Source organism: Brevundimonas guildfordensis (assembly GCF_014836405.1).
Taxonomy (GTDB): domain Bacteria; phylum Pseudomonadota; class Alphaproteobacteria; order Caulobacterales; family Caulobacteraceae; genus Brevundimonas; species Brevundimonas guildfordensis.
The window spans coordinates 331,137-372,945 of sequence record NZ_JACSQU010000002.1; the positions used below are offsets into that span (position 1 = coordinate 331,137).

Annotated in this window: 49 protein-coding genes and 2 tRNA genes (2 of these 51 only partly in view); 35 read left to right on the plus strand and 16 right to left on the minus strand. The window is 68.1% G+C overall.

Annotation, left to right across the window (positions count from 1 at the left end; genetic code table 11):
* A protein-coding gene (locus H9656_RS10095; protein WP_191744129.1) for a hypothetical protein crosses the window boundary here: on the plus strand, nucleotides 1–51 show its final stretch. 918 nt of this gene lie to the left of the window's left edge; only the last 51 of its 969 coding nucleotides appear in the window; the start codon falls outside the window, past its left edge; its stop codon occupies nucleotides 49–51.
* 6 nt (nucleotides 52–57) lie between these two features.
* Here H9656_RS10095 and H9656_RS10100 read toward each other — a convergent pair whose 3' ends face one another.
* Both H9656_RS10100 and H9656_RS10105 read right to left on the minus strand, forming a co-directional pair.
* A complete protein-coding gene (locus H9656_RS10100) occupies nucleotides 58–321 on the minus strand; it encodes a hypothetical protein (RefSeq protein WP_191744130.1) in 264 nt (87 codons plus the stop codon).
* Between the two features lie 182 nt (nucleotides 322–503).
* Nucleotides 504–1,715 (minus strand): patatin-like phospholipase family protein, encoded by a 1,212-nt coding sequence (locus H9656_RS10105; RefSeq protein WP_191744131.1) that lies wholly within the window; start codon nucleotides 1,713–1,715, stop codon nucleotides 504–506.
* Between the two features lie 171 nt (nucleotides 1,716–1,886).
* Here H9656_RS10105 and dnaG point away from each other — a divergent pair, with 171 nt between their 5' ends.
* Together dnaG and rpoD are read left to right on the plus strand one after the other, a co-directional pair.
* On the plus strand, nucleotides 1,887–3,761 hold the full coding sequence (dnaG, locus tag H9656_RS10110; RefSeq protein WP_191744132.1) for a DNA primase: 1,875 nt from the start codon (nucleotides 1,887–1,889) through the stop codon (nucleotides 3,759–3,761).
* Nucleotides 3,762–3,835: 74 nt separating this feature from the next.
* Entirely contained in the window at nucleotides 3,836–5,758 is a 1,923-nt protein-coding gene (rpoD, locus tag H9656_RS10115; RefSeq protein WP_191744133.1) for an RNA polymerase sigma factor RpoD, read from the plus strand.
* Nucleotides 5,759–5,839: 81 nt separating this feature from the next.
* On the opposite strand, the gene H9656_RS10120 is transcribed toward rpoD, so the two are convergent.
* The 4 genes from H9656_RS10120 to H9656_RS10135 all read right to left on the minus strand — a co-directional run bounded on the left by H9656_RS10120 (nucleotide 5,840) and on the right by H9656_RS10135 (nucleotide 7,774).
* The gene (locus H9656_RS10120) at nucleotides 5,840–6,193 is read right to left on the minus strand and encodes a DUF1428 domain-containing protein (protein WP_191744134.1); all 354 of its coding nucleotides are present in this window, start codon (nucleotides 6,191–6,193) and stop codon (nucleotides 5,840–5,842) included.
* 166 nt (nucleotides 6,194–6,359) lie between these two features.
* Nucleotides 6,360–6,854: a VOC family protein gene (locus H9656_RS10125; RefSeq protein WP_191744135.1), complete on the minus strand. Its 495-nt coding sequence runs from the start codon at nucleotides 6,852–6,854 to the stop codon at nucleotides 6,360–6,362.
* Nucleotides 6,851–7,327: an SRPBCC family protein gene (locus tag H9656_RS10130; protein ID WP_191744136.1), complete on the minus strand. Its 477-nt coding sequence runs from the start codon at nucleotides 7,325–7,327 to the stop codon at nucleotides 6,851–6,853. The genes H9656_RS10125 and H9656_RS10130 overlap by 4 nt, the downstream gene beginning before the upstream one ends.
* A 3-nt stretch (nucleotides 7,328–7,330) precedes the next feature.
* Complete coding sequence (locus H9656_RS10135) at nucleotides 7,331–7,774, minus strand: VOC family protein (protein WP_191744137.1); 444 nt, start codon at nucleotides 7,772–7,774, stop codon at nucleotides 7,331–7,333.
* A gap of 93 nt (nucleotides 7,775–7,867) precedes the next feature.
* Here H9656_RS10135 and H9656_RS10140 point away from each other — a divergent pair, with 93 nt between their 5' ends.
* Nucleotides 7,868–8,557: a winged helix-turn-helix transcriptional regulator gene (locus tag H9656_RS10140; RefSeq protein ID WP_191744138.1), complete on the plus strand. Its 690-nt coding sequence runs from the start codon at nucleotides 7,868–7,870 to the stop codon at nucleotides 8,555–8,557.
* Nucleotides 8,558–8,560: 3 nt separating this feature from the next.
* On the opposite strand, the gene H9656_RS10145 is transcribed toward H9656_RS10140, so the two are convergent.
* A complete protein-coding gene (locus H9656_RS10145; RefSeq protein WP_191744139.1) occupies nucleotides 8,561–8,773 on the minus strand; it encodes a flagellar hook protein FlgE in 213 nt (70 codons plus the stop codon).
* Between the two features lie 223 nt (nucleotides 8,774–8,996).
* Here H9656_RS10145 and H9656_RS10150 point away from each other — a divergent pair, with 223 nt between their 5' ends.
* Entirely contained in the window at nucleotides 8,997–11,003 is a 2,007-nt protein-coding gene (locus H9656_RS10150) for a DEAD/DEAH box helicase (protein WP_191744140.1), read from the plus strand.
* Between the two features lie 64 nt (nucleotides 11,004–11,067).
* Nucleotides 11,068–11,388 carry an Mpo1-like protein gene (locus H9656_RS10155; protein WP_191744141.1) on the plus strand — a complete coding sequence of 107 codons (321 nt, stop codon included), beginning with the start codon at nucleotides 11,068–11,070 and terminating at the stop codon, nucleotides 11,386–11,388.
* Between the two features lie 75 nt (nucleotides 11,389–11,463).
* Here the strand turns inward: H9656_RS10155 and H9656_RS10160 are convergent, their stop codons facing one another.
* A complete protein-coding gene (locus H9656_RS10160; protein ID WP_191744142.1) occupies nucleotides 11,464–12,027 on the minus strand; it encodes a 3D domain-containing protein in 564 nt (187 codons plus the stop codon).
* Between the two features lie 394 nt (nucleotides 12,028–12,421).
* Here H9656_RS10160 and H9656_RS10165 point away from each other — a divergent pair, with 394 nt between their 5' ends.
* From H9656_RS10165 to H9656_RS10175, 3 genes are read left to right on the plus strand one after another with little or no spacing between them, the layout of a single operon-like run.
* Nucleotides 12,422–13,453, plus strand: a complete 1,032-nt coding sequence (locus H9656_RS10165) for a phospholipase C/P1 nuclease family protein (protein ID WP_191744143.1) — start codon at nucleotides 12,422–12,424, stop codon at nucleotides 13,451–13,453.
* A gap of 52 nt (nucleotides 13,454–13,505) precedes the next feature.
* Nucleotides 13,506–14,441, plus strand: a complete 936-nt coding sequence (locus H9656_RS10170; protein ID WP_191744144.1) for a nucleoside hydrolase — start codon at nucleotides 13,506–13,508, stop codon at nucleotides 14,439–14,441.
* Nucleotides 14,438–15,292 (plus strand): ribokinase, encoded by an 855-nt coding sequence (locus tag H9656_RS10175; protein ID WP_191744145.1) that lies wholly within the window; start codon nucleotides 14,438–14,440, stop codon nucleotides 15,290–15,292. Before H9656_RS10170 ends, H9656_RS10175 begins: the two co-directional genes overlap by 4 nt.
* Before the next feature lie 3 nt (nucleotides 15,293–15,295).
* Here H9656_RS10175 and H9656_RS10180 read toward each other — a convergent pair whose 3' ends face one another.
* Nucleotides 15,296–15,505, minus strand: a complete 210-nt coding sequence (locus H9656_RS10180) for a hypothetical protein (protein WP_003163865.1) — start codon at nucleotides 15,503–15,505, stop codon at nucleotides 15,296–15,298.
* Between the two features lie 125 nt (nucleotides 15,506–15,630).
* Between H9656_RS10180 and H9656_RS10185 the strand changes: the two genes are divergently transcribed.
* A complete protein-coding gene (locus tag H9656_RS10185) occupies nucleotides 15,631–16,404 on the plus strand; it encodes a YebC/PmpR family DNA-binding transcriptional regulator (protein WP_191744146.1) in 774 nt (257 codons plus the stop codon).
* Nucleotides 16,405–16,408: 4 nt separating this feature from the next.
* Here H9656_RS10185 and H9656_RS10190 read toward each other — a convergent pair whose 3' ends face one another.
* Nucleotides 16,409–16,996 (minus strand): hypothetical protein, encoded by a 588-nt coding sequence (locus H9656_RS10190; protein WP_191744147.1) that lies wholly within the window; start codon nucleotides 16,994–16,996, stop codon nucleotides 16,409–16,411.
* A 241-nt stretch (nucleotides 16,997–17,237) separates the two neighbouring features.
* Here H9656_RS10190 and H9656_RS10195 point away from each other — a divergent pair, with 241 nt between their 5' ends.
* The 17 genes from H9656_RS10195 to ftsH all read left to right on the plus strand — a co-directional run bounded on the left by H9656_RS10195 (nucleotide 17,238) and on the right by ftsH (nucleotide 32,278).
* Nucleotides 17,238–17,756: a hemerythrin domain-containing protein gene (locus tag H9656_RS10195; RefSeq protein ID WP_191744148.1), complete on the plus strand. Its 519-nt coding sequence runs from the start codon at nucleotides 17,238–17,240 to the stop codon at nucleotides 17,754–17,756.
* The gene (locus H9656_RS10200) at nucleotides 17,749–18,450 is read left to right on the plus strand and encodes an MgtC/SapB family protein (RefSeq protein WP_191744149.1); all 702 of its coding nucleotides are present in this window, start codon (nucleotides 17,749–17,751) and stop codon (nucleotides 18,448–18,450) included. Before H9656_RS10195 ends, H9656_RS10200 begins: the two co-directional genes overlap by 8 nt.
* A gap of 145 nt (nucleotides 18,451–18,595) precedes the next feature.
* Nucleotides 18,596–19,231: an MgtC/SapB family protein gene (locus H9656_RS10205; RefSeq protein ID WP_225212432.1), complete on the plus strand. Its 636-nt coding sequence runs from the start codon at nucleotides 18,596–18,598 to the stop codon at nucleotides 19,229–19,231.
* Nucleotides 19,232–19,313: 82 nt separating this feature from the next.
* Nucleotides 19,314–19,826 carry a crossover junction endodeoxyribonuclease RuvC gene (ruvC, locus tag H9656_RS10210; RefSeq protein WP_191744150.1) on the plus strand — a complete coding sequence of 171 codons (513 nt, stop codon included), beginning with the start codon at nucleotides 19,314–19,316 and terminating at the stop codon, nucleotides 19,824–19,826.
* Nucleotides 19,823–20,449 carry a Holliday junction branch migration protein RuvA gene (ruvA, locus tag H9656_RS10215; RefSeq protein ID WP_191744151.1) on the plus strand — a complete coding sequence of 209 codons (627 nt, stop codon included), beginning with the start codon at nucleotides 19,823–19,825 and terminating at the stop codon, nucleotides 20,447–20,449. The genes ruvC and ruvA overlap by 4 nt, the downstream gene beginning before the upstream one ends.
* A 10-nt stretch (nucleotides 20,450–20,459) precedes the next feature.
* Nucleotides 20,460–21,491: a Holliday junction branch migration DNA helicase RuvB gene (gene ruvB / locus H9656_RS10220; RefSeq protein ID WP_191744152.1), complete on the plus strand. Its 1,032-nt coding sequence runs from the start codon at nucleotides 20,460–20,462 to the stop codon at nucleotides 21,489–21,491.
* A 78-nt stretch (nucleotides 21,492–21,569) separates the two neighbouring features.
* Nucleotides 21,570–21,947 (plus strand): hypothetical protein, encoded by a 378-nt coding sequence (locus H9656_RS10225; protein WP_225212433.1) that lies wholly within the window; start codon nucleotides 21,570–21,572, stop codon nucleotides 21,945–21,947.
* Nucleotides 21,948–21,953: 6 nt separating this feature from the next.
* Nucleotides 21,954–22,403 (plus strand): tol-pal system-associated acyl-CoA thioesterase, encoded by a 450-nt coding sequence (gene ybgC, locus H9656_RS10230; RefSeq protein ID WP_191744153.1) that lies wholly within the window; start codon nucleotides 21,954–21,956, stop codon nucleotides 22,401–22,403.
* 153 nt (nucleotides 22,404–22,556) lie between these two features.
* On the plus strand, nucleotides 22,557–23,309 hold the full coding sequence (tolQ, locus tag H9656_RS10235; RefSeq protein WP_191744154.1) for a protein TolQ: 753 nt from the start codon (nucleotides 22,557–22,559) through the stop codon (nucleotides 23,307–23,309).
* Between the two features lie 3 nt (nucleotides 23,310–23,312).
* On the plus strand, nucleotides 23,313–23,774 hold the full coding sequence (locus H9656_RS10240) for an ExbD/TolR family protein (RefSeq protein WP_191744155.1): 462 nt from the start codon (nucleotides 23,313–23,315) through the stop codon (nucleotides 23,772–23,774).
* Nucleotides 23,775–23,780: 6 nt separating this feature from the next.
* Nucleotides 23,781–24,638 (plus strand): TonB C-terminal domain-containing protein, encoded by an 858-nt coding sequence (locus H9656_RS10245; protein ID WP_191744156.1) that lies wholly within the window; start codon nucleotides 23,781–23,783, stop codon nucleotides 24,636–24,638.
* 124 nt (nucleotides 24,639–24,762) lie between these two features.
* The gene (gene tolB / locus H9656_RS10250; RefSeq protein ID WP_225212434.1) at nucleotides 24,763–26,145 is read left to right on the plus strand and encodes a Tol-Pal system beta propeller repeat protein TolB; all 1,383 of its coding nucleotides are present in this window, start codon (nucleotides 24,763–24,765) and stop codon (nucleotides 26,143–26,145) included.
* A gap of 150 nt (nucleotides 26,146–26,295) precedes the next feature.
* A complete protein-coding gene (gene pal / locus H9656_RS10255) occupies nucleotides 26,296–26,850 on the plus strand; it encodes a peptidoglycan-associated lipoprotein Pal (RefSeq protein WP_191744157.1) in 555 nt (184 codons plus the stop codon).
* A gap of 106 nt (nucleotides 26,851–26,956) precedes the next feature.
* Nucleotides 26,957–28,105 (plus strand): DUF3667 domain-containing protein, encoded by a 1,149-nt coding sequence (locus tag H9656_RS10260; protein WP_191744158.1) that lies wholly within the window; start codon nucleotides 26,957–26,959, stop codon nucleotides 28,103–28,105.
* Between the two features lie 43 nt (nucleotides 28,106–28,148).
* Nucleotides 28,149–28,997, plus strand: coding sequence for a tol-pal system YbgF family protein (locus H9656_RS10265; RefSeq protein ID WP_191744159.1), 849 nt, complete (start codon nucleotides 28,149–28,151; stop codon nucleotides 28,995–28,997).
* Nucleotides 28,997–30,301 (plus strand): tRNA lysidine(34) synthetase TilS, encoded by a 1,305-nt coding sequence (gene tilS / locus H9656_RS10270; RefSeq protein ID WP_191744160.1) that lies wholly within the window; start codon nucleotides 28,997–28,999, stop codon nucleotides 30,299–30,301. The genes H9656_RS10265 and tilS overlap by 1 nt, the downstream gene beginning before the upstream one ends.
* Nucleotides 30,302–30,343: 42 nt before the next feature.
* Complete coding sequence (gene ftsH, locus H9656_RS10275) at nucleotides 30,344–32,278, plus strand: ATP-dependent zinc metalloprotease FtsH (RefSeq protein WP_191744161.1); 1,935 nt, start codon at nucleotides 30,344–30,346, stop codon at nucleotides 32,276–32,278.
* 86 nt (nucleotides 32,279–32,364) lie between these two features.
* On the opposite strand, the gene rnk is transcribed toward ftsH, so the two are convergent.
* Together rnk and H9656_RS10285 are read right to left on the minus strand one after the other, a co-directional pair.
* Nucleotides 32,365–32,772, minus strand: coding sequence for a nucleoside diphosphate kinase regulator (gene rnk / locus H9656_RS10280; RefSeq protein WP_191744162.1), 408 nt, complete (start codon nucleotides 32,770–32,772; stop codon nucleotides 32,365–32,367).
* A gap of 41 nt (nucleotides 32,773–32,813) precedes the next feature.
* Complete coding sequence (locus H9656_RS10285) at nucleotides 32,814–32,981, minus strand: hypothetical protein (protein ID WP_191744163.1); 168 nt, start codon at nucleotides 32,979–32,981, stop codon at nucleotides 32,814–32,816.
* A gap of 260 nt (nucleotides 32,982–33,241) precedes the next feature.
* Here H9656_RS10285 and folP point away from each other — a divergent pair, with 260 nt between their 5' ends.
* Nucleotides 33,242–34,066 (plus strand): dihydropteroate synthase, encoded by an 825-nt coding sequence (gene folP, locus H9656_RS10290; protein ID WP_191744164.1) that lies wholly within the window; start codon nucleotides 33,242–33,244, stop codon nucleotides 34,064–34,066.
* Nucleotides 34,067–34,092: 26 nt separating this feature from the next.
* Here the strand turns inward: folP and H9656_RS10295 are convergent, their stop codons facing one another.
* Complete coding sequence (locus tag H9656_RS10295) at nucleotides 34,093–34,539, minus strand: SRPBCC domain-containing protein (protein WP_191744165.1); 447 nt, start codon at nucleotides 34,537–34,539, stop codon at nucleotides 34,093–34,095.
* 289 nt (nucleotides 34,540–34,828) lie between these two features.
* Here H9656_RS10295 and H9656_RS10300 point away from each other — a divergent pair, with 289 nt between their 5' ends.
* The 3 genes from H9656_RS10300 to H9656_RS10310 are packed head-to-tail and all read left to right on the plus strand — an operon-like array spanning nucleotide 34,829 to nucleotide 36,569.
* On the plus strand, nucleotides 34,829–35,170 hold the full coding sequence (locus tag H9656_RS10300) for a DMT family transporter (protein WP_191744166.1): 342 nt from the start codon (nucleotides 34,829–34,831) through the stop codon (nucleotides 35,168–35,170).
* On the plus strand, nucleotides 35,170–35,988 hold the full coding sequence (gene thiD, locus H9656_RS10305; protein ID WP_191744167.1) for a bifunctional hydroxymethylpyrimidine kinase/phosphomethylpyrimidine kinase: 819 nt from the start codon (nucleotides 35,170–35,172) through the stop codon (nucleotides 35,986–35,988). The genes H9656_RS10300 and thiD overlap by 1 nt, the downstream gene beginning before the upstream one ends.
* Complete coding sequence (locus H9656_RS10310; RefSeq protein ID WP_191744168.1) at nucleotides 35,985–36,569, plus strand: nucleotidyltransferase family protein; 585 nt, start codon at nucleotides 35,985–35,987, stop codon at nucleotides 36,567–36,569. The genes thiD and H9656_RS10310 overlap by 4 nt, the downstream gene beginning before the upstream one ends.
* Nucleotides 36,570–36,649: 80 nt before the next feature.
* Here H9656_RS10310 and H9656_RS10315 read toward each other — a convergent pair whose 3' ends face one another.
* Nucleotides 36,650–37,024, minus strand: a complete 375-nt coding sequence (locus tag H9656_RS10315; RefSeq protein ID WP_191744169.1) for a hypothetical protein — start codon at nucleotides 37,022–37,024, stop codon at nucleotides 36,650–36,652.
* Between the two features lie 262 nt (nucleotides 37,025–37,286).
* Here H9656_RS10315 and H9656_RS10320 point away from each other — a divergent pair, with 262 nt between their 5' ends.
* From H9656_RS10320 to H9656_RS10335, 4 genes are all read left to right on the plus strand, one after another.
* Nucleotides 37,287–37,637: a hypothetical protein gene (locus H9656_RS10320; RefSeq protein ID WP_191744170.1), complete on the plus strand. Its 351-nt coding sequence runs from the start codon at nucleotides 37,287–37,289 to the stop codon at nucleotides 37,635–37,637.
* Nucleotides 37,638–38,318 carry a response regulator transcription factor gene (locus H9656_RS10325; RefSeq protein ID WP_003169901.1) on the plus strand — a complete coding sequence of 227 codons (681 nt, stop codon included), beginning with the start codon at nucleotides 37,638–37,640 and terminating at the stop codon, nucleotides 38,316–38,318. It abuts the gene before it with no gap.
* Nucleotides 38,319–38,328: 10 nt separating this feature from the next.
* Nucleotides 38,329–39,801 carry a sensor histidine kinase gene (locus H9656_RS10330; RefSeq protein ID WP_225212435.1) on the plus strand — a complete coding sequence of 491 codons (1,473 nt, stop codon included), beginning with the start codon at nucleotides 38,329–38,331 and terminating at the stop codon, nucleotides 39,799–39,801.
* Nucleotides 39,802–39,903: 102 nt separating this feature from the next.
* The gene (locus tag H9656_RS10335; RefSeq protein ID WP_191744171.1) at nucleotides 39,904–41,520 is read left to right on the plus strand and encodes an acyl-CoA dehydrogenase family protein; all 1,617 of its coding nucleotides are present in this window, start codon (nucleotides 39,904–39,906) and stop codon (nucleotides 41,518–41,520) included.
* 61 nt (nucleotides 41,521–41,581) lie between these two features.
* On the opposite strand, the gene H9656_RS10340 is transcribed toward H9656_RS10335, so the two are convergent.
* Both H9656_RS10340 and H9656_RS10345 read right to left on the minus strand, forming a co-directional pair.
* A tRNA-Ala gene (locus tag H9656_RS10340) sits at nucleotides 41,582–41,657 on the minus strand.
* A 91-nt stretch (nucleotides 41,658–41,748) separates the two neighbouring features.
* Nucleotides 41,749–41,809 (minus strand) — tRNA-Ala (locus H9656_RS10345) (it continues 115 nt past the right edge of the window).

A 41,809-nucleotide genomic window follows, 5' to 3' on the forward strand; every position in this document is an offset into this window, starting at 1 on the left:
GGACGCAAGCTCAGAGACTCCGTCGCGAGACGTCTGCCGGAGCTGCGCTGAGGCGGCTTAAGGCAGGGCCGCCGGCTCGGCGCGGCGCAGGGCGGCGGCCTTGGAGATGGCGGCGCAGGCCGCATGCAGCCAATAGTCTGCGTCTTCGCTGCGGTTCTCCTGACGCCTCAACCAGCCGCGTTGGCGGCGCAGGGCGGCGTTGGCCAGCAGGCGGGCGTGAAGCGCGCGCGGGTTGAGCAGGGGAACAGCGGGAGAGCCGGGGACGGCGACGGCGTCGGGACCTTGGGGCTCCACCGCCGGGCGGGCGATGGCTATGAACATAAGACAACCCATTCTTGAGCGGGCCGGCCGCGGTCTGCGTCGGCTTCGTCGGGCCAGTCTCCGTTTCTCAGAGACGCTGGAAGAATCCACAGATGCTGTGGATAGTTCCGCTGTTATACGAGAAATATTGTTCGTAATCAGATGGTTGTGGCCGCAATGCGGTCAATATGGTTAATGACGTCCTAATCTTTGGGCGGTGCGATGACGACCATGGGCGGCGTCTGCTCACCGGATCGACGGCGGTTCGGGCGCGGTTCGGACGGATCGACGCGTCGCTCGAAGGCGCGGCCGGCCAGAGCTTCGGCCTCGCCCGTCTGGAACAGCGCGGTCATGTGGGCCTGGGTGAAGTCCAGGGTGTTGGCCTCGGCGTGGTCGGGGATGGCGGCCACCGACAGGGTCAGATCATGACGGCGGGCGAACTGGGTGATGGCGGTCAGGTCCGAGCGCTGCAGCGCCTTCATCATGGTGTCGAAGCTGCGGGCGGCGATGTTGATGGCCGAGATGCGCGAGACTTCGAAGCGCGGATCCCACTTGCCGTTGACGACGATCCAGATACGGGCGTCGTCCAGCGGGCGGACGTTCGGCGCGTCCAGCAGCAGGGCCTGGGGTACGACCAGGAAGCTGGAGACCGTGCCGCCGTCGACGTGCAGTTCCTGGATACGGCGACCGTTATGCTCGACATTCAGCAGCACCGGCGGGAAGGCGCCGGGGATGCTGGCCGACGCGATCAGCACATTGACGAACAGAAGGCGCGAGGCCTCGTCGTTCCGCTGGGCGATGGCGCCCATGTCCCAGACGACCTGGGTCTGGGTGTCCAGACTGGTGGTGGAGACGTAGAGCCGACGGCCCTTGCGGTGCTCCTCGGCGATGGCGGCCAGCAGCTCGGGCGAGATGTTGTTCAGCACCAGATTGGTCAGGGGCTCGGGCTTGAATACGCCCGGCAACGTCAGGGCCAACAGGCCGCGCGACTTCAGCAGATCGTCGGTCTGGCCGCTGGTGTAGGCGTGCTCCAGCGCCGCGTCGAACCGCGGGCCGGCGAAGACGAAGGGGGCGATCAGGGCGCCGGTGGAGACCCCGGTCACGACCTCGAACCCGGGCCGGTCGCCGGCCTGGCTCCAGCCGACCATGACGCCAGCGCCATAGGCGCCGTTGGCTCCGCCGCCGGACAGGGCCAGGATGTCGAACGAGCCGTCTGTCGCTGCGTTCTGGGCGCTGACGGTCTCGCGTACGAAGCGGTCGCGCGCCTCTGCCGTCAGGAAATCGTAGCGCCACGGCGGGCTGGCTGCGGCCAGGTCGGCGGCGTCGAAGATCGGGCGCGGGATCGTCTGGCAGGCGCCGAGCGTCACTAGAACCGCTGGCAACAGCATCAGGATGAGAAGGCGAAGGCGGCGCATGGTCGCTGGGCTCCCGCAAGGCTTGCACGAGTTAAAGCCCAGACGCTCGCCCGAAGGAAGCCAGCGGTTGTCCCCATACTTATCCCCAGGCGGGGTTTTGCTCGGGGGCCGTCCGGTCGGCGCCGCGCCGAGGGCTGGCCTTTGCCCGCCATCGGACGGCATAGGTCTGGGGTGCGATTTGACGAACGGTTCATCGAGGAGCTGAAGGCCCGCCTTCGGCCGTCCGACATCATCGGGCGGACGGTGAAGCTCAAGCGTCAGGGACGCGAGTTTGTCGGCTTGAGCCCCTTCTCGAAGGAGAAGTCGCCGAGCTTCTTCGTCAATGACGACAAGGGCTTCTTCCACGACTTCAGCTCCGGCAAGCACGGCGACGTCATCACCTTCCTGCAGGAGACCGAGCGGCTCAGCTTCGTCGAGGCCGTCAGCCGGCTGGCCGGCGAGGCGGGGATGCAACTTCCCGCCGAGGACCCTCAGGCGGCCGAGCGCGAACAGAAGCGTCAGGGCCTCGCCGACTGGATGGACCTGGCCCAGAAATGGTTCGCCGCCAATCTGCGCCGCAACGTCGGCAAGGCGGCGCGCGAATATCTGGAAAAGCGCGGCCTGCCAGAGGACCAGTGGGAGCGCTTCGGCCTCGGCTATGCGCCCAACGACCGCGAGGGGCTGAAGCAGGCGCTGGTTCAGCGCGGGGCGCGGCCGGGCGATCTGGTTGAGGCCGGGCTGCTCATCGCGCCGGAAGGCGGCGGCCAGCCCTATGACCGGTTTCGCGACCGGCTGATGTTCCCGATCCTCGACGCGCGCGGCCGCATCGTCAGCTTCGGCGGCCGGGCGATGAACCCCGACGACCGGGCCAAATATCTGAATGGGCCGGAGACGTCGCTGTTTCACAAGGGGGCGACCCTTTACGGCCTGCCCGAGGCGCGCCGGATCCTGGGGGCCGAGAGCCGGGGCGAGCAGGGGATCATCGTCGTCGAAGGCTATATGGACGTCATCGCCTGCCATCGGGCGGGGCTGCCGGCCGTGGCGCCGATGGGCACGGCGCTGACCGAAGAGCAGATGGCGGTGCTGTGGCGTGTCTCGTCCGAGCCGGTGTTGAGCTTCGACGGGGATGCGGCGGGGTTGCGCGCCGCCTATCGCTCCATCGAGCGGGCGCTGCCGCTGCTGAAGCCGGGCAAGTCCTTCCGCTTCGCCCTGCTGCAAGGCGGGCAGGACCCGGACGACATCCTGCGTGATCGCGGGGCGCCGGCCCTGCGCCAGGCCATGGCCGAGACGCGGTCCTTCGCCGAGGTGCTGTTCCGCCGCGAGGTTGAGGCTGAGCCGCTGGACACGCCCGAGCGCAAGGCGGGGCTGAAAGGGCGGCTGCGTCAGGCGGCCAATGCGGTTCAGGACAAGGATCTGGCCGAGCAATACCGCCGCGACCTGTTCGACCGCTTCGACGCTCTGTTTCCGCGCCAGCCGCGGCCGCAGCCGCAGGGCGGTCGACCGGGACCGGGCGGGCGCTGGCGCGGTCCGCCGCCGCTGCAGGGGCAGACGGCCGAGGGCGCTCAGGCCATGCAGGCCCTGTTCCGCTCGGTCGAGCCGATCGCGGCGGCCCTGGCCCACGGGGCGCTGGACGACCCGGAGCGGCTGGACGACCACATGGAGGCGGTGGCGCGTTATGGCTTCGGCGATCCGGCGCTGGATCAGCTAGCTCAGGAGATGGTCCGTTTACGTTTCTCGGGCCGGACCCTTGACTCCGCCGCCCTGCGCCGCCATCTGGCCCAATCGGGTCATGACGCCATGTTGCGCGAGGTCGAGAAGGCGGCGGCGAAGTCCGGCGCGCCATTCCTGGCTACAGACAAGCCCCTCGGCGAGGCGAGGACCCGGTGGTCGCAGGCGTTCGACGCTCTGACCCGCGCAGCGGCGTTGGACGAGGCGCTCGCGTCGGCGAAGTCGGAGGCCCATAAGGCCTTCGATAACTCGGCTTTCACTCTGGTGAAGGCCGAGCGCGATGCTTTGCGGCGGGCCATCAAGACCGGAACGATTTGGGAAGACTCGACTTCTTCGTAACCAACGAAGTCGTCGGGCGTTGTATTTTCGCCGCAGGGGCCTGATCACCCTCCGCGGCCGTGGAGACAGACTGAATGAGCGCGCAGACCGAGACGCAGGACGCCGAAACCAACGCCGACGGGCCCCTGCTCGATCTCACCGACGCTGGGGTGAAGAAGTTCATCCGCCAAGCGAAGACGCGCGGCTACGTTACGATGGAGGAGCTGAACAAGGTCCTGCCCAGCGAAGAAGTCACGCCGGACCAGATCGAAGACATCCTGGCCATGCTGTCGGAGATGGGCGTCAACGTCGTCGAAGCCGAAGAGGACGCCGCTGAGGCGACCGGCACCGACGTGGCCGCCGCCGCCGAGACCTCGGTCGCCGAGGCGCCCGCCAAGTCCGCCTATGACCGCACCGATGACCCGGTGCGGATGTATCTGCGTGAAATGGGCACGGTCGAGCTGCTGAGCCGCGAGGGCGAAATCGCCATCGCCAAGCGCATCGAAGCCGGCCGCGACGCGATGATCTCGGGCCTGTGCGAAAGCGCCCTGACGTTTGAAGCCATCATGGTGTGGCGCGAGGAGCTGGCCAACAACCGCATCCTGCTGCGCGAAGTCATCGATCTGGACGCGACCTACGGCATCCTGAACCCCTCGTCGCTGCCGCATAACCAGCCCGCCCCGGCCCAGCCGACCGGCGAGCCTGACGGCGACGGCGAAGAGGACGACGACGAGGACTTCGACGACGGCGGCGCCATGTCGATCTCGGCGCTGGAAGCCGAGCTGCGCGACGGCGTCATGGAGGTGCTGGACGCCATCGCCTCGGACTTCGGCGAGTTCCGCAAGCTGCAGGACAAGCTGGTCGAGGCCCGCCTGAAGGGCGATGTCCTGACCGCCAAGGACCAGAAGACCTATGAGTCGCTGTCGACGGCGATCTCGGATCGCCTGAAGACGATGAAGCTGAACAACGCCCGCATCGAAGCGTTGGTCGAGCAGCTCTATGCCATCAACAAGCGCCTGATCGGCCTGGAAGGCCGCCTGCTGCGTCTGGCCGACGGCTACGGCATCTCGCGGCCCGAGTTCCTCAAGGCCTATTTCGGTTCCGAGACCGACCCCAACTGGGCCGAGCGCGTCAAGGAGATGGGCGTCCGCTGGACCAAGTTTAGCGAGAACGAGCTCAGCCAGATCACCGACATCCGCGGCAAGATCGCCGCCGTGGCGTCCGAGGCCGGCGTGCCGATCGACGACTATCGCCGCATTGTCCAGATGGTGCAGAAGGGCGAGCGCGAGGCGCGTCAGGCCAAGAAGGAAATGGTCGAGGCCAACCTGCGCCTGGTGATCTCCATCGCCAAGAAATACACCAACCGCGGCCTGCAGTTCCTGGACCTGATCCAGGAGGGCAACATCGGCCTGATGAAGGCGGTCGACAAGTTCGAGTACCGTCGCGGCTACAAGTTCTCGACCTACGCCACCTGGTGGATCCGTCAGGCGATCACCCGCTCGATCGCCGACCAGGCCCGCACCATCCGCATCCCGGTGCACATGATCGAGACGATCAACAAGATTGTCCGCACCCAGCGCCAGATGCTGCACGAGATCGGCCGCGAGGCGACCCCGGAAGAGCTGGCCGAACGTCTGGCCATGCCGCTGGAGAAGGTCCGCAAGGTGCTGAAGATCGCCAAGGAGCCGATCAGCCTTGAGACGCCCATCGGCGACGAGGAGGACTCCCACCTGGGCGACTTCATCGAGGACAAGAACGCCATCCTGCCGATCGACGCCGCGATCCAGTCGAACCTGCGCGAGACCACGACCCGCGTGCTGGCCTCGCTGACCCCGCGTGAAGAACGCGTGCTGCGCATGCGCTTCGGCATCGGCATGAACACCGACCACACTCTGGAAGAGGTCGGCCAGCAGTTCTCGGTCACGCGCGAGCGCATCCGTCAGATCGAGGCCAAGGCCCTGCGCAAGCTGAAGCACCCCTCGCGGTCGCGGAAGCTGCGGAGCTTCCTGGACTCCTAAGCGAGACGATGAAGATCAAAGGGCGGCTCCGACGGAGCCGCCCTTTTTCTTTGGGTCGTTCGTGCAGCTGAAAGCGTCGCTTTACTGCTTCTCGTCGAAGACGGTCTCGAAGCCGCCCCACATCATGCGCTTGCCGTCGAAGGGCATGTCCATGTTCGCCATGGCGGGATCGTCCTGCATCTTGGCCCAGGCGTCGTCGGCGGTCTTCTTGTCGGGCCAGATCAGCCAGGAGAAGACGACGGCCTCGCCGTCTTCCAGCTTTACCGACATGGGGAAGCTAGTGACCTTGCCGTCGGGAACGTCGACGCCCCAGTTCTCGACGTGGGCCAGGGCGCCGTAGCCCTTGAACAGCGGCCAGGCGACGCGGGCGGACTCGATATAGCGCTCCTTGTTCTCGACCTTAACGGGGGTCAGGAAGCCGGTGATGTAGGTCATTTTAGCTCTCCTTCGGAGGGTTGGCCCCTATCGCTCGCCGCGCGGCGGCTCGCTGTTTGAGGGGCGGGGGGCGGATGATCGGGGCAGGCGCAGGCTAAGGCTTGGTGGAAAGCGACAATTCAGGCCGCGTCGGGTCGAGAAGGCGGAGCCTTCTGACCGCGGCCCCCTAAGAAGACGCCGCATCGGCGGCGGCTTCAATGACGCTGATCTCGATCTTGTGCATGGTCATCATGGCCTCGAACGCGGCCTTGGCGCGGGCGGGGTTGGGATCGTCATAGAAGGCCATCAGGCGACGCGGGGTGATCTGCCAGTTGACGCCCCAGCGGTCCTTGCACCAGCCACAGGCGCTTTCGGCCCCGCCGTTGCCGACGATGGCGTCCCACAGGCGGTCGGTCTCGGCCTGGTCGTCGGTCATGATCATGAAGGACACGGCCTCGGTCTGCGGGAAGATCGGGCCGCCGTTCAGTCCCATATAGCGCCTGCCGGCCAGGGTGAACTCGACCACCAGTTCGGCGCCTTCGGGATTGGACGGATTGTCGGCGGGGCTGGCGACGACGCGGTCGATGCGGCTGTCGGGCAGGCCGAGCGAGACGTAGAACTCGGCCGCCTTCTTCGCTTGGCCGAGGTCGTACCAGATACAGGGAATGATCTTGTCGCTCATGAGGCGCTCTCCTGCGGGGTGAGGTTTTCAGCGACCTGGGCCAGTTGGTCGGCGGCGGCGCCCCAGCCGGTCTCGAAGCCCATGTCGCGGTGGGTCTGCATGGCTGTTTCGGTCCAGTGGCGGGCGCGGGCGGTGTAGCGCGTGCCGTCGCCTTCGGGCTCGAACGTGTCGATGCGGACGAAGTTCATGTCGCCGGGCTGCGGAATCCAGCCCTCGGTGAAGGCGCCGGTCGTCACCAGACGGCGGCCCGGCTCCACCTCCAGCACGACGCCGCGATACTCATGCCGCTCGCCCTCGGGGGACTGCATGACGACGTCGGCGCGCCCGCCGGGACGCAGGTCGTGGTCGACCGACACCGTGCTCCACGGGCGCGGGGTGAACCATTCGGTCGCGTGCCGGGTCCAGGCGCGCCACACCATCTCCGGCGGGGCCTGGATCAAGCGGCTGATGCTGAGTTCGTAAAGCTCGCTCACGGCTCAGCCTCCGCCGACCTGGGAGGCGAAGCCTTCCGGCCCTTGTGCGGCGGCTTCCGGGTCCATCCACATGACCTCCCAGATGTGGCCGTCAGGGTCGGCGTAGCTGCGGCCGTACATGAAGCCGTAGTCCTGTTGGGCGCTGGGGTCGGCCTGGCCGCCGGCCTCGGTCGCGCGCTCGACCACGGCGTCGACGGCCTCGCGGCTGTCCTCCGACAGACAGAGCAAAACCTGCGCTGTCTTGTGGGCGTCGGGGATGGCGCGGTCGGTGAAGGTCGCCCACTTCTCATGCGTCAGCAGCATGGCGTGGATGGTCTCGGAAAAGACCATGCAGGCCGCCGTCTGGTCCGAGAACATCGGATTCATCTTTGCGCCGACCGCCTCATAGAAGGCGACAGAGCGCGGCAAGTCGGTGACCGGCAGGTTGACGAAGATCAGCTTGGGCATCGGCGGGTTCCTCCCTCTGCGCGGCCCTCCCTCCCCGGATGGCCTGCCCTGTGGTGTGGCGATTTCTGCGCCTCGATGTTATGTTAGTCAACTATGAAGTTAGAAAAAGTAACTACTGAGCCTTTGTCACGAGCCCGCCGCTATCACGACGCCTGCGGGGCGGCGCACGGGCTGGACCTGGTCGGCGAGCGCTGGGCCTTGCTGGTCATCAGAGAACTCATGATGGGGCCGCGCCGTTTCAGCGACCTGCGAAAAGACCTGTGCGGGGTATCGGCCAATGTGCTGACGCAGCGCCTGGAGGGGTTGGAGGCTTCTGGCATCCTTCGTCGCCGCAAGCTGCCGCCGCCCGCCTCGGTCCAGGTCTATGAGCTGACCGACTGGGGCTATGAGATAGAGCCGGTCTTCATGGTGCTGGGCCGCTGGGCCGCGCGTTCGCCGCAGCACGATCCGGCGCTGCCGATCAGCGCCGTTTCCATCATGCAGTCGTTCAAGACCATGTTCGACGCCGACCGCGCCAGGGGCGCGACGATGCGCCTTGGCTTTGCGTTGGACGAGGATCGGATGGTCGTCACCATGGCCGACGGCAGGCTCGACGCCAGGCGCGGCGAGGTCGCGGACTGCGAGGTCATCGTGCGCGCTCCAGCCCGGGTCATCGCCGCCGCCGTGTACGGCAAGGTTCCGCTGGAGGCTCTGGAAGCCGACGGGGCGATGGTGATCGAGGGCCGCCGGGCGACGTTCGAGAGGTTCGTCGACTTTTTCCGTCTGCCGCAGAAGGCGGGGTAGGGACTAGACGAGGATATCCAGCAGGGTCGCGGTCATCCGGTCGGCTGTGCGGGCGACAGCGGCGTTGCCTGAGAACTCGCTCTTGGCGCGGATTTGCTCGACCGCCTCGACGGCGTAGTCATCTATTTGACCCGAGGCGACGCGACGTGCGCTGTCCTCTAGTCGGGCCGAAGCGGTCTGCATTCCTGCGGCGGCGATGCTGAGTGGCGGGATCATGGGCGGTCCTTCAGCGAGCGGACGTCTGATCCGCCGAGGATCAGGCGCGCATGGTCAACACTCGACAAATGGACGTGGTGAACGCCGGTCGATTTATGAAAATCGGCCCCACCGCGGCCCTTATTCGTGTATAGGGAGCGCCTTCCCCGACGCCCGGCAGGCTGCGACGCCTCGCCGGGCGCGGCCGTTTAACGGTCGCCTCATCTGAATTTCCAGGCCCTTCATGCCCTTTCCCGCGATCCATCCCGCGCTTGACCGCGCGCTCATAAACAAGGGCTATGCCGAGCCCACGCCGGTCCAGGCGGCCGTGCTGGAAGGCCACGGCGAGGCGGATCTGCTGGTTTCGGCCCAGACGGGCTCGGGCAAGACGGTGGCCTTCGGCCTGGCGGCGGCGCCGACCCTGCTGGGCGAGGACGAGCGGTTCGGTCAGGCAGATACGCCGCTGATGCTGGCGATCGCCCCGACGCGCGAACTGGCGCTGCAGGTCGCGGCCGAGCTGGAGTGGCTCTATGCCGAGGCGGGCGCCAAGATCGTCACCTGCGTCGGCGGCATGGACGCCCGCAAGGAGGCGCGCGCCCTGAACTACGGCGCCCACGTCGTGGTTGGCACGCCGGGCCGCCTGAAGGACCACATCGACCGCGGGGCGCTTGACCTGTCGGCCGCCCGCGTCGTCGTGCTGGATGAAGCCGACGAGATGCTGGACATGGGTTTCCGCGAGGACCTGGAATACATCCTCGACCAGGCGCCGGAAGAGCGCCGCACCCTGCTGTTCTCGGCCACCATCGCCCGCGACATCGCGATCATGGCCAAGCGCTATCAGAAGGACGCGGTGCGCATCGACACCGTCGACCGCAGCCAGCCGCACAACGACATCGAATACCGCGCCATGCGCATCGCGCCGAACGAGATCGAGCGCGCCGTGGTCAACGTGCTGCGCTATTTCGAGGCGCCGGGGGTGCTGGTGTTCTGCTCCACGCGGGATTCGGTGCGCCATCTTCAGGCCTCGCTGGTCGAGCGGGGCTTCGCCTCGGTGGCCCTGTCGGGCGAGATGGGCCAGCGCGAGCGCAATGAGGCGCTGCAGGCTCTGCGCGACCGCCGCGCCCGCGTCTGCGTCGCCACCGACGTGGCCGCGCGGGGCCTGGACCTGCCCGATCTGGGGCTGGTGATCCACGCCGAATTGCCGATCAACAAGGCGACCATGCTGCACCGCTCGGGCCGCACCGGCCGCGCGGGCAAAAAGGGGATCTCGGTCCTGCTGGTCCCGCACAGCCGTCGCCGCAAGGCCGAGATGCTGCTGGGCTCGGCCGGGGTCGAGGCCGTCTGGTCGGGCGCGCCGACCGCCGAGGAAATCCGCGCTCAGGACGAACAGCGCCTGCTGGCCGCGCCCGTCTTCGCCGAGGAAGGCTCGGACGAGGATGCCGGTCTGATCGCGACGCTGGTCAAGGAGCGCACGCCGGACGATCTGGCCCGCGCCCTGCTGGTGCTGCTGCGCAAGAACCTGCCGGCGCCGGAAGATCTGACCGATCCTGGCGAAGGGCCGCAGCGCAAGCAACGCCGCGATCGCGACGCGGCAGGCGGCGACGACTACGCCCCCGCGCCATGGCCGGGCGATCGCCTGCAGCCGGACGAAGTCACCTGGTTCCGTCTGGACATCGGGCGCAACCGCAACGCCGATCCCAAATGGCTGATCCCGCTGATCTGCCGCATCGGCGGCGTGACCAAGCAGCAGATCGGCTCGATCCGCACCTTCCCCGAAGAGACGCGCTTCGAGATCGCCCTGAGCCACGCCGACGCCTTCCGCGCCGCCGCCGCCCAGAGCAAGGAAGAGGCCCGGATCACCCCGTCCGAGGCGCCGACGCCTGGGTCGATGAAGGGCGCGCGCAATCGCAATGCTGAACGGGACGGCGAGGCTCGCCCCTACGCCAAGAAGCCGTTCCGCCGCGACGAGGACGGCCAGGGCCGCCCGCCGTTCAAGAAGAAGCCGTGGAGCCCTGACGGCGACGCGGGCCGCAGCGCAGATGGCGAACGCCCCTTCAAGAAGAAGCCCTATGCGCCCCGCGCGGATGTCGCGCCGGGCGAGGGCGGCTTCAGCAAGAAGCCGGGCTTCAAGGACAAGGGCGACAAGAAGCCCTTCACGCCCAAGCCGGGCTTTAAGGGCAAGCCGGACTTCAAGGCAGGCGCCAAGCCTTTCGCCAAGGGTCCAAAGAAGGCGGGCAAGCGCTTCGATTGATCGTTGATCCCTGATCGATGATCCCTGACTTGCCCCCGACGCGATCCGGGGGCAGGCTGGGGCCATGAGCATCGAGCAATCCCAAGGGCGGTACGCCTCGTTCGAGGCCTTCTACCCCTATTACATCCACGAGCACTCCAACCGGACGTGCCGACGCATCCATGTGATCGGGACGGGGCTGGTGATTGCGGCCTTCATCGCCTTTGTGGCGACGCGCAACGCCTGGTGGCTGCTGGCTATGCCGCTGATCGGCTACGGCTTCGCCTGGGTCGGGCATTTCTTCTTTGAGAAGAACCGGCCGGCGACGTTCAAATATCCGCTCTGGAGCCTGATGGGCGATTTCCGTCTGTTCTTCGAGACGGTCAGCGGCAAGCGGAAGTTCTGAGGTCGAACTGAAGCGCAACGAAAAAGGGCGGCCGGTTCGATCCGGCCGCCCTTTTTGTCGTCAGGCTGAAGGGCCTTAGTTCGAGGCCGTTTCCCAAGCCGGGGGGCAGCCGTCGAAATCGCCGGCGTCGGCGATGGTCAGGGTCTTCATATTCAGGCTCATGGCCGGGCGCATCGAGGCGCGGCCGTGGCCGGTGTAGAGATCGATCTTGGCGCCCTTGATCGCGCCGCCGGTGTCGGAGGCGTACCAATAGCCGTCGTGCACTTCGCCGTTGGACAAGGGCAGGCCGACCGTCTCGCGGATGAACAGCTTGGTGCGGCGTGGGATGACGCGCGGGTCAACCGCGACCGTGCGCATCGGAATGGGGCGGCAACCCAGGGAATCGTTGCCGGTCGCCCCGCCGCCGCCGGCGTGATACAGGCGGGCCGAGGCGCGCCAGTCGGGATCGCCGGACATCAGCTCGAGCTGTTCGGCCGACAGATCCGCCGTTTCGGCGGTTTTGATGGAACCAGGGGCCGTCGCGGCGGCTTCTACGATTGCGGCGTCGCGGACGACGGCGGTGTCGTAAGGGACAGGCTCTCCGGACCCGGAGAAGGCCATGGTCCATAGCGTGGCAAGCGCGGCGGCCGTGCTCAACATCGATCAAACTTCATGCAGCACCGGTCCCGACACGCTCCGGCACGGCGGTTTCTGACGATCAATTGCGGCGCAATTGCGGCGAATGAGATCAGTCGCTGTATCGGTAGTGGATAAGGCGCAAATGCGGCTAGTCTATCGCGGGTCTGTCTTAGAATGTGATGGCCTGACGACATAAGTATTGGCCGGATTTAAGTTCTATACTTTGATGTGTGCCAGCTGCGTTAACGACTTGATTGTGTCCGCTAACACTTTATTGGCAAGAAAAGCTGGCGGTGAAGTCAAGATAACGGCGGCGTGATCGGCGCTGCGACCGTCGTCTCGTGCGGGTAGAGGCGAGCGTAGGAATGGGATAAGCCGACGTTTCCCCTCCTGAATTTTCCGATGGCGCCGCCTCATGAACCGACAAGTCAAACGACTGATGATTTCCGCCGCCGCCTTGATGCTGATCGCGGCGCCGGCCGTGCAGGTCGAGGCCTGGGGCAGTTCGGGGCACAGGGTGATCGGCGTGACGGCGATGCGTCACCTGCCTGGGGATCTGCCGGGCTTCCTGCGCACCGCCGGGGCCGCCGCCGACGTCGGCGAGTATTCGCGCGAGCCGGACCGCTGGAAGGGCGCGGGTCAGCCGCACGACCGCGAGCGCGACACCGCCCACTTCGTCGACATGGATGATGAGGGCCGGGTGATGGACGCGCGCGGCATGACCATGGCCGATCTGCCGCGTCTCAAGTCTGAATACGACGCCGCCCTGATCCGCGCCGGTCTGGACGTGGATAAGGCGGGTTATCTGCCCTACGCCATCATGGACGCCTGGCAGAACCTGGAGCGCGACTTCGCCTATTGGCGCGTGCTGAGCGCCGCTGAGGCGCGCGAGCCGGACCTGGCCAAACAGGCCTGGTATCGCGCCGACCGGCAGCGCCGCGAGCAACTGATCCTGCGCGACATAGGCGTGTTGAGCCACTTCGTCGGCGATGCGTCCCAGCCGCACCACACGACCATCCACTTCAACGGCTGGGCCGGCGAGACGAACCCTGAGCGTTTCACCACCTCGCGACGCACCCACGGCGACTTTGAAGGCGCCTTCACCAGCCGAACCCTGCGTCAGGATGCGGTCGAGGCAGCCATGATCCCGATGAACATCGAGGGGTTCGACCTGCGGGCCCGCACGGCCTCGCACCTGAACGCCACCCTGGCCACGGTCATCCCCTTCTATCGCATGGAGAAGGCGGGCGCGTTCAAGGACACGGATCCGCGCGGCGCGGTCTTTGTCACCGAGCGGCTGGCGGCTGGCGCGTCGGAACTGCGCGACTTCGTGTCGGCCGCCTGGCGCGTGTCGGCCAGCAGCAGCATCGGCTGGCCCGCAGTCAAGGTCGCCGAGGTCGAGGCTGGACGCGTCGATCCCTGGACCTCGATGGTCGGCGAAGACTGATCTCAGGCGAAGCGCGATTGATTCGCGCGGCGGCAGGCGGCACATCAGGCCGGTGAAACAGAGCCTGATCATCGATTGCGACCCGGGCGTGGACGACGCCACCGGGTTGCTGACCGCCTTCGCCTCGCCTGACCTCGACTTGCTGGCCGTGACGACGGTCGGGGGCAACGTCAGCGCCGCCAAGACCGCGCGCAACGCGCGCATCCTGCGCCAAATCGCGAGGCGGGAGGACGTGCCTGTCTATGCCGGCGCTGAACGGCCGCTGCGCCGCGCCCCCGCCGGGGCGGGCGAGTTTCACGGACGCGAAGGTCTGGGCGACCTGACGCCCTTCGAGCCCGTGGGCCCGGTCGCCGAGGGTACGGCGGCGGGCGCCATCGTGCAGCAGGTGATGGCGCGCCCGGCTGGCTCCGTGGCCCTGGCGGTCATGGGGCCGATGACCAATCTGGCCCTGGCCCTGCGCGCCGAGCCTACGCTGGCGGCGCATCTGGGACCGGTGGTGGTCATGGGCGGCGCGCGCAGCGAGGGCGGCAACATCACCGCCTCGGCCGAATTCAACATCTGGGCCGACCCGGACGCGGCGGCCGAGGTCTTCGCGTCCGGCTGCCGCATGATCGTCATGGGGCTGGACGTCACCCACCAGGTGCGGGCGACCGAGGCGAGGATCGCGTCGATTGAGGCCCTGCCCACGGCCTCGGCGAAGACGGCGGCGGCGATGCTGCGCTTCTCCCAGCGGGTAGAGCGGCAGATCGTCGGCTGGGACGCCGGGCCTCTGCATGATCCCTGCACGGTCGCCTGGCTGCTGAAGCCGGATCTGTTCGAGCTCAGGCCCTGCCGCATCGAGGTCGAGACCGAAAGCGAACTGACCCGCGGCCACACGGCGGTCGAGTTCCGCGTCGATGCGGCGAACGCCGACCACTTCTGGGCGACCAAGGCCGATGCGGCCGGAATCTTCGCCTTGATCACCCAGCGTTTGGGAGAAGGCGCATGAGGATCACCGTCGTCGGCTCGATCAATCTGGATTTCGTCGCGGCCGCGCCGTCCTTGCCCGCGCCGGGCGAGACGGTGACGGGGGCGAGCCTGTCGCGTCATCCGGGCGGCAAGGGCGCCAATCAGGCGCTGGCGGCGCGCCGGCTGGGCGCGGAGGTCAGTCTGATCGGGCGCGTGGGCGACGACGAGATGTCCGGCGCGGCGGTCGCCCTGATGCTGGCGCACGGGGTTGATCTGTCGGGGGTGGAGACGGACATCGCGGCGCCGACAGGCGTAGCCCTGATCACGGTCGATCCGACCGGCGAGAACCAGATCACCGTGGCCGCCGGCGCCAACCATTTCGCCACGCCGGAACAACTGCCTGCGCGCATCGAATGCCCGCTCATCGCTCAGCTGGAGCTGCCCATAGAGACGGTCGAGGCGGCGGTCGGGCGGGCGACGGACTTCGTCTGCGTCAACCTGGCGCCCGCCGCGCCGGTGTCGGAGGCCTTGTTGCGCCGGGCCGACCTGCTGGTGGTCAATGAGACGGAGGCCGCCTTCTACGGCGACGCTTTGCACGTCGGCGGGGGCATGGTGGTCGTGACCAAGGGCGCGCGCGGGGCGGTCATGTATCGCCGCGGGGTCGAGATGGCCTGGGCCACGCCGCCGCGCATCAAGGCCGTCGATGCGGTGGGGGCGGGCGACGCCTTTGTCGGGGCGATCACGGTCGCGCTGCTAGAGGGCATGACGCCGAATGACGCGCTGCATTTCGCCTGTGCGGCCGGGGCGCTGGCGGCGACCCGGCCGGGCGCGCAGCCATCGCTGGGCGACCGCGCCGAAGTCGAGGCCCTGATGGCTCAGGGCGCCGCGTAACGCTCAGTCGCGGTCGTACAGACGCATGACGGCCAGGGCGCCGATGGTGGTCAGAACACCCAGGGCGAAGGCGCCGACCAAAGAGCTGGTGGCGGCGGCGGTGGAGACCGTCACCGGGCGCTTTGCGTACCATTGCACGATCTCGCCGGCATGGGCGTGGTCGATGCCTTCGTCATAGGCTTCGTCCAGATAGGTGTCGTCAGCGGCGGCCATCGGCGTCTCCCAAACATGCCCGCGCTTAATCCCCGGCGCGGTCCGGCGGTTCCCCTCACGTGACAGAAGGGAGCCTGTCCATTAAAGGACCTGCCCCAACTTACAAATTCCTGTCGGGTGAGACCATGGCCGGCCATTCGAAATTCAAGAACATCATGCACCGCAAGGGGCGCGCCGATGCCGTGCGCTCCAAGCTCTTTTCGCGTCTGTCACGGGAAATCACCGTGGCGGCCAAGTCGGGGATGCCCGACCCGGCGATGAACCCCCGGCTGCGCCTGGCGGTGAACAACGCCAAGGCCGAATCGATGCCGAAGGACAACATCGAGCGCGCCATCAAGAAGGCCTCGGGCGGCGAAGTCGATGCGATGGAGGAAATCCGCTACGAGGGCCGCGGCCCCGGCGGCGTCCAGGTCATCGTCGAGGTGCTGACCGACAACCGCAACCGCGCCGCCTCGGGCGTGCGCTCGGCCTTCGCCAAGAATGGCGGGGCGCTGGGCGAATCGGGCTCGGTCACCTTCATGTGGGACCGGGTGGGCGAGATTCGCTATCCGGCCGAGGCTGGGTCCGAGGACGCCGTCATGGAAGCCGCCATCGAGGCCGGCGCCCAGGACGTCGAGAGCGACCTGGTCAAGCCGGACATCTATGAGGACGCGCCGGGCCACACCATCTGGACCGCCTTCGAGGACCTGAACGAGGTGGCCGAGGCCATGTCCAAGGTGCTGGGCGATCCCAAGTCGACCGCCATCGTCTGGAAGCCGCAGTCGGAAATCGACCTGGAGGGCGATTCCGTCGGCACCCTGTTCAAGCTTCTGGACGCGCTGGACGCCGAAGACGACGTGCAGCAGGTCTACTCCAACGAAAACATCTCGGACGAAGACGCGGCCAAGTTCGCGGGCTGATCGCTCAGCCGCAGTCCGTCGTCCATTCTGAATCACGCTCGGCGGCCCTGAGGCTGTCGAGCGTCGGGATGTTTCTTTCCGCGTCCGCCGTGATCGTCAGGGTGGACCAGGCGTTGGCCGTCGGCGCCTCGCGACGATAGACGGTCATGGCGAAGGGGACGTGTCCCGCCGCCTCCACGCGGTAGACGGTGTTGGATTCGCCGGCGCCGAAGGCGTAGCAGCCGATCGGGGAGACGCGGGCGCCGCGCGTCCTCAATGCCTCCACGACCTCATATGGGACGGGTTCGCCCACAGCGGTCCAGCTCAACTCCAGCACCGCGGTCGGCGCGCGCCGCGCCACGGCCCTCACCGACCCGATGGCGCCCTCGAACGCCTGGGCGCCAGGGCGGGCGGGCAGCCAGCGCACGGCGGCGGTCCGCGCTCTCACATCGGCGGGATCCAGGGCGGCGGGCGCGCCCTGGGCGAACGGGGCCAGGATGGCGTCGACCAGGGGATTGGAGCGCGTCACCGCTGGCCAGGTTTCGGCGCAGTAGGAGTCGGCCCAGTCGGCGCCGGGGTTCTGGGCCAGGGCGCGCTCGCGGCAGCGGCTCATGAAGTCGGCCCGAGCATCCTGCGGGAAAGAGGCGGCGGACGCGCTGGCGCTCGCTGCGGCGGCCAGGCTCAGACCGGCGATGACAAGCAAGCGAGGGATACGAGGAGACATGGGGGCGGCTCCGGCGTTTGTTCCAAGACGCCATTATGCCTGAACTCTTGCCGGCGTGGGAGGCGGGAACTCACAAGCGTCACCACGGCTTCTAGAGGGTCAAGCCTGGCCGCCAAGGGAGCTTTACGCCATGGACATCACCCAGCTGATCCTCGACGACCACGCTGAACAGCGGCGTCTGTTCTCGCTCATTGAGCAGATCGACGGCAAGGACGTAGAGGCGCTGGAGGCGGTGTGGGGGCGGTTGTCGGCCTTCCTGGACGCCCACGCCGAGGCCGAGGAGCAGCATTTCTATCCCGAGCTGCTGAAGCTGGGCGAGGGGGCCAACGACGCTGAGGACGGCACGGTCGAGGGCGAGACCGAGGACGCCATCGAAGACCACAACAAGCTGCGCGACGCGGTCAAGGCCGTGGCCAAGCACAAGATCGGCAGCAAGGCGTGGTTCGAGGCGGTAGGCGAGGCCAACGTCGTCAACTCCAAGCACATGGGCGAGGAAGAGCGCCAGGGGCTGACGGATTTCCGCATTAACGCCGACCTGAAGACACGTCATGAGCTCGGCGTGCGCTACGCCGCCTTCCAGGCGCGCCACATCACCGGAGTGAAGCCGGTCAACAAGGACCCCGAAGCCTACGTCGAAAAGCATGGTTGACGCGGCCTGGCTGGAAACAATCGTCCTGCCCATCGCCGGGGCGCTGGTGGCCGGCGGCGCGATCGGCTTTGAGCGCGAGTGGCGGGGCCGGGCGGCGGGGTTCCGCACCCACATCCTGGTCAGCCTGGCGTCGTGTCTGTTGATGCTGGCGGCCATGACGCAAGCCGACTGGGCCTTCCGCGCCCTGCCGGACGAGAACATCGTCACTGATCCCACCCGCATGGCCCACGGGGTGCTGACCGGGATCGGCTTCCTGTGCGCGGGGGTGATCTTTCGCACGGGCTTTTCTATCCACGGCCTGACGACGGCGGCGTCGCTGTGGATCACCTCGGCCATCGGGCTGCTGTTCGGGGCGGGGCTTTTCGCCCTGGGCGCCGCCGGGACGGTGATCACGGGGCTGATCCTCGTAGCGCTCAGGCTGGTGAGCGCGCGGCTGCCTGCCCAGACCCTGACTGACGTGGAGGTGCGCTGGCGCCGCGATAGCCCTTCACCCGAGGCGGAAGTCGAAGAGGCCCTGCGCGCCTTGGATCCTGCGCCCGCGCCGGACCGCTTTGAGCTGATCGACGACGGCGCCGTCGTGCGCCGCAGCTGGCGCGTCCGCATCGAGGGCGAAGGCGCTCTGAAGGCCTTGGCGGCGCGGCTGTCGGCCCTGCCTTCCGTCTGCGGCTATGTGCTGGATCCGCGCGACGACTGACGGCTTGCGAGGCGCTCCGGCGCGGTTCAACCTGAACGGTCGTTGGGAGCGGTTGAACCATGGCGATTGACTGGGGCGTGACGCATTGGGGCGTCGAGGAGATGGCGCTGTTGGCGCCGGTGGCTTCGGCCATGGTGGCCGGGGGTTGATCGGCATCGAGCGGACCTATCACGGCCATCCGGCGGGGTTCCGCACCCATATTCTGGTCAGCATGACCTCGTGCGTGCTGATGCTGGCGGCCATGCATCAGGCCAGCTGGGGGTTCGTCGCCCTGCCTGAGCAACGGCTGGTGATCGACCCGACGCGGATGGCGCACGGCATCCTGACGGGCATCGGTTTCCTGTGCGCCGGCGTGATCTTCCGCGAGCGCTTTTCGGTTCACGGCTTGACCACGGCGGCGTCCTTGTGGACCACCTCGGCCATCGGCGTGATGTTCGGCGTCGGCCTGTGGAAGCTGGGGCTGATCGCGGCGGGGGCGACCCTGCTGGTGCTGGCCATCCTGCGCTTTTTGGATGCGCGCCTGCCGCACGTGGGCGTGATGGACGTCACCCTGCGCTGGACGCGGGGCGCCGCGCCGGACGAGAAGGTGCTGCGCGCCTTGCTGGCCGACAAGGGGTTGAGACCGACCCGCATCGGTCACGTCGTCAGTCCCGACGGCCTGATCCATGAACAGCACGTCAAGGCGCGCGGACCGATGCCGCTGCAGGTCGACGCCCTGTCCAGTGTTCTGGCCGAACAGGCGGGGTTGGCGGGCTATTCGGTCATGCCCCGAGACGACTGAGCGGACCTTGAGCTGACGACTGAGGCTGACCGCCGAGCGCCCGGTCATTGTTCGCTAACCCTCTTTGGGGCAATAGGAACGGATGGCGAACGAAACGACTCGGATCCTGGGGCTCGACCCCGGCCTGCGCCGCACCGGCTGGGGCGTCATCGAAAGCGAGGGCAGCCGCCTGCGCTGGATCGCGCACGGCGTGGTGGCGCCGAATGAGAAGGCGCCCTTCTCCGAGCGGCTGCTGCATCTGCTCGAGCAGGTCGGCGAGGTCTGCGCCGCCTATGATTGCGACGAGGCGGCGATCGAGGAGGTCTTCGTCAACGTCAATCCGGCCTCGACGCTGAAGCTGGGCCATGCGCGGGCGGCGGTCATGCTGGCCCCGGCGCGGGCGGGTCTTTCCGTCGCCGAATACGCCCCGACCCTGATCAAGAAGGCGGTGGTGGGGGCCGGGCAGGCCGACAAGAGTCAGATCGCCTTCATGGTGAAACGGCTGCTGCCCGCTTCCGGCGAAGTGAAGGCCGACGCCGCCGATGCGCTGGCCGTGGCCGTCACCCACGCTCACCATCGCCGGTTCAAGGCGGTATCGGTGCGAGGCGCGGCATGATCGGTCGTCTGCGGGGTGTTCTGGCCGAGGTTGGGGAGGCGGAATGCCTGATCGACTGCGGCGGGGTCGGCTATGTCGCCAGTTGCGGGGCGCGCACGCTGGGGCGTCTGCCCGCGCCGGGCGACGAGACCACCCTGTTCATTCACAGCCAGTGGAGCCAGGACCAGGGGCCGCGCCTCTACGCCTTCCTGACGCGTGACGAGCGCAAGGTCTTCACCCTGCTGCAGACCATCCAGGGCGTGGGGCCGAAGGCGGCGCTTGGGGTGCTGGACGTCCTGCCGCCCGCCGAACTGGCCGCCGCCGTCGCACGCGAGGACAAGGCCGCCGTCGGCCGCGCCAACGGCGTGGGGCCGAAGCTGGCCCTGCGCATCGTCACCGAACTGAAGGGCAAGAGCCTGACCGACGGCGTCTTCGCCCCGACGGCGCCGGGCGTCCACGCCGAGGCCGCGGCCATCGCTCCGCCGCCGCCCAGCGTCACGGGGGAGGCGGTCGCCGCCCTGCTGGGTCTGGGCATCGCCGAGGTCAACGCCGGCCGCGCCGTGGATCACGCCCTGATCAAGCTGGGCGAGGAGGCGGAACTGCCGCTGGTCATCCGCACTGCCCTGCAGGAGCTGGGACGATGAGGGCCGCCGCATGACCGACGACCGCATCATCTCGCCTGCGCCCGCGCCCGGCGAGCAGTACGACCGCGCCCTGCGCCCCCAGACCCTGTCCGAGTTCGTCGGCCAGTCGGCGGCCAAGGGCAATCTGAAGGTCTTCATCGACGCGGCGCGCGGCCGTTCCGAGGCGCTGGATCACGTTCTGCTGTTCGGGCCTCCGGGGCTGGGCAAGACGACGCTGGCGCAGATCGTGGCGCGCGAACTGGGCGTGGGCTTCCGCGCCACCTCCGGCCCCATCCTGGCCAAGGCGGGCGATCTGGCGGCGATCCTGACCAACCTCGAACCGCGCGACGTCCTGTTCATCGACGAGATCCACCGCATGGCGCCCCAGGTGGAGGAAATCCTCTATCCGGCGATGGAGGACCATGTGCTGGACCTGATCATCGGCGAAGGGCCCTCGGCGCGCAGCGTGCGGATCGACCTGGCACCCTTCACCCTGGTCGGGGCGACGACGCGGGCGGGCCTGCTGGCGACGCCGTTGCGCGACCGTTTCGGCATCCCGCTGCGGCTGGAGTTCTATACGCCCGAAGAGCTGACGGCGGTGATCCGGGGCGCGGCGCGCAAGATGGGGGCCGCCATCACCGAGGACGGGGCGATGGAGATCGCACGCCGGGCGCGCGGCACGCCGCGCATCGCCGGGCGCCTGCTGCGGCGGGTGCGGGATTTCGCGGACGCGGAAGGGACCCCCATCGACCGGCTGGCCGCGGCGCGGGCGCTGGCGCGACTGGAGGTGGACGAGGCCGGGCTGGACAGCCTGGACCGCCGCTTCCTCAAGGCCCTGATCGAGAATTACGGCGGCGGTCCGGTCGGCATGGACACCCTGGCCGCCGCGATCGCCGAGGCGCGCGATGCGGTCGAGGACGTGATCGAGCCCTATCTGCTGCAACAAGGCTTCATCCAGCGCACGCCGCGCGGCCGGATGGCCTGCGCCCGCGCCTATGAGCACCTGGGGCTGGAAACACCCCCCGCCCCGCCCGCCGTCGCCCCGGACCTGTTCGGGAAATAAGCCGCGACTCTTTCGCAAGAGGGCTTCACCTCGGCGGCGAAGCCGGTCATCCTCCGTCTTCCCAGAAGGAGGCTGGCCTTGGCCCATCCCCGCAGGATGAACCATGTGATCGTCGCGCTCGGCGCGGCTGTCGTGGTGCTGGGCGGGTTCAGCCTCTACGCCGTGAATCAGGGCGCGCGCTTTGGCCCGCGACAGACGACGCCTGCGGAGCGGGCCTTGTCTCAGGTGCGCGAGCAGATGGGGGCAGAGGCCGAGGTTCGCTATATCGAGGCGGGACGCGGCCGAGCGGCCTGCGGCTACGCCGGGCTGAAGGGACGCAAGGAGGCCGTGGCCTTCGTGTCGCGACCCAACCGCATCCTGATGAGCCATGATCCGCTGAGCGGCGAGTTCGCGACGCTCAAATCGCGCTATTGTCCGGGCTTCGACGCCCCAGTCCCCGCCGCCGGCAAGAGCTGACCGACCATGACCGACCAACCCAGCGCAGGCCGTTTCGACGGCCGCGACCACCTGTTGCCCGTGCGGGTCTACTATGAGGACACCGACTTCACCGGTCTGGTCTATCACGCCAACTACGTCCGCTATTTCGAGCGGGGACGGTCGGACTTTTTGCGTCTGGCCGGGGTAGGGCACGCGGACCTGCTGGAGCAGGATGAGCCGCTGGCCTTCGTCGTCTCGGACCTGGCGATCAAATATCTGAAGCCGGCGCGGATCGACGACGCCCTGGTGGTGCGCACCCGCTATGAGGCGATCAAGGGACCGCGCCTGATCATCCGCCAGACGGTCGAGCGGGACGGCGAGGCGCTGTGCAGGGCGGATGTCGTCGCCGTGTGCATCCACCTGGACGGACGGCCCCGGCGGCCGACGAAGCGGCTGGTGGAACTGGTCACGCCCTGGCTTCCGGGGACGGAATAGTCGCCACTCTCAAGGCCCGCTTCCACAATAACGATGTTGTCACCTGTCGCCTGATGACGCAGGCCGCGACGCCGTTTAGACCGCCGCCATGAAACCGCCACGTCCGCCCGGTGCAACTGGCGGAATAATCGGACCGTTCGCCAAGGACCACGCATGACACCGCCCGTCGACGCCTCTCTGCTGAACCCCATCGAGCTGTTCATGACCGCCGACTGGGTGGTGAAGACAGTGATGATCGGCTTGGCCGTGGCCTCGGTCTGGTCCTGGACCATCATCATCGACAAGGCGGTGCGCTTCTCGCGCATGAACGCCCGCGCGACCGAGTTCGAAAAGCAGGTCGAGAGCGGTCGTTCGCTGGAAGAGGTCGCCGCCCAGGCGGGGCCGCAGCCGGCCGATCCCCTGCCGCGCATGCTGGTGCTGACCTTGCAGGACTGGCGCGAGGCGCGCGCGCGCGGCGCCATGACGGACACGCAGGGCTCCATGTTGATCGGCCGCATCGACCGCGGCCTGGATTCCGTCATCGCCCGCGAAAGCCAGAAGATCGAGAACGGTCTGGGCGTATTGTCCGTCGTCGCCACGTCTTCGCCCTTCATCGGCCTGTTCGGCACGGTGTGGGGCATCATGAACGCCTTCGACAGCATCGCGGCGGCGGGCAACACCAACCTGACGACGGTTGCGCCGGCCATCGCCGAAGCCCTGTTCGCCACGGCCATCGGCCTGGGCGCCGCCATTCCGGCCTATATCGCCTTCAACGCCTTCTCGGTGTCGGCGGGCAAGTTCACCGGCCGCCTGGAAGCCTTCGCCGACGATCTGCAGTCGGCCATCGCCCGGCGTCTGGGCGCGCCTTCGACCCCGCCGCCCCCCCCGCCGCCGTCTGCGGACCTGAACCTGCGCCGGGGCGTCTGATCCATGGCGATGGGTGCTGCAGGAGGCTCAAGCGGCGGTCGGGGCCGTCGCCGGGCGCGCAAACGGCCGCTGAGCGAGATCAACGTCACGCCTCTGGTGGACGTCATGCTGGTGCTGTTGATCATCTTCATGATCTCGGCGCCCTTGCTGACGGTCGGCGTCCCGCTCGAACTGCCCAAGACCGAGGCCAGCGCGGTGGAGACGACCGACAAGCCCGTGACGGTGTCGATCGACCGGAACGGCGCCATCTTCATCGGCGAGGGCGAGGTCCGCTGGGAGCAGCTGGCCCTGCGGGTGGCTGAAGAGGGCGGCGAGAATGCGCGCGAGAAGGCCATCTTCATCCGCGCTGACGGCCGCGCCCCCTATCAGGCCGTTGCGCGCGTGATGGCGCGCCTGTCGGCCTCGGGCTTCACCAAGCTGAACCTCATCACCGACACCGCCGCCGACGAGCCGACGGAGGGCTGACGGACCTTGCGCCGCCCCAGTCCCGCCATCCTCGGCTCCATCGCCCTGCACGCGGGGGTGGTGACGCTCGCCCTCGTGTCATGGTCGTCGAAGGACGAGATGAAGCCGCTGGTGAACTCGGTGCCGGTGTCGATCGTCTCGGATATCGAGATCGCCGCCGCGCCAGCCGACAATCCGCAGGAAGAACCTTCGCCCGACGACGGCGAAACGGCGCCGGTCGAGACCCTGCCTGAACCCACGCCGCCGGAGCCCGAGCCGACGCCGCCCGCGCCCCAGCCTCAGCCGCGCCCGACGCCGCCCGCGCCGCGTCCCACGCCGACGCCGCCCGAGAAGAAGGCGCCGACGCCGGCGCCGCGACCGACGCCGACCCCGCCGGAAAAGAAGGCGACCACGCCGCCTCGACCTACGCCGGCTCCGCCCGAGAAGAAGGCGCCCGCGACGCCTCCGCGCCCTGCACGCCCGGCGCCGGGTCTGGACCTGGACGCTTTGGCGGGACCGGCGCGCCCGACCCAGAACTCCGGCCGTCCGGCCGCGGGCCAGCAAGGCGCTGGCGCCGCGTCGCGCGCTACCGGGCCGCAGCTCGCGGCCCTGGGCGCCCAGGTGACGCCGAACTGGAACATCAACTGCGACATGCCGGGCATGGACGATCTCGTCATCCGGGTGACGGTGCGCCTGAGCGCAGACGGACAGATCATCGGCTCTCCACGCCTTCAGGACGCCCAGAACAATCCGACCTGGCGCGCGGCGTCCGAGGCGATGTTGCGGGCCTTGCGGGCGACCTCGCCCTTCACCGTGCCCGACGGCTTTCAATCCCAGGAAGTGCCTTTCCGCTTTGAAACCAAGCGCCAATGCGGGAACCGTTAGGGGCTAAGGCCGTCTATCACCCCAAAGTCGCCCAAATCCTTGTGAAGCTGGCGATTGCCAGTCGCGCCGATGCTATGAGGTGCGATCGGTCTCGACCCTGTCACGATCTGCGAAGGAATGACCCATGCGCCTGAACCGCTTTCTCGCCTCGGCCGCCGCGCTGGCGTTGACCGCCCCCCTGGCGCTGGGCGGATCCGCGCAGGCTCAGTCGTTGGCGCCGCAGTCGGCGCCGATGCAGGACGTCGTGGTCGATGAGGGCGTCCTGCGTCCGCTTCAGATCGCGGTCGTGCCCTTCACCGGCCAGAACGGATCGCAGATTTCGGGCGTCATCAGCGGCAATCTGAAGCGCTCAGGCTTCTTCGACCCGCTGAACCCGGCCAGCTTCGTCGAGACGGGCCTGACTCTGGCTAATGCGCCGAACTTTCCGCAGTGGACCTCCATCGGCGCCCAGGCGGTGCTGTACGGCGGCGTGACGCCGCGCGCGGACGGGCGGATCGACGTGGGCTTCCGCCTGTACGACCCCTATCGCCAGTGCCAGCTGGTCTCCTACCAGTTCACCGCCACATCCGAGCAGTGGCGCCGCATCGCGCACAAGATTTCCGACGTGGTCTATCAGCGCCTGACCGGCGAGGCGGGCTTCTTCGATTCGCGCGTGCTGTTCGTGTCCGAGAGCGGCACCCAGCTGAACAAGCTGTCGCGCCTGACCATCGTCGACCAGGACGGCTACAACCCCGTCTTCCTGACCCAGGGGGACGAGGTGATCATGTCGCCGCGCTTCTCGGCCTCGAACCCCGACGAAGTGACCTATGTGGCGCTGGGTAAGGACTACAGCCGCATCTACCTCTACAATCTGTCGACGGGCCGCCGCGAAAGCCTTGGCGAGTTCGACGGCCAGGTGCTGGCGCCGCGCTTCTCGAATGACGGGTCCAAGATGGCCTTCTCGATCATCCGGGGCGGCAACACCGACGTCTATGTGATGAACCTGCGCAGTCGGCAGTTGTCGCGCCTGACCAGCGATCCGGGCATCGACACCTCGCCCTCGTTCAGCCCCGACGGCAACCAGATCGTCTTCACCTCCGACCGTTCGGGCTCGGCGCGCCTGTACACCATGCGGGCCGACGGCTCGGGCCAGCGCCCGATCAGCCGCGGCGGCGGCAGCTACACGGCCCCGGCCTGGAGCCCGCGCGGCGACCTGATCGCCTTCACCAAACAGCAGGGCGGACGCTTCCACATCGGCGTGATGAAGTCCGACGGCACAGGCGAGCGGATCCTCTCGTCCTCCTATTTCGAGGAAGGCCCGTCATGGGCCCCGAATGGTCGCTACATCGCTTTCGCGCGCCAGAGCCCGGGCGGCGACACCCGTCTGTGGACTGTGGATCTGTCGGGCCGCGTCGTGTCCCAGGCCGGCTACAACGGACGGGGATCGGACCCGGCCTGGTCGGGCTTGCTCGACGCGCCGCCGGTCAATCTGGGCATCGGCCAAGGCCCCGATTCCTGCCCCGCGTAACGCAGATTCTCCGCAGTGGATTCGTCAGCGGAGCCATTACTGTAAACTGTGCGTTATCCCGCTGGCGTAAGGCTGCGTAGCGCTGTAGCAGCCGTGAAATACAGCTAAGCTAGAGGCATCGGCCTCGAACCGAATGAGAAGGAGAATTACATGAACGCCTCCACCCTGATCCGGCTCGCCGCCGTCGGCGTCGCCGTGACCTCGCTGGCCGCTTGCACCAAGCCCAAGGTCGAGCCCGTCGTCCCGACCGAAACCCCGCCGCCGGCCACCGGGCCGCAGTATCCGACCGCCCCCAGCGGTCCGGTCACGGGCGGCAACGTGGGCGCCGCTGCGCCGGGTTCGGAACAGGACTTCGTCGTCAACGTCGGCGACCGCGTCTACTTCGACCTCGACTCCTATTCGGTCCGCGCTGAAGCCCAGCCGCGTCTTGACGCCCAGGCCGCCTGGCTGGCCCGCTACCCGCAGGTCACCGTCCGCATCGAAGGCAACGCCGACGAGCGCGGCACGCGCGAGTACAACCTGGCCCTGGGCGCCCGCCGCGCCGAGGCCGTGCGCTCCTACCTGGTCAGCCGCGGCGTTGCGGCCAGCCGTATCGACACCATCAGCTTCGGCAAGGAGCGCCCGATCGCTGAGGGTTCGAACGAGTCGGCCTGGGCCCAGAACCGCAATGGCCGCACTGCCATCGTGTCGGGCGCCCCGCGCTAAGCCGTAGGCGAAAAAACTGACGGATCGAGGCGTCGGCGCAAGCCGACGCCTCTTTTCTTTGCGTCTTCCAAGGATCAAAGTCCGCCCCGAGTCGGGGAGGAAGAGCATGGATCTGGAGGCGGCAGGCGGGGCCATGACGGCAGGCGTCATCGCTGGAGCGATCGAGAAGCCGACCGGCCAGGCGGGTCAGCCTCACGGCGTCTGCGCTGACTGCGGCGCAGAGGTCACGGGCCGGTTCTGCTCCAACTGCGGCCAGCCGGCCCACGTCCACCGCACCCTGCTGCATCTGGGCGAAGAGCTGCTGCACGGGGTCATGCATTTCGACGGCCGGCTGTGGCGGACCCTGCCGCTGCTGATCGTCAACCCCGGGCGGCTGACGCGCGAGTGGGTGCAGGGCAAGCGCACGCGCTACGTCTCACCGCTGGCGATGTTCCTGTTCACCCTGTTCGTCATGTTTTTCGCGCTCAGCTTCATGCCCGAGCGGGAGGTGACGTTGGCGTCCCTGCCGCAGCAGATCGAGGCGCAGAAAGAGGCCGTGACCGAGGCCGAAGCGGCCGTCGCCAGCGCGCGGAAAGAGGCTGACGTCGCACAGACGGCTTCGCAGCTCGTGGACGGATCGCCGCCGGCTGTCGACAGCGGCGCTCGGGCGGGGGTGGCGGCCGGCGTGCTGGCCGCGGCCGAAGCGGGGCTGATCAGCGAGAAGGCGAGACTTGAGCGTCTGGAGAAGGACGCCGTCGAGGGGCGCAAGGACGGTCTGGCTCCTGGAAGCTGGCAGGCTCAGGTGGCTGACATGGCCGCGAGCGCCGGAGAGGACGGCCAGACCAACGGCCTGACCAAGACGATCGCCAAGAAGCTGAAAAACCCTGACCTGGCGCTCTACAAGCTGCAGCAGACCATCTACAAATTCGCCTTCCTGCTGGTGCCGTTGTCGATCCCGTTCGTGGCCCTGATGTTCCTGTGGAAGCGGGGCTTCACGCTCTACGACCATGGGGTCTTCGTCCTCTACTCCCTGACCTTCATGTCGCTCTTGTTGATGGCGGTTGTCGTCGTGGCGACGACACTGAAGGGGGCGGGCGGAGCCGTCGGCGTCATCGCGGCGCTGATCGTGCCGGTGCATATGTTCGCCCAGTTGAAGGGCGCCTACAGTCTGTCGGTCTTCTCGACCCTGTGGCGGACGGTCGTGCTGCTGATCTTCTGCGAGATCGCGGCGACGCTGTTCATCGTCTCCATCCTTTATCTAGGCTTCGGACATTGATCGGGGCCTTGCCGTCGCCGCAAATCGGTGGGACGACAGAGCTATGCTGAAGTCGCCATTCCGCCTTACGAAACCCGCCGTCCTGACGGTGATCGGCCTGACCTTGATCGGGGGCGCGGTCGTCGCCCAGGTCCAGCCGATGGAGCAGATCCAGTGGGACAAGCGCCGCCTGGACCAGTTGGACCGCAACGTCCGCCGTCTTGAACGCGCCCTGACGCAACGCAACGCCGCCGGCCAGCCGGTCTTGGTCGAGACCGACCCCGAGGTCGTGGCCTTGCAGGGGCAGGTGTCGATCCTGGCGCGCCGCTTGAGCGACGTGGAGCAGACCTTCCAGCGCATGAACGCCGACAGCGAACGGCTGACTTTCCAACTGGACGAGGTCACGCGCGAGAACAGCCAGCTGAGCCGGCGCCTGCGCGATCTGGAAGGCCGGGTCGAGCGCGCCGAGAAGGCCGCTGAGGAAGCCGCTGAACTGAACGGCCCGGTGGTCGCCCACTCGCCGACCGGGGATGCGGCGCAGGACCTGCAGGCCGCCATGCGTCTGGCGGGCGAGGACGCCGTGCGCGGCGGTCGCGCGCTGGAGACGGTCATCGTCACCTGGCCGGACACGCCGCAGGCGCGCGAGGCCAATAGCCGTCTGGGCGACCTGCGCGTCGCCGCACGCGATAACGCCTCTGCGGTGCAGGCTTACGCCGCCGCGCTGAGCGGCTGGCCGCGCACGCCGTGGGCGCCCGAGACGACGCTGAAGCTGGCCGAGGCCCTGCGCGCCACCGACCGCGCGACCCAGGCCTGCGGCGCCCTGACCGAGTTCGGCCGCCGTTACGCCGAGGCGGCCACGGCGGCGCAGAAGACCCGCGCGACCCAACTGCGGACGCGCGCCAGCTGCAGCTGATGGGCGATCTGACCGGCCGGGTCTTCGCCCGGCTGGACGCGCGCCTGAACCACATTGGACCTGAGCCGGTCGCCCTGGCCCTGTCGGGCGGGGGCGACTCCATGGCGCTGCTGGATCTCGTCGCCCCTTGGGCGCGGGCGAGGGGACGGCGGCTGCTGGCCCTGACGGTCGACCACAATCTCAATCCCGACAGCGCGGCCTGGACCAGGTTCGCGGCCGAGGCTGCGCGCGCGGCGGGCGCCGATTGGCGCGGGCTGGTCTGGGCCCAGGCGCGCGGCGGCGCCGGGCTTCCGGCGCGCGCGCGGGCGGCCCGCCACGCCCTGCTGGCCGAGGCCGCGCGAGATGCAGGGGCGCGCGTCATCCTGACCGGCCACACCGCCGATGATGTCGCCGAGGGCGAGTGGATGCGAGCCGAGGGCGCGACGCTGGGGCGCCTGCGCGACTGGTCGGCGTCGCCCGCCTGGCCGGAGGGGCGCGGCTTGATGCTGTTGCGTCCGGTGCTGGAGGAGCGGCGCGAGGCGCTGCGGGAGCATCTACGCGCGCGCGGTCTGCCGTGGCTGGACGACCCGGCCAACGCCGACCTGCGCTTTGGAAGGGGCCGGGCGCGGGCGGCGCTCGACAAAACCCCGGACCATCCGCCAAGGGAAAGGCAAAGGCCTGATCCCCTGGTCGCGCCCGGTTCGTTCCCGGGCGCGCAGGACCTTGCCTGGGCCGGGGTGCTGATGCTGCCGCGCGACCTGCCCGGATCGATGCTCGCCGCCGTCCTGCTGTGCGCGGGCGGCAGCGCGACGCCGCCGAGAGGCGATCGGCTGGCGGCTCTTCAATCCCGATTGACGCCGGGCGAGGACTTTACCGCCGTATTGTGCGGGGCGCGCATTGAAGCGTCCGGCGCCAGTGTTCAGGCGATGCGCGAGCCGGGCGAATTGCGCCGCCGTCCGGTCGCCCCGCTCCTCCTGACGCCCCGCGTCGCCGCCGTTTGGGACGGTCGGTTCGAGATCGTCACGGACAGGCCGGGCCTGCGAGTCGAGGCGGCGGCGGGGCGGCTGGCGCAGTTGTCGGAGCGGGACCGGGTGGTTCTGACCCGGGTCCCGCCCGCCGCCCGGGCCGCCGCGCCGGTGCTGATCGACGGCGAGGGGCGGGCGCGGCTGGCCTGGCGCGCGGCGCAGGTCCGGGCGCTGTGCCTGCGCCGATTGGCCTTAGCTCTGACCCCCGCTGAGGGCGAAACGACGCAGGAAGCCGGACTCTTTCAAACCCTTCATGGCGAAACGCCGCCGTCTGACCTATTTTCAGGCGAAGACTGCTGATCGACGAGCCCAGCGCGGCCCTGTCGAGGAACCGAGGACCGAATGAATCTGCGCAATTTCGCCATCTGGGCCGTGATCCTGTTGGGACTGGTGAGCGTCTACGCCGCGATCAGCCAGAACGGCGGCCCGGCCATGCCCGGCGCCAAGGAGGGCGCCGCCGGACGCCCTGAGACCCTGACCTATTCGGAGCTGATGACCGCCGTAGAGGCGCAGGAGATCAAATCCGTGGTCGTGCGCGGGGACGCCATGACCGGGGAGAAGAAGGACGGCGTCAAGTTCAACGCCGTGACGCCGGTGCCGAACGTCGACCTGCTGAACCAGATCCGCACCAGCGGCGGCGACGTCGAGGTCAAGAGCACTCGCCAACCCTGGTGGTCGGGCCTGCTGGGCCTGCTGCTGCCGGTGGCGCTGATCGTCGCCTTCTGGCTGTTCATCATGAACCGGATGCAGGGCGGGGCGAAGGGCGCGATGGGCTTCGGCAAGTCCAAGGCCAAGCTGCTGACCGAGCACAAGGGCCGCAAGACCTTTGACGACGTCGCCGGCGTGGACGAGGCCAAGGATGAGCTGCAGGAGGTCGTCGACTTCCTGAAGGACCCGGCCAAGTTCCAGCGTCTGGGCGGCAAGATCCCCAAGGGCGCCCTGCTGGTCGGCCCTCCCGGCACCGGCAAGACCCTGCTGGCGCGCGCGGTGGCGGGCGAGGCGGGCGTGCCCTTCTTCTCGATTTCGGGCTCCGACTTCGTCGAGATGTTCGTTGGCGTCGGCGCCAGCCGCGTGCGCGACATGTTCGAACAGGCCAAGAAGAATGCCCCCTGCATCATCTTCATCGATGAAATCGACGCCGTCGGTCGTCACCGGGGCGCGGGCCTCGGCGGCGGCAACGACGAGCGCGAGCAGACGCTGAACCAACTGCTGGTCGAGATGGACGGCTTCGAGGCGTCCGAAAACATCATCCTGATCGCCGCGACCAACCGTCCCGACGTTCTGGACCCGGCCCTGCTGCGTCCGGGCCGCTTCGACCGTCAGGTCGTGGTGCCCAACCCCGACGTTTCGGGGCGCGAGCGCATCCTGCGCGTGCACATGAAGGACGTGCCCCTGGCCGCCGACGTCAACGTCAAGACGCTGGCGCGCGGCACGCCGGGCTTCTCGGGCGCGGACCTGGCCAACCTGGTCAATGAGGCGGCCCTGATGGCGGCCCGCAAGGACCGCCGCATGGTCACGCACCGCGACTTCGAGGACGCCAAGGACAAGGTCATGATGGGCTCCGAGCGGAAGTCCATGGCCATGAACGAGGAAGAACGCCGCCTGACCGCCTATCACGAGGCCGGTCACGCCATCGTCGCCATCAACGTCAAGATGGCCGACCCGGTGCACAAGGCGACCATCGTCCCGCGCGGCCGGGCGCTGGGCATGGTGATGCAGCTGCCGGAAGGCGACCGCTACTCCATGAAGTTCCAGCAGATGATCGACCGCATCGCCATCATGGCCGGCGGCCGCGTCGCCGAGGAGCTGATCTTCGGGCCGGAAAGCATCACCTCGGGCGCCAGCTCGGACATCGAGCAGGCGACCAAGCTGGCGCGAGCCATGGTCACGCGCTGGGGCTTCTCGGAGCGTCTGGGCACGGTGGCCTATGGCGAGAACCAGGAAGAGGTCTTCCTGGGCCATTCGGTGTCGCGCAGCCAGAACGTCTCGGAAGAGACGGCCCGCATCATCGATGAAGAGGTCCGCCGCATCGTCACCGAAGGCTGGGAAGACGCGCGCCGCATCCTGACCGAGAAGGCGGGCGACCACGAGAAGCTGTCTCAGGCCCTGCTGGAGTACGAAACCCTGTCGGGCGACGAGATCAAGGACCTGCTGGAGAACGACCAGCCGCCCAAGCGAGACGAGGAAAACGACACGGTCGCCGGCCCGTCGCTGTCGGTTCCGGCGACGCCGGAAGACGAACCGGCGACCCCGGTCGAGCCCGCGCCCGCCGTCTAGAGCGCTTCGCCAAGCCACGAAAAAGGGGCGCGTCCGATGGGCGCGCCCCTTCTTTTATTTGGTCTCGATCACTGGACCTGACAAGCTCAGTTCGCCGGTTCCGGGTCTTCCAGCTTGACGAGGGTCAGCTTGCGCGCGGCGCCAGACGGGTCAGGCCACATGATGGACTGGCCTTCCTTCAGGCCGATCAGGCCCGCCCCGACGTAGGACAGGATGGAGACCCGGCCGGCGTCGATGTCGGCTTCCTTGGGCAGGACCAGTTGGACGCGGCGCACTTCGGGGCTGTGGTCGTCGGAGTAGTGCAGCCAACGGTTCAGGGTCACGACGTTCTTGGGCATGGCCTTGGGCTCGCACACCTTGGCGCGGTCCAACTCCTGTTGCAGCAGGCCGGCGGGGCCCGAGCCGGGCAAGTCGCCGACCAGGCGGTCCAGGGCGTCGAAATCGTCGCTGCGAAGCGTGATGGCGGGCAGGGCGCCCTTGCGAGGGGTGGTCATGGAACGTCTCGTTCTCGAAAAAAGCGATGGGGCCGACGCGCTTAGGCGGCTGAGGGGCCGTCGTCGTCGGGATGATGGTCGTCGGCTTCCGGCGCAGTCGGCGGCGCGCTGACGGGCGCGCTGGGGCGACGGAAGGGAATAATTTCGGCGCCGCCGGCGTCAGACTGAGACGTACCCGGCAGGCTGTGGTCCTGAATTTCAGTTGTCATGGCGCAAAGTCTCTTGGCCCGGTCGACGACCGGCCTGTTTCTGCGATGATAAAAAAAGGGAACCGAAAGCGTGCAACGTGGTCCCGTAGCGGGCGCCCGGCGCGGGGCGCGCGCGGCAGACCGCTACGGGTTAAAAGCCTTCGACGCGGCGTCCCGCGTGGGTGAGGCGTCGAGCCTGGCTGACGAAGCGTTTCATTGCCGTTAGAGGCTGAACCCCAGCGCACCGAAAGTCAAACAGGCGCTCCCGGAGTCCTTGTCGCATGAGCCTTCAATCCCCCGTGAACCGGCCCCTGGTGATGGGCATCGTCAATGTCACGCCGGACAGCTTTTCCGATGGCGGGCGCCTGCCGACGACCGAGGCCGCTCTTGAGCAGGCGCTGCGTCTGATCGAGCAGGGCGCTGACGTTCTGGATATCGGCGGAGAGAGCACCCGCCCGGGCTCTGATCCCGTCGGCGAGGCCGAAGAGATCGCTCGCACTCAGCCTCTGATCGCCGCATTGCGGGCCCGCTGGGACGGCGCGATCAGCATCGACACGATGAAACCCGGCGTGGCGCGGGCCGCCGTCGCGGCCGGGGCGACGATGTGGAACGATGTCTCGGCGCTGGCCCATGCCCCGGATAGCCTGGCCACCGCCGCCGAACTGGGGTGCGAAGTCGTGCTGATGCATATGAAGGGCGCGCCCAAGACCATGCAGGACGATCCGCACTATGACGACGTGGTCGCCGAGGTGACGGCCCATCTGGCCGCCCGCGCCGACGCGGCGATCGCGGCGGGCGTGGCGCGCGACAGGATCTGGCTGGACCCCGGCATCGGCTTCGCCAAGTCGACGACGCACAATCTGACGCTGACGGCGCGGTTAGAGGCCTTGGTCGCGCTGAGCTATCCGGTGCTATACGCGGCCAGTCGCAAGCGCACGATTCAGGGGGTGGACGAGACGGCGGTGGACCCCCGCGACCGTCTGGGGGGCTCGCTGGCCCTCGCTCTGGAAGGAACGCGGCGAGGCGCGCGCATGGTCCGCGTTCACGACGTGCGTGAGACTGTGCAAGCCTTGCAGCTTCAGGCTGCGCTCGCCGCCTCAGCCTGAAGCCTCATCTTAGAGGTTGGCGCGGCTTAAAGCTTGGGCTTCCAGCTCGGAAGGACCTGATCCGGGAACCGGTCCAGAACGAACGTGGGTTCGATCGCGCGCTCCAGCCAGATCTTGGCTCCCGCCAGCGCCAGAGTGAAGCCCTCCATCGCTTCCAGCGCCGCCTTGACGCCAGCGTCGGAGGCCGGGAAGCCGCGATTTGAAATCTCGACCCAGGTCGCCGCGCCGCGGTCTTCAAAGGTCCATTCCACCTCGGTCGGATCGTCGTCCAGGTTCCAGTCGATGAGGATGCGGCGGTTGGGCTCAATGGCCTTCACCAAGACCCGCGTCGAAACGCCATACATGCCCCAGGTCCAAGTCAGCTGCGCGCCTGGCGTAAGGCGTCGATCCGCGTGAGTGAACCAGAACCAAGCTGTTACGCCGGGTTCGGAAAAGGCCTGGTAGACCTCATCGGCGGGCCGACGGATCAACATGCCAGTCTTCACCACGGGAGCTTCCATATGGCCTTCTCTATCACAAATCACGCATGGCAACGCTTGCGACGTGGAGATTGTTGCGTAGATTTTACCAGGTTTTGCTAAAAACCTTAGCTGTATGAGCAATAACATTGTCATTTAACAGCGTTTGTTGAAACCATCGTTCGGTTTTGTGCTTCCCCCGAACGAGGCTGTCGCCAGATCTGAACGAGCGCCGGGACCTCACAGATCGGCGAGACGCTTTGCAGCCCTTGTCTGGCGCCTCGGCTTCCGTCATGCAGCCGTCATGTCCTGGTTGCTGTCTCTAAATCCTTGGTTGGTGCTTGTCGTGGCGGGCCTGTTCGAGGTGGGTTGGGCCTCTGGCGTCAAATACGTCGGGCTGCAGCGGCCGTTGATTTCCTTGGGCGTCGCGGTCGCTTTGGCGGCCAGCATGGTCGGCCTATGGGCAGCGACGCAGAAGCTGCCGGTGGGCACGGCCTATGCGGTCTGGACCGGCATCGGCGCAGTCGGGGCGGCGGCGGTCGGGATTGCGGTCTATGGCGAGCCGGCGACGGCGGTGCGGGCGGTGTGCATCCTGCTGATCGTGGCCGGCATTGTGGGCCTGAAGCTGTTCTCAGGAGCGCACTGATGACTTCTGTCGCTGAAGGCGGGCCGAAACCCAAAGGCCGGGTGCTGGTGATCGCCGGGTCCGATTCCGGCGGGGGCGCGGGCATTCAGGCGGACATCAAGGCGGTGACGATGTTGGGCGGATTCGCCGCCACGGCGATCACTGCCATCACTATTCAGAACACCCTGGGGGTTCACGGCGTCTATCCCTTGCCGATCGACGTGATCGAGGCGCAGGCCAAGGCGGTGCTGGACGACATCGGGGCCGACGCGCTGAAGACGGGGATGCTGGGTTCGGTCGAGGTGGTCGAGGCCGCTGCCGGTCTGCTCGACTACGCAGGCGGGGTACCGGCGGTGGTCGATCCGGTGATGATCGCCAAGGGCGGCTCGCCTTTGCTGGCGGATGCGGCGGTCGAGGCGGTGCGGCGGCTTATGGTGCCGCGCGCGGCTCTGCTGACCCCCAATGCGCCCGAGGCGGAGGCTCTGACCGGGATTGCGGTCGCCGACCTGGATGGCCAGCGACGAGCCGGCGAGGCCTTGTTGGCGATGGGCGCGCGGGCGGTGCTGATGAAGGGCGGACACGTGCCGGGCGAGACTGTCGTGGACCTGCTGCTGACCGCTGATGGCGAGACGGTGCTGGAAAGCGAGCGGGTTGAGACCCGCCATACCCATGGCACCGGCTGCACCCTGGCCAGCGCTTGCGCGGCAGGCATCGCCAAGGGCCTGCCTCTGACCACGGCTGTGGCCGAAGCCTGGGCCTATGTCGCCGAAGCCATCCGCCGTGCACCGGGACTGGGGCAGGGACATGGGCCGCTGGACCACGGGTGGCCTCTGCGATGACCAACGCTGCGGAGCTTGAGACCCGCCTGATTGACATCGTGCGCGGCAATGAGGGCCTGATGCACGTGCTGCGCGTGATGCGCGACCTGGACCTGCCGGATTGGAAGTTGTTCTCGGGCGCCGTCTATCAGGCCGTGTGGAACGAGCGGACCGGGCGGGCGCCGGGCTACGGCGTCAAGGATTACGACATCGGCTATTTCGATCCGGACACCTCCTGGGAAGCTGAGGACGTCGCTATCAAGCGCGTGGCGGCCGCCTTTTCGCCGGAGCTTCGCGATATCGTGGAGGTCCGCAACCAGGCGCGGGTGCATCTGTGGTTCGAAGGCAAGTTCGGCGAACCCTATGAGCCGCTGACCTGCACGGACGACGCCTTGGCCCGCTTCGTGGCCCCGTCCTTCGCCCTGGCGGTGCGGCTGGAGAAGGACGATGCGATCAGCGTTGCCGCGCCCTTCGGGCTGCAGGACGTGTTCGACATGGTGATCCGGCCCAATCCGAACCGGGGTCTGGCCAAGGGCTGGGACCGGGTGATCGCCAATGCACGTGGGCGCTGGCCTGAGATCACCGTGGTCGAACCGGCATAGGAAAAGGGCGCGACCCTTGCGGATCGCGCCCTTGGCAGAGCCCCTGACAGGGAGGGATGGGGCCCTGATGTCAGACCGTTCTAGTAGCGACGGTTGTTGTGGTCTCGACGCTCGAAGCGGATCTTGGCCGACAGACGGTCATACCGGCGATCCAGGTCCTGGCGCTCCCAGCGGGTCAGGCCGCCACGGGTATAGTTGCGCTCTAGGCGAACCAGGCCGTTCAGCTCTTCCTTGAGGCGAGACGCCTCGCGCGAGCTTAGCTGGCGGGTGCGGACGCCCTGGTCGATACGGCGATCCAGGTTGTATTTGCGCTGGCTGACCGACTGCCAGCCGCCATGGTTCTGCTCGTAGACAGGGCCGCGCGACGGGCCATGACGATTATAGGATTGCGCTGCGGCGGGCAGGGCGGTCGCGGCGACCGTGACGGCCAGGGCGGGGATCAGCAGGGTTTTCATGATCTAGCTCCTTTGGATCGTCGCAACCCGCTGGGCTGCGTTGATCACAAAAGAGCACCCTGAGCCTGAGCCCGATCTGAACGGCGCGTTTCAGTCGGCGTTCATCAGTATGAGATCTTTGTCAGCTTCGGCGGTCGAGCCTTAGATCCGGCACGCGCGCGATCGCGACGGAGAATCCTTCCGTAAGCGTTCCTTGTGCAGGCGAACGGCGATAGACTGCCTGTTCAGCCCCCGTTCAGAGGCCCCTGTCTAGAAGACGAGCATGATGCGTATTCGAGCCCTCCTTCTGGCCGGCCTGATCGTCATCGTCCCTTTGACGGACGCGGCGGCCCAGTCGCGTGGCCGCGATCGGGGTCGCGACGAAGGTCGTGATCGGGATCGCCGCGAGGCCCCCCGGAACTATCCGGGCCAGGGGCTGCGCGATGAGCCTCGTTCGAGCCCGCGCGCCAACCCGGGCGACGTCGCCCGTCGCGTCCAGTCGGGCCGCCCCGGCCGCATGCTGGGCGTACAGGAGCGCGGCGGCGACTATGTGGTGCGCTGGGAGTATCCCGGCGGCCGCGTGTCGGACATACAGGTTGACGGCCGATCCGGCCGGGTTCGCGGAGACGACTGAATGCGGGTGCTGCTTGTCGAGGACGACGTCGATCTGTCGCGCCAGCTGAAGACCGCTCTCACCGACGCCGGCTACGCGGTCGACCACGCGCCCGATGGCGAGGAAGCCTGGTTCCTGGGCGACACCGAACCCTATGACGTGGTGGTGCTGGACTTGGGGCTGCCCAAGATCGACGGCGTGTCGGTGCTGGAGCGCTGGCGCCGCGAAGGCAAGGCGACGCCAGTGCTGATCCTGACCGCGCGCGGCGCCTGGTCGGACAAGGTGGCGGGCTTCGACGCCGGGGCCGACGACTATCTGACCAAGCCCTTCCATACTGAGGAGCTGCTGGCCCGCCTGCGCGCCCTGCTGCGCCGCTCGGCCGGTCACGCGGCAGCGACCCTGACCTGCGGGGGGCTGCGGCTGGACCCGCGCGCCGCCCGCGCCACGGTCAACGGCGAACCGCTGCGCCTGACCAGCCTGGAATACCGCCTGCTGCACTATCTGATGATGCATCAGGGCCGGGTCATCAGCCGCACCGAACTGGTCGAACACCTGTACGATCAGGACTTCGACCGCGACTCCAACACCATCGAGGTCTTCGTCGGCCGCCTGAGAAAGAAGATCGGCGCGGACCGCATCGAGACCGTGCGCGGCCTGGGCTATCGCCTGTCGCCGCTGGCCGGCGAGAGCGACGCGGCCTGATCGCTCGCTGATGACCGAGCCGATCACCGAGGCCGAGATCGTGTCTGGGGCCGATAGCGCCGAGCGTTCGTCGGCCCGGCGCGAATGGGGTCGGTGGTTCGGGCGGCCCGGCCGTTCGCTGACGCGGCGTCTGATCTGGCTGGCCGCCGCCTGGATCCTGGTCGGCTTGGCGGCGGCGGCGGTGGTGCTGACGGCCGTGTTCCAGGAATCGGCCCTGCGCCGCCTCGGCAACACCCTGAGCGACACCATCGACGAGACCGTCGTCGCCTCCGTCATCACGCCCGAGCGCGAAGTGTTCGTGGGCGAAATACGGGACGCCCGCACCCAGCGCCTGCTGTCGGGAAAATACTGGATGGTCGCCGAGCCGGGGCCTCAAGGTGCGCTGCATGTGCTGGCGCGCTCCGCGTCGCTGGCTAATGCCGACCTGGAGTACGCTCCCGACCTGGCTGACCGCCTGCGCAGCGCTTTCGGTCAGACCATAAGCTACAACGCCGAGGACGGCCCCAAGGGCGAGCCGCTGCGCATCGCCGCCAGCATGAAACAACTGCCCGGCCGCCAGCAGCCGGTCGTCTTCTTCGCCGGGATCGACCGTTCGGACGTCGACGCCGACACACGCCAGTTCGCCACCGTGACCTGGATCGCCATGCTGCTCTTGGGCGCCGGGCTGGTCGCGGCGGTGTTCATTCAGGTGCGGGTGGGTCTGCGCCCCCTGTTCGATCTGGGCGACGAGATCTCCAATGTGCGCCAAGGCCGCTCGCATCGGGTTGAGGGCGACTATCCGCTGGAAATCCAGCCCTTAGCCGAACAGGTCAACCGCCTGCTCGCGCACAACCAGGAGACGGTGGAGCGCCAGCGCACCCACGTCGGCAACCTGGCCCATGCGCTGAAGACCCCGCTGGCCGTCATGCTGGCCGAGGCGGGGACGCAGGAGGGCGTTCTGCCCGACATGGTGCGCAAGCAGACGAAGGTGATGCAGGATCAGGTCGATCATCACCTGCGCCGCGCCCGCGCCGCCGCGCGCGCGGCCCACGGCCTGGGCGAACGCACCGACGTCAGCGAGGTGCTCGACGAGATGGCGGTCATGCTGGAGCGGGTGTTCGAGCAGAAGGGCGTCGAGATCGACTGGCGCGCCCCTGACGACCTGGCCTTCCTGGGCGAGCGCCAGGACCTGCAGGAGATCTTCGGCAACCTGTTGGAGAACGCCGCCAAATGGTGCCGCCGCCGGGTGCGGGTCTCCGCCGGTCCCTCCATGCCCGGCCAGATGATCGCCGTGGTCGAGGACGACGGCCCTGGCCTGCCCGCCGACCAGCGCGACACCGCCCTGAAACGCGGCACCCGCATGGACGAGGCGACCCCCGGCACGGGGCTGGGCCTGTCGATCGTCGACGAACTGACCCGCGCCTACGGCGGCCGCGTCACCCTGAGCGACAGCAGCCTGGGCGGGCTGAAGGTGGTGCTGGAGCTGCCGGCGGCTGAGGGTTAGGGGGCAGAGCGGCTGTGTGAAGGTCTGCGACGGGTGGGGCCGGACCTCTTAGCTATCTCTCTGCGCCCATGCCATCCTCCTCGCCCAGCCAGGAGGTCCGCCATGTCCGCCTTTCGTCCTGTCGAGCGGCTCGACACCCATGAGGTGACCAACCAGGTTCCGCCGCTGGAAGACATCGACCTGTTCAACGGCGACCGGGCCCTGCACGAGGCGGTGCGCCATTGGGGCGGAGCCGGGCACGTCGAGCGGCTGGGCGATCTGGGGCGCCGTTGCGGCTCGGCCGAGGTCATCGACTGGGGCGTGCAGGCCAATCGCGTCTTGCCCGTGCTGGACACCCACGACCGCTACGGCCGTCGCATCGACGAGGTGACGTTCCACCCGGCCTATCATCAGCTGATGGATCTGGGACTGGGCGCGGGTCTGGCGTCGAGCGCCTGGGACGGGACGCCGAACGGCCACCTGCTGCACGCCGCGATCCTGTTCCTGACCGGTCAGGCGGATTCGGGGACCAGTTGCCCCATGACCATGACCTACGCCTCGGTCGCGGCGCTTCAGGCCGATCCGGCCGTGGGCGAGCCGTGGATCAAGGGCGTGCTGTCCGGCCGCTATGACCCGGCGGTGCGTCCGGCGGGCGAGAAGGCGGGCGTGACCCTCGGCATGGCCATGACCGAGAAGCAGGGCGGCTCTGACGTGCGCGCCAACACCACCCGCGCCGAACCGGTCGGCGAGGACGGCTGGTACTCCCTGACCGGGCACAAATGGTTCTGTTCGGCGCCGATGTGCGACGCCTTTCTGACGCTGGCCTATGCGCCCGGCGGGCTGACCTGCTTCATCCTGCCGCGCTGGCTGCCGGACGGGACGCGCAATGCGGGCTTTCGCGTCATGCGGCTGAAGGACAAGATGGGCGACCGCTCCAACGCCTCGTCCGAGGTGGAGTATCACGGCGCCCTGGCCCAGCGGCTGGGCGAAGAGGGGCGGGGCGTCGCCACCATCATCCGCATGGTCCAGCACACGCGGCTGGACTGCGTGGTCGGCTCGGCGCTGCAGATGCGCGGAGCGCTGGCGCAGGCGGTGTGGCACGCGGCGCACCGCACCGCCTTCCAGAAGCGGCTGATCGACCAGCCGATGATGGCCGCCGTCCTGACCGATCTGGCGGTCGAGAGCGAGGCCGCGACGGCCCTGTCGATGCGGCTGGCCGCGACTTTCGATACCGACGACGCCGTGGGCCGCCTGCTGACGCCGGTGGCCAAATACTGGGTCTGCAAGCGCGCGCCGAACATGATCTATGAGGCGATGGAGGCGCAGGGCGGCGCCGGATACGTCGAAACCGGGCCGATGCCGCGCCTGTTCCGCCAGTCGCCGCTGAACGCGATCTGGGAAGGCTCGGGCAATGTCATCGCCCTGGACGTGCTGCGCGCGGCGGGGCGCGAGCCGGAGGCCGTGCAGGCCCTGCGCGACTGGCTGGCGTCGCAGGCGGGCAAGTCCGCCGACTACGACCGCTTCGTCGCCGGGCTGGACGTGACCGCGCACGAGGCCGGGGCGCGTCTGGCCGTCGAGCGGCTGGCGCTGGCGGCCCAGGCGGCGGCCCTGCTGGAAATGGACAGTCCCTCGGCCGAGGCCTTCATCGCCCTTCGCCTGCGCCCGCGCGGCATGGCCTATGGGGCCTATGAGGTCGAGGTGGACCAGCGGGCGGTGCTGGAACGGGCCATGCCGGCCTGAATGTCTGAAAAAGGGGGGCGGAAAGGACGAAGGCCTCGCGGGGGCTCCGCGAGGCCTTCGATGGTGGAGCTTAGCGGAGTCGAACCGCTGACCTCTTGCATGCCATGCAAGCGCTCTACCAACTGAGCTAAAGCCCCAAGCCGTATCGGCTGGGTTATGTCGTCGACCGCCCAGACTGAAGCGCCTGGAAAGGACGAAGGCCCCGCGGGCGTTCCGCGAGGCCTTCGATGGTGGAGCTTAGCGGAGTCGAACCGCTGACCTCTTGCATGCCATGCAAGCGCTCTACCAA

What these genes read in the sequence shown, in the direction of transcription:
- H9656_RS10100 (WP_191744130.1), bottom strand. Translation starts at nt 321, where the DNA reads ATGTTCATAGCCATCGCCCGCCCGGCGGTGGAGCCCCAAGGTCCCGAC.
- H9656_RS10105 (WP_191744131.1), bottom strand. Translation starts at nt 1,715, where the DNA reads ATGCGCCGCCTTCGCCTTCTCATCCTGATGCTGTTGCCAGCGGTTCTA.
- rpoD (WP_191744133.1), top strand. Translation starts at nt 3,836, where the DNA reads ATGAGCGCGCAGACCGAGACGCAGGACGCCGAAACCAACGCCGACGGG.
- H9656_RS10120 (WP_191744134.1), bottom strand. Translation starts at nt 6,193, where the DNA reads ATGACCTACATCACCGGCTTCCTGACCCCCGTTAAGGTCGAGAACAAG.
- H9656_RS10125 (WP_191744135.1), bottom strand. Translation starts at nt 6,854, where the DNA reads ATGAGCGACAAGATCATTCCCTGTATCTGGTACGACCTCGGCCAAGCG.
- H9656_RS10135 (WP_191744137.1), bottom strand. Translation starts at nt 7,774, where the DNA reads ATGCCCAAGCTGATCTTCGTCAACCTGCCGGTCACCGACTTGCCGCGC.
- H9656_RS10140 (WP_191744138.1), top strand. Translation starts at nt 7,868, where the DNA reads ATGAAGTTAGAAAAAGTAACTACTGAGCCTTTGTCACGAGCCCGCCGC.
- H9656_RS10145 (WP_191744139.1), bottom strand. Translation starts at nt 8,773, where the DNA reads ATGATCCCGCCACTCAGCATCGCCGCCGCAGGAATGCAGACCGCTTCG.
- H9656_RS10150 (WP_191744140.1), top strand. Translation starts at nt 8,997, where the DNA reads ATGCCCTTTCCCGCGATCCATCCCGCGCTTGACCGCGCGCTCATAAAC.
- H9656_RS10155 (WP_191744141.1), top strand. Translation starts at nt 11,068, where the DNA reads ATGAGCATCGAGCAATCCCAAGGGCGGTACGCCTCGTTCGAGGCCTTC.
- H9656_RS10160 (WP_191744142.1), bottom strand. Translation starts at nt 12,027, where the DNA reads ATGTTGAGCACGGCCGCCGCGCTTGCCACGCTATGGACCATGGCCTTC.
- H9656_RS10165 (WP_191744143.1), top strand. Translation starts at nt 12,422, where the DNA reads ATGAACCGACAAGTCAAACGACTGATGATTTCCGCCGCCGCCTTGATG.
- H9656_RS10175 (WP_191744145.1), top strand. Translation starts at nt 14,438, where the DNA reads ATGAGGATCACCGTCGTCGGCTCGATCAATCTGGATTTCGTCGCGGCC.
- H9656_RS10180 (WP_003163865.1), bottom strand. Translation starts at nt 15,505, where the DNA reads ATGGCCGCCGCTGACGACACCTATCTGGACGAAGCCTATGACGAAGGC.
- H9656_RS10185 (WP_191744146.1), top strand. Translation starts at nt 15,631, where the DNA reads ATGGCCGGCCATTCGAAATTCAAGAACATCATGCACCGCAAGGGGCGC.
- H9656_RS10190 (WP_191744147.1), bottom strand. Translation starts at nt 16,996, where the DNA reads ATGAGCCGCTGCCGCGAGCGCGCCCTGGCCCAGAACCCCGGCGCCGAC.
- H9656_RS10195 (WP_191744148.1), top strand. Translation starts at nt 17,238, where the DNA reads ATGGACATCACCCAGCTGATCCTCGACGACCACGCTGAACAGCGGCGT.
- H9656_RS10200 (WP_191744149.1), top strand. Translation starts at nt 17,749, where the DNA reads ATGGTTGACGCGGCCTGGCTGGAAACAATCGTCCTGCCCATCGCCGGG.
- ruvC (WP_191744150.1), top strand. Translation starts at nt 19,314, where the DNA reads ATGGCGAACGAAACGACTCGGATCCTGGGGCTCGACCCCGGCCTGCGC.
- ruvA (WP_191744151.1), top strand. Translation starts at nt 19,823, where the DNA reads ATGATCGGTCGTCTGCGGGGTGTTCTGGCCGAGGTTGGGGAGGCGGAA.
- ruvB (WP_191744152.1), top strand. Translation starts at nt 20,460, where the DNA reads ATGACCGACGACCGCATCATCTCGCCTGCGCCCGCGCCCGGCGAGCAG.
- ybgC (WP_191744153.1), top strand. Translation starts at nt 21,954, where the DNA reads ATGACCGACCAACCCAGCGCAGGCCGTTTCGACGGCCGCGACCACCTG.
- tolQ (WP_191744154.1), top strand. Translation starts at nt 22,557, where the DNA reads ATGACACCGCCCGTCGACGCCTCTCTGCTGAACCCCATCGAGCTGTTC.
- H9656_RS10240 (WP_191744155.1), top strand. Translation starts at nt 23,313, where the DNA reads ATGGCGATGGGTGCTGCAGGAGGCTCAAGCGGCGGTCGGGGCCGTCGC.
- tolB (WP_225212434.1), top strand. Translation starts at nt 24,763, where the DNA reads ATGCGCCTGAACCGCTTTCTCGCCTCGGCCGCCGCGCTGGCGTTGACC.
- pal (WP_191744157.1), top strand. Translation starts at nt 26,296, where the DNA reads ATGAACGCCTCCACCCTGATCCGGCTCGCCGCCGTCGGCGTCGCCGTG.
- H9656_RS10260 (WP_191744158.1), top strand. Translation starts at nt 26,957, where the DNA reads ATGGATCTGGAGGCGGCAGGCGGGGCCATGACGGCAGGCGTCATCGCT.
- H9656_RS10265 (WP_191744159.1), top strand. Translation starts at nt 28,149, where the DNA reads ATGCTGAAGTCGCCATTCCGCCTTACGAAACCCGCCGTCCTGACGGTG.
- tilS (WP_191744160.1), top strand. Translation starts at nt 28,997, where the DNA reads ATGGGCGATCTGACCGGCCGGGTCTTCGCCCGGCTGGACGCGCGCCTG.
- ftsH (WP_191744161.1), top strand. Translation starts at nt 30,344, where the DNA reads ATGAATCTGCGCAATTTCGCCATCTGGGCCGTGATCCTGTTGGGACTG.
- rnk (WP_191744162.1), bottom strand. Translation starts at nt 32,772, where the DNA reads ATGACCACCCCTCGCAAGGGCGCCCTGCCCGCCATCACGCTTCGCAGC.
- H9656_RS10285 (WP_191744163.1), bottom strand. Translation starts at nt 32,981, where the DNA reads ATGACAACTGAAATTCAGGACCACAGCCTGCCGGGTACGTCTCAGTCT.
- folP (WP_191744164.1), top strand. Translation starts at nt 33,242, where the DNA reads ATGAGCCTTCAATCCCCCGTGAACCGGCCCCTGGTGATGGGCATCGTC.
- H9656_RS10295 (WP_191744165.1), bottom strand. Translation starts at nt 34,539, where the DNA reads ATGTTGATCCGTCGGCCCGCCGATGAGGTCTACCAGGCCTTTTCCGAA.
- H9656_RS10300 (WP_191744166.1), top strand. Translation starts at nt 34,829, where the DNA reads ATGTCCTGGTTGCTGTCTCTAAATCCTTGGTTGGTGCTTGTCGTGGCG.
- thiD (WP_191744167.1), top strand. Translation starts at nt 35,170, where the DNA reads ATGACTTCTGTCGCTGAAGGCGGGCCGAAACCCAAAGGCCGGGTGCTG.
- H9656_RS10310 (WP_191744168.1), top strand. Translation starts at nt 35,985, where the DNA reads ATGACCAACGCTGCGGAGCTTGAGACCCGCCTGATTGACATCGTGCGC.
- H9656_RS10315 (WP_191744169.1), bottom strand. Translation starts at nt 37,024, where the DNA reads ATGAAAACCCTGCTGATCCCCGCCCTGGCCGTCACGGTCGCCGCGACC.
- H9656_RS10320 (WP_191744170.1), top strand. Translation starts at nt 37,287, where the DNA reads ATGATGCGTATTCGAGCCCTCCTTCTGGCCGGCCTGATCGTCATCGTC.
- H9656_RS10325 (WP_003169901.1), top strand. Translation starts at nt 37,638, where the DNA reads ATGCGGGTGCTGCTTGTCGAGGACGACGTCGATCTGTCGCGCCAGCTG.
- H9656_RS10330 (WP_225212435.1), top strand. Translation starts at nt 38,329, where the DNA reads ATGACCGAGCCGATCACCGAGGCCGAGATCGTGTCTGGGGCCGATAGC.
- H9656_RS10335 (WP_191744171.1), top strand. Translation starts at nt 39,904, where the DNA reads ATGTCCGCCTTTCGTCCTGTCGAGCGGCTCGACACCCATGAGGTGACC.